Raw genomic sequence first — 56,773 nt, 5'->3', positions numbered from 1 at the left:
AGCTGATTGCCTATTCGTCCGTTGCTCATATGGGGTTTGTGACGATGGGCATTTTCGCCGGCAACGAGCAGGGCATCGATGGCGCTATCTTCCAGATGTTGTCGCACGGTCTCGTCGCAGGTGCGCTCTTCCTGTGCGTTGGTGTCGTTTATGATCGCATGCACACGCGTGATATTGACGCCTATGGCGGGCTGGTTAGCCGCATGCCGGCCTATGCCACGGTGTTTTTGCTGCTCACCATGGCCAATGTCGGGCTGCCAGGCACAAGCGGTTTCGTTGGCGAGTTTCTGACGCTCATGGGTGTGTACCAGGCCAACAGCTGGGTGGCGATCTTCGCGGCGACCGGTGTTATCCTGTCGGCTGCCTATGCGCTCTGGCTGTATCGCCGGGTGATCTTCGGTGCGCTGGATAAAGACAGTCTGCGCAGCATTCTGGATCTGTCGCGGCGGGAAAAGCTGATGCTGTATCCGCTGGCTGCACTGGTGATTTTCTTCGGGGTGTACCCGATGCCGGTCTTCAATGTCACATCCGCTTCGGTCGAAGCGCTGTTGAATGGTTACAATTCTGCGCTGCAAGCGGCCTCGGCCGTTGCAGCGGTTCAATAAACAAACGGGCGGGCAATAGCCATGATTTCCGAGTTCATTGCTGCAAGCCTCCCAATTGTGGGGCCCGAACTGATCGTCAGCGTAGGCGCCATGGCGCTGCTGATGCTGGGCACCTTTGCGGGCGAGCGCAGCGGCCGAATGGTCACGCTGCTTTCTGTCGGATTGCTGCTGTTTGCCGCGCTTTGGCTTATCGGCTCCACGCCTAATGGTGTGGCGTTCGGTGGCTCAATCATTCTTGATCCGTTTGCCCGTTTCATGAAAGTGGCGGTACTGCTCGGTTCGGCCGTGACATTGCTGATGTCCGTCAGCTTTGCCCGCAACGAGAATTTCGACAAGTTCGAGTTCCCGGTGCTGGTGCTGCTGGCCACGACCGGCATGATGGTCATGGTTTCCGCCGGCGATCTGATTGCGCTGTATCTGGGGCTGGAATTGCAGTCTCTGGCGCTATACGTGATTGCCGCTATCAACCGCGACAATGCGCGCTCTTCCGAAGCTGGCCTGAAATATTTCGTTCTGGGCGCGCTGTCCTCCGGCATGCTGCTCTATGGCGCTTCGCTGGTATACGGCTTCACCGGACAGATCGAGTTTTCCGCCATTGCCGCTGCTTTGAGTTCAGAAGGGCGCTCGTTTGGTCTGCTGGTCGGTCTGGTCTTTGTCATTGCCGGACTTGCGTTTAAAATCTCCGCCGTGCCTTTCCACATGTGGACACCGGACGTGTATGAAGGCGCGCCGACACCGGTGACTGCATTTTTCGCCGCCGCACCCAAGGTTGCAGCCATGGCGCTGCTGACGCGGTTTACCGTGCAGAGCTTCCAGCCATACACAACCGACTGGCAACAGATCATCGTCTTTGTGTCCATTGCATCCATGGTGTTTGGTGCGTTTGCTGCCATCGGTCAGCGCAATATCAAGCGCCTGATGGCCTATTCGTCCATCGGCCATATGGGCTATGCGCTGGTTGGTCTGGCCGCAGGGGATGAGGCCGGTGTGACAGGTGTTCTGATCTACATGGTCATTTACATGACCATGACGGTCGGCACATTTGCGGTCATATTGTCCATGCGCCGTAAGGATGGAATGGTTGAGGAAGTGTCTGACCTTGCAGGTCTTTCCCGCACTCATCCGGTTATGGCGCTGGCCATGACAATTCTGATGTTCTCGCTGGCTGGTTTGCCGCCTCTGCTGGGTTTCTGGGGCAAATACTACGTCTTCATGGCGGCAGTGGGCGCAGGTCTCTACCCGTTGGCCATTATTGGCGTTGTGGCCAGCACTATCGGCCTGTTCTATTACCTGCGCATTGTCAAAGTCATGTGGGTGGACGAGCCCGCAACCGGCTTTGTGCCAATGCCCATGGAATTGCGCGTGGTGCTTGGCCTTTCCACAGTGTTTGTGTTCCCGGCTTACATTGTTCTGGCAGCTCCGATGTTTGCTGCAGCTGCCTCTGCTGCCGGAACATTCTTCTGATCAAAAGCTCAACTCAGCACTATAAGGGTCGGCACCTTGCTTTGCAGGATGTCGGCTCAACCAACACTGTGGCGATGGAAGCCGCAAGAGCGGGGGATCCGGGCAACCTCTGGGTCACGGCCACCCGCCAGTTGGAGGGCAGGGGCCGTCGCGGCCGGGCCTGGGCATCGGAACCGGGCAATCTTTATTCAAGCCTGTTGCTGATGGAACCGGCACCGTTGTCGGTTCTGGGGCAGTTGCCGCTGGTTGTGGCCGTTGGGTTACAGACAGCACTTGCCGGATTGCCGGCACTTGATCGGGACGCAGTAAGAATTAAATGGCCCAATGATATTCTGCTTCATGGAGCCAAATGCGTCGGCATTCTGATAGAAAGCGAAAGGCTGGCCACCGGCCAGCAAGCCGTGGTTATTGGAACGGGGATCAATGTTGCCCTCAAACCAGAGGGCCAGCCTTATAAAGTGGCAACGCTGCGCGAATGCGGATTTTCCGGTACTGTGGAAGATGTATTCCATGCCGTTGCCCTTGGCATTAATGAGGCTCTGGCGCTGTGGCGGCGAGGCGAAAATTTTGGGGAAGTCCGGCGTCTCTGGCTGGACCGCTCCGCCGGTCTGGGGCAAATGATCACGGTGAATCTGCCGGATCGATCTGTTTCAGGAAGATTTGTGGATCTGGACTTGCAGGGGCGGCTGCTTCTTGAGGGCGCAAATGGCGCGCTGGAAGTGTTTTCCGCAGGGGATGTTTTTCTGCTCGGCTAAGATCCGGTAATCTTCGATCCATCAAGAATTCGGTCGCCCGCCGTTATCCTGGGCATAAACCATGTGGGCTTTTCGGCCTGCTTTTTACAGTGGAGGGTGAGGTCGCGAAAGCCTCACGCTCCGCTGGTCCTGTTATGGAAGTAACGTCGCGTGAATGAAATGGTATTTGTGCCGCTAGGCGGCATTGGCGAGATAGGAATGAACCTCGCTCTGTACGGGTTTGGCCCGGAAAATAACCGCGAATGGATTGCGGTCGATTGTGGCGTTTCCTTTGCCGGACCGGAACTGCCGGGGGTGGATCTGGTTTTCCCCGACATCCGGTTTCTGGAGCAGGAACGGCACAGCCTGAAGGCGATTATCATCACCCATGCTCATGAAGACCATTATGGCGGGTTGATGAGTCTCTGGCCCAAATTGAAAGTGCCGGTCTATGCCACACCGTTCACTGCAGCTTTGCTTGAGGCAAAGCGAGAGGGAGAGCCCGGTGCGCCGAAAATTCCGGTCACGATTTTCACGCCAGGAGATCGCTTCCGGTGCGGGCCGTTTGAAATCGAGGCGATCAACGTTACGCACTCAATTCCGGAGCCGGTGTCGCTTGCAATCCGTACGAGCCTTGGCACAGTTCTCCACACGGGCGACTGGAAAATAGATCTGACACCGGCTTTGGGTAAACCAACGGACGAAAAGCGATTTCGTGAAATTGGCGAAGAGGGTGTGCTCGCACTGATCTGTGATTCCACCAATGCCATGCGCGACGGCGTTTCGCCCAGTGAGCAGGATGTAAACCGCAGTCTGGCCGAAATCATCAAAATGTCGGAAGGCCGCGTTGCGCTGACGACATTTTCTTCCAATGTCGGGCGCATTCGCTCGATTGCGCAGGCTGCTGCCGAAGCGGGCAGGCAAGTGCTGCTCATGGGCCGTTCCATGAAGCGCATGGCCGATGTGGCTGCCGAACTTGGCTATATGGAAAATCTGCCGCCATTTCTGTCCGAGCAGGATTTCGGCTACATCCCGCGCGAAAAGGCCGTGATCGTGTTGACCGGCAGCCAGGGAGAATCCCGCGCAGCGCTGGCGCGTCTGGCCAATGACGAGCATCCGGCCGTTGCCTTGTCCAAGGGCGACACGGTGATATTTTCTTCCCGCGCCATTCCGGGCAATGAAAAAGCCATCAACGATATCAAGAACAATCTGGTTGATATGGGTGTCAGGGTGATCGAGGACCGGGATATGCTTGTGCATGTTTCCGGCCATCCGCGCCGCAGTGAACTCAAGCAGATGTATGACTGGGTCAAACCGAAAATTGCCATTCCGGCACATGGTGAGGCACAGCACCTTGTGGCACATGCTGCTTTTGCCAGAAGTCTTGGCATCAAGCAGGTGGTGTCGATGCGCAATGGCGATATGGTGCGGCTTGCCCCCGGCAACGCCGAAATCATTGACGAAGTGCCATTTGGCCGCATCTACAAGGACGGCTATCTCATCGGTTCACAGGAAGCGATGGGCATTTCCGAGCGGCGGAAGCTTTCTTATGCCGGTCAGGTTTGCGTTGTCGTGGAATTGACTGGCAAGCACGAAATGCGCCACGATCCTGAGGTAGCGCTTCTGGGTCTGCCAAAGGAAGACATTGAGGGTGACAGCATGGAAGAACTTCTGATCGATGCCGCAGCAGGCGCGATCGAAAGCATTCCACGCGCACGCCGCAAGGATTTTGAGCTGGTGAAAGAGGCCGTGCGCCGGGCAGTGCGGGCAGAGGCCAACGACGCCTGGGGCAAGAAGCCTGTCGTCACGGTGTTTGTTGTCGGGGGATAATCCATTGATCGGCCGTCTCAACCATGTTGCCATTGCCGTGCCAAATCTGGAATCCGCAGTGGCATTGTATCGCGATATGCTTGGTGCCGAGGTTTCTGACAGCCAGTCGCTTCCAGAACACGGCGTGCGGCTTGTGTTTGTGGATCTGCCGAACACCCGTATCGAGTTGATGGAGCCATTGGGCGAAAAATCGCCCATCGCAGCTTTTCTGGAAAAGAACGGTCGCGGCGGTATTCATCATATCTGTTATGAAGTGAAAGACATTGCCATATCCAGCGCAGAACTTGTGGCCAAGGGCGCCAGAGTTCTGGGGGATGGCAAGCCGCGAAAAGGTGCCCATGGCAATCCGGTGCTGTTTTTGCACCCTGCTGATTTTTTAGGCACTTTGGTGGAACTGGAAGAGGTTGGCTAATGGGAGTTCTATCGCTCATCGCGATCTATTTCGTGATCTGGTGGACCGTGCTGTTTGCCATACTGCCGATTGGCGTGCGTTCGCAGGCCGATGATAACGACATCATCCTCGGCACAACCCACAGTGCACCCCAGCAGCCAAGATTGTTGTTCAAGGCTTTGCTGACCACACTGGTTTCGGCCCTTGTGATGGCTGCGCTTTATGTGGCGGTAGAGGTATTTGGCATCACCTTCAACAGCCTGCCGCATATCATCCCCGGCACATAAGCCGCCCCATCACTCAGGGTCATGACAGGCAAAAAAAATGCGAGGCTTTCGCCTCGCATTTGAATTGCAGGTCTGGACTTCATACCTGGCTGAAAGCCAAGGGCGGCAATTGCTTGCGCCAGAAGTCACGTCCTCCCAAGACTAGACCGTTCAGTATGGTATCGAGCCCCGATACCTTGGTATGACGAAACCATATTACAAGAGTTTAATGTTTGTCATCAGGAATTTTTCTGTTTCGGGCACTTTTTTAAACAAAATGCCTTTTATCTGATCAAATTTATTCAATCTGCAATTTGGACTGGAAAAATATCTCATTATATCAGTGGTTTAAGCATTCAAAATTAGTGGTTGTGATGGCCTGATCCTCGCCTAATGCTTTTGTGGTAACCCGGTAAATTCTCAGCGTTTTCTGAGGCACACTCCGTGGAGAAAGATGCCGCCTTGAACGCATGTAACGCTTTGCAAGAATCGTCACAGTCGTTAGAAGTCGGTCAGCGAGCCTGCGGGGCAGGCTCATGAAACAATTTTCAGTTCGGGGCAGTATGCGTCTCACTCAATATTTCCTTCCGATTCTCAAAGAGACACCGAAAGAAGCAGAGATTGTTTCGCATCGGTTGATGCTGCGGGCGGGGATGATTCGCCAGCAGACGGCGGGCATCTATTCCTGGTTGCCTCTGGGCAAAAAGGTTCTCGACAAAATCTGCAATATTGTGCGTGAGGAGCAGAACCGCGCTGGCGCCATTGAAATCATGATGCCGACCATTCAATCCGCCGATCTCTGGCGCGAAAGTGGACGTTATGATGACTATGGCAAGGAAATGCTGCGCATTGAGGACCGGCATGAGCGTGATTTGCTCTATGGTCCGACCAATGAGGAAATGGTCACGGATATTTTCCGGTCCTACGTGCGGTCCTACAAGGACCTGCCGCTCAATCTCTACCATATTCAATGGAAGTTCCGCGATGAGGTTCGGCCACGCTTCGGGGTCATGCGCTCTCGTGAATTCCTGATGAAGGATGCCTACTCCTTCGATGTGGATTATGAATCCGCCAAAGTGTCTTATGACCGGATGTTTGTTGCCTATTTGCGCACGTTCGAGCGCTGTGGCCTCAAGGCTATTCCAATGCGCGCCGATACCGGGCCGATTGGCGGAGAGTTGAGCCATGAGTTCATCATTCTGGCGTCCACCGGCGAAAGCGAAGTTTTCTGCCACCGTGATTACCTGAACATGGCCGTGCCTTCGCAAGCGGTGAATTTCGCTGATGAAGGCGAACTGGCTGACATTGTGCGGCAGTGGACAACGCCATATGCGGCAACGGAAGAAATGCACGACGAAACCGCATGGAATGCATTGCCTGAAGATGAAAAGGTGGCTGCACGCGGTATTGAAGTGGGCCATATTTTTCATTTTGGCACAAAATACTCAGAGCCGATGAAGGCCGTTGTCACCGGACCGGATGGCAAGGACACGCCGGTGTTCATGGGCTCTTACGGAATTGGGCCAAGCCGGTTGATTGCTGCCATTATTGAAGCCTCGCACGATGAAAACGGCATCATCTGGCCAAAGGGCGTTGCGCCATTTGACGTTGGTTTGATCAACATGAAGCCGGGCGATGCAGACTGCGATGCCGCGTGCGAAAAAATCTACGCCGACCTGCAAAATGCCGGATTGGACGTGCTTTATGATGACCAGGACACACGCGCTGGAGCCAAATTCGCCACTATGGACCTGATTGGATTGCCAATTCAGATTATTGCCGGTCCGCGCGGCGTCAAGGCGGGTGAGGTGGAAATCAAGCACCGCGCCACTGGCGAGCGCGAGGTTGTGCCGCTGTCAGACCTTCTGAACCGGTTTGCCGGATGATCGAGAAAGCGGGCGGTATGGAGGCAAGTGGCAAAACCCGGCCGTTCTCGCGGTTCGAGTGGATGATTGCGAGCCGCTATCTGCGCTCGCGGCGGCGCGATGCCGGTGTGTCGGTGATCGCCGGTTTCTCATTCATCGGTATCATGCTGGGTGTAGCGGCGCTGATCATCGTCATGTCGGTGATGAATGGCTTTCGGACCGAGCTTCTGACACGCATTCTCGGTGTGAACGGCCATGTGGTGCTCATGGCAATGGACACCCCACTGACCGATTATGACGAAGTGGCGCAGCGGATCAACGGTGTTCCGGGTGTCAAATTCACCATGCCGTTGATTCAAGGGCAGGTGCTGGCAACGGGTGAAACTGCCGCGAATGCCGGGGCCCTGGTCAAAGGTGTTCGCGAGGCGGATTTGCAGCGGCTGACGCCGGTTTCCGGCAATATACGCAGCGGCACGCTGGATGGCTTTGACGCTGGTGAAGGCGTGGCAGTGGGCAGCAGGCTGGCCGCGTCTCTGGGTTTGGTGACCGGCGATCTCATCCGGCTGGTCGCGCCGGAAGGTGATGTGACACCGTTTGGTACGTCGCCCCGCGTCAAATCCTATCCAGTCAGCGCAATTTTCGAAATTGGCTTGTCGGAATATGATGCCGCCTATGTTTATATGCCGTTGCAGGAAGCGGGGCTGTTCTTCAACAGCGAGGATCAGGTTCAGCAGATTGAAATTTTTGTTGACCGACCAGACAATGTTGTCGCCCTGCAAGGGCCGATAGAGCAAGCGGCCGGGCGCCCGGCCTATACCATCACCTGGCAGCAGCAGAACGAAAGCTTCTTTTCCGCCTTGGAGGTGGAAAGAAACGTCATGTTCATCATCCTGACGCTGATTGTTCTGGTGGCGGCGCTGAATATTATCTCCGGCCTGTTCATGCTGGTTAAGGATAAAGGGCGCGATATCGCCATTCTGCGCACCATGGGTGCCAGCAAGGGCGCGGTCATGCGGGTTTTCCTGATAACCGGGGCGTCCATCGGCATTGCCGGAACACTGGCGGGCTTCGCGCTGGGAGTGTTGTTCTGCCTGAATATCGAAAACCTGCGGCAGTTTTTCTCCTGGATATCCGGCACGACAATATTCAATCCGGAATTTTACTTCTTGAGCCGCCTTCCGGCAGAAGTGCAGGCAGGAGAGGTCATAACGGTTGTGGCGATGGCAATTGGCATGTCGTTTGTTGCGACATTGTTTCCGTCATGGCAGGCATCCCGGCTCGATCCGGTTGAAGCGCTGCGGTATGAGTGAGCACGCATGCTGAAGCTTGAAGCGGTAGAACGGCACTTTGTGCAGGGTGAAAACCGGCTGGTCATTCTGGATCAGGCCGATTTTTCCATGGAATCGGGCGAGATGGTTGCGCTGGTTGCACCTTCGGGGGCAGGCAAATCGACCTTGCTGCATATTGCCGGTTTGCTGGAGCGGCCAGACAGCGGCGAGGTTTACATTGGCGATCAGGCGTGCGGCACGTTCACTGATCAGCAGCGCACGCAGACGCGGCGCAACTCAATTGGCTTCGTCTACCAGTTCCACCATTTGCTGCCAGAATTTTCCGCGCTGGAAAATGTCATGATGCCACAGATGATTTCGGGTCTGTCACGGCGTCAGGCCAGTGCTCGTGCCGCACAATTGCTGGATTATATGCGGATTGGCAAACGGGCAGAGCACCGCCCGGCAGAACTTTCGGGCGGTGAGCAGCAGCGTGTAGCCATTGCGCGGGCGGTGGCCAACAGCCCCCATGTGCTGCTGGCAGATGAGCCTACCGGCAATCTGGATCCGGTGACTTCGCATTATGTGTTTGATGCGTTGACAGCGCTGGTTCGCCAGTCCGGAGTGGCGGCGTTGATAGCAACGCACAATCACGAACTTGCCCAGCGGATGGACAGGGTTGTGACGCTTGCTGACGGCAAGATAGTTCCGGCAGACTTTGGCTGAGGCAGCATTTCAGGTCTAAAAAATATGCCGCGACCCCAAGCCCGGGATCGCGGCATATTTTTTGTCAGCGGCTTCAAGCGCTCATGGCGCCTGAAGCCAGTTGTCTGTGCAATCAGAAACCAGCCGGGCCAGTGTCGCCGCGGATCATGTTGCTGAGACCATCATTCGAAGGCTGCTCGGTGAGAATCGAGCCCAGGAAGCTGGCATCGCTACCGCCGGTCGGTGTGGTTCTGGTGACGAAATCGAAGATCTGCCCGTTCTGCAGTCCGTAATTCGCCAGTCGGCTCACGCGATTGTCACTGCCGAAATAGATGGCAAGAATGCGCTGGTCGACGATATGTGGCTGCTGGAAAGCAAATTGCCGGACCCGTTTTTGCGAAATGTAATAAAACACTTCATTGTCAAATGTTGCTGTGGTCGACGGAGAGCCCAATGCCAGCAGAACCTGCTCACGGCTGGAGCCAACCGGAACCAGCGACAAGGCCTGTTCGTCAATAATGTAACCTTGATTAAAGACTTCCGCAGTCTGGCAACCTGCCAGTGCTACAGTCGAGGCAAGCCCGAGGGCCGCCAATAAGGAGCGGAAGGAAGGGGTCATTCTGGTCACGCGTTTGGTCTCCCTGAGATCGGAGCATTCTGGCAATTCACCTCTGGTAGTTAAAGATAGTGCAATTGCGGCATCTTCAACTCAGAGAAGCGTAACGACTTGGTAAAGCACATAAGGGAGCGTTGCAATCGCACGCAGGTCGTGCGAACGCGTTGGCAACACGATTTCTTGGTGGAAACGGAAATGTTCGAAAGATTTCGCAGGGGGCGCAAAAACAGGGACGTCATCGACCAGCTCTATGCTGGCGTGGTCGAACGTGCGCGCCAGCCCCGCTTTTTTCTGGCCGGCGGTTTGCCGGACACGGTCATGGGCAGGTTTGATTCACTGTCGATTGAAATGTTTCTGTTTTTGCACCGCTGCCGGCAGGACAGCGCACTTTCACCATTGGCACAGGATCTGGTGGACAGGTTCATGACCGACCTTGACCACTCAATCCGCGAAATCGGAATCGGCTACATGGCGGTGCCAAAGCGCATGCGAAAGCTTGCCGGGCTGTTCTACCAGCGTGTGCGGGCGTTTTCCAAGCCGGTGGAGCAGGCTGACAGAAACAGTCTGGAGGCTGCTGTCGCATCGGAATTGTTTCCTGAGGGCGGCATGCCGGAAGGCGCTTCCGATTTTTGGGCAGACCATATACTTGCCGCATCGGCTGCTTATGCCCGTATTCCTGACGCGGTCATTCTGGCTGGTGAGCCGGTGGTAATCGAATCGAGGCAGTCTTAACTATGCAGGATCGTAAGCAGACAGCGGATGATTGCGTGCTGGATTTTGACGTTGTGATAAGCCGCCTGCCGAAAAGCGGTCTGGACCTCGGTTTCAAGGCATCTGATCAGGAGCTGATCAGGCTTGCGGAGTTTCTGGGCGTTTTAACCGTTGAGGAAATGAGTGCTGAACTGACCGTCATGCCATGGCGGCGTGACGGAGTCAGTGTAAAAGGTGTTATGAAAGCAAGGCTGCAGCAGGCCTCGGTCCTGACGCTTGATCCGATACCTGAATCGATCAACGAACGTGTGGACCTGGTCTTTGTGCCAGACGGATCGCGGCTGGCTCGCATTGCGCCGGAACATGATGGTGAGTTGCATCTGGACCCGGAAGGCGATGAGATACCGGAAAGTTTTTCTGGCGACAGGATCAATCTTGGTGCATCGCTGCAGGAGCTTCTGGCACTGGCCATCAATCCTTATCCGCGAGAAGAGACCGCAACATTTAATGAGTATAGCACTGATAACACAGTGCAGGAAAAGGAGCCTTCGCCGTTTGCCAGCCTGCAGGGGTGGCGAAAAGACTCTTCCGAAAATTCCAATTGACCAACGCTTTATCTTTGGCCGCAGTTGCTGTTTAGACTCTCATGACGATTTTGGCTTCGCCTGGGCAAGGTTCCGGTCGTGTTGCCGCGATGGAAGGTGAATTAAAGTTGAATTCAAAAACCGGAATCCGCATCGCGCTGGATGTCATGGGTGGCGATCATGGCCCGGCAATCATACTTCCAGGCGCTCAGATTGCTCTAGAACGTCATCCGGACATTAAATTTATTCTGTTTGGCCGTGACAGCGAAGTGCTGCCGATACTGGAAACAATGCCACGGCTGAAGGCTGCCAGTACCTTTCATCATTGCGAAGTTTCGGTGCGCATGGACGAAAAGCCGTCTCAGGCTTTGCGCCAGGGGCGCTACAAATCGTCGATGTGGCGGGCGATTGATTCTGTCAAAACGCATGAGGCTGATGTTGCAGTTTCTGCTGGCAACACCGGGGCACTGATGGCAATGGCAAAATTCTGCCTGCGCACAATGGCCAATATCGAGCGGCCTGCGATCGCCTGTATATGGCCGACCCTGCGCGGCGAAAGCATCGTGCTGGATGTGGGCGCCACCATTGGAGCAGATGCGCAGCAACTGGTGGATTTTTCGGTTATGGGCGCGGCGATGGCAAGGGCCGTCCTGGCTATTTCCAGGCCCACCATCGGGCTGTTGAACATTGGCGTTGAAGAGGTCAAAGGGCAGGATGAAATCCGTGAGGCAGGTCGCCTTTTGAAGGAAAGCCCGATAGACGGGCTGAATTACCACGGATTTGTCGAGGGCAACGATCTGGGCCGCGGAACGGTGGATGTTGTGGTGACCGAAGGGTTTACCGGCAATGTGGCGCTGAAGACGGCTGAAGGCACGGTCAAGCAGGTTGCGTCCTATTTGCGCGCGTCCATGACCCACACATTGATGGCGCGGCTTGGCTATCTTCTGGCGCGGGGCGCGTTCAAAAGGCTGCGCGAGAAGCTGGATCCCGGCAAGGTTAATGGCGGTGTGTTTCTCGGGTTGAACGGCATTGTCATCAAAAGCCATGGCAGTTCCGATGCAGAGGGAACAGCATCGGCAATCGATATTGCCTACGCCATGGCAAAAGCAGATCTGATTCAGAAAATTGAACAGGATCTGGCAGAATTTTATTCCAGCCTGTCTGCGCATCTGCCAGACAGTGGCAAGACCGCGGAGAGCGCGTAATATGAGTGTTATACGGTCCATTATACGTGGAACGGGGTCTTATCTTCCCTCACGCTCGATGAGCAACAGTGACTTTGAGGGCGTGCTGGAGACGTCTGACGAGTGGATTCGCCAGCGCACGGGAATTGCCAACCGCCACATTGCCGGAGAAACGGAAACAACGGTTTCCATGGCGGAGGCGGCATCACGCAGAGCGCTTGCTGCTGCGGGTCTGGAGCCGCAGGACATTGACCTGATTGTGCTGGCAACGGCCACACCCGACAACACATTTCCGGCATCTGCGGTGCAGGTGCAAAATCTGCTTGGCATAAAACACGGATTTGCCTTCGATCTGCAGGCGGTTTGCAGCGGCTTTGTTTATGCGCTGACAACAGCGGACCAGTACATCAAGGGCGGGCTGGCAAAGCGTGCGCTGGTGATAGGCTCGGAAACTTTTTCCAGAATTCTGGATTGGAACGATCGCACCACATGCGTGCTGTTTGGCGACGGCGCAGGCGCCGTAGTGCTTGAAGCTTCCACCGGCGAAGGTGGATTGGCAGATGAGGGTGTGTTGATTTCGCGGTTGCGCTCTGACGGCAGCCACAAGGACAAGCTGTTCGTTGATGGCGGTCCTTCCACCACCGGCACGGTTGGAAAGCTCCGCATGGAGGGGCGCGAGGTCTTCAAACACGCGGTCGGCATGATCACCGATGTGATTGAGGATTCCTTTGAAGGACTGGGTATTGGCCCGGACGATATCAAGTGGTTTGTGCCGCACCAGGCCAACAGAAGAATTATCGATGCCTCAGCAAAAAAGCTTGGCATTGCGCCCGAAAAAGTGGTGATAACGGTCGAGCAGCACGGCAACACATCTGCTGCGTCGATTCCGCTGGCTTTGGACATCGCTGCCCGGGACGGTCGCATCCGCAAGGGTGATCTTGTGTTGCTTGAGGCAATGGGTGGCGGCTTCACCTGGGGCGCTTGTGTCGTCCGCTGGTCGTGAAGCTCCTTGATTTCATTTGCCTATTCGATATGTTAATAATATTCGGGCGACGTTTTCGCGTGGGGTATGCGGAGCGTTTCCTTTCAAAGTTGAGGGGTTAGAATGGGTGACAAAACGGTCACACGAGCCGATCTGGCAGAGGCGGTCTTTCGCAAGATCGGACTTTCGCGGACGGAATCGGCTTATCTGGTCGAGTCCATTCTTGAGGAAGTTTGCGCCACCATTGCGCGCGGCGAAAGCGTGAAGATTTCGTCGTTCGGTTCGTTTCTGGTGCGCAGCAAGAATGAACGTATCGGCCGCAACCCGAAAACGGGTGAAGAGGTGCCGATCAGCCCTCGTCAGGTTACGGTTTTCAAACCATCCAACGTGATGAAAGAGCGTATTCTTGAAGCGCACACTGCCCGAAGCAGTTCAGTTCTGAAGGCTGCCGAGTAAACCGATTTTCGCGGAAAGCCGATATGAACGATAAAAGCGCGCAAGCGTTCAGAACAATCAGCGAAGTTGCGGAAGATCTGGATCTTCCGCAACACGTTCTGCGTTTCTGGGAAACGCGCTTTCCCCAGATCAAGCCGTTGAAACGGGGCGGCGGGCGGCGATACTACCGACCGGATGATATTGATCTTCTCAAGGGTATTCAGCACCTTCTCTATGTGAAGGGCTATACGATCAAAGGCGTCCAGAAAATCCTGAAAGAGCAGGGCAATCGTTTTGTCACTGCGATAGGGGCGGGCGACACCGCAGGGCTGGACGATATTCCGGTGCCTGCCGAAGGACATGTGCAACCGGCCGGTGGATATGACGAGGCAGGCGAAAAGCTGCCGGAACGTCCTCGCAGTGGGCTTTCAAACCTGTTGCGCCGCGACCGGGACATGTCTGGAACCGCGTCTGCCCTGCCACCGGAATCCGTTGCCCGGCTGAATCAGGTTTTGATGGAGCTTCTTGAGCTCAAGCGCCTGCTGGACCAGGTTCGCTAAATCCCGCCATTCAATCCTTGCCGCTGGCCATCGGCTTGTTGAAATACACCTGCCGTACAAGCGGCAGCTTGATCAGCGTGAACACAATAAACACGCAGGCCGCCAGCCCGATCAGCACTTGCAGATTGAACCAGTGTGCGGCCAGCCCGATGGTGAATGCGCCCAGGGCAGGGACTGCGCGAAACACCATCCAGTAAAGCGCCAGCACACGGCCACGCATTGCCATTTCACTCATGGTCTGGGCCATCGACTGCATGCCAATGTTGCAGACAACGTGGAACATGCCGGCAAAGGCGATGGCGGGCAGCGCAAAATACGGGTTGGTGGTGGTGGAAAAATATATCAGGCTCAGGCAGACGCTGATGCCCGCGCAATAGGTAATGGCAATCAACACATTGCGCCGCCATGGTGTGAGCATGCAGGTTGCTCCAACAAGGGCGCCCACACCCTGCGCGCTCATCAGGGATGCCAGCATACCCGGGCCGCCCTGAAATGTCTCACCGGCAATTGCCGGGAACAACTCGATGAACGGGCGTCCCAGCAGGGAAAATGACAGTGCAAAAACGAACAGCATGGCGATTTCGCGCGTGTTGCGAATATAGGAAAAGCCGGCCTGCATATCGGCGAAAAGCGAGCGGTGGGCTCCACCGGCTCGCGGCTGATCGATCCAGATGCGCAAATGCCAGATAATGCCGAACATTGCGATAAAGCTGATGGCATTCAGCAAAAGCACGGATTCTATGCCGGATTTGAGCATGAGAATTCCCGCCAGTGCCGGACCACCAATGCGAGCCAGATTTGCGGCAATGGAATTGGAGGCAATAGCCTGGTTCAGCAATCCTCGGGGCGCCAGTGTGCCTGTAATCAGCATGCGAACTGGCTGGTTAAAACCTTGTATCGTGGCATCTATGATTGCCCAGACCAGCAACAGCCAGGGTGTGACGCCGCCCGAAAACACAAGCGCCATGAGCAACAGCGTGTTGGACAGGGCCAGAAACTGCGTCAGTTGTATCAATCGATAGGGGTTGCTGCGGTCTGTTACCGCGCCAGCCAGTGGGGCAACCCACAGGGCGGCGATCAGGTCGCTTAATGCAATGGCACCAACCCAGCCGGGGGAGTGAGTCAATTCCCAGATCAGCCAGCCAACGGCTGCTTTTTGCATCCACGTTCCGGCAAAGCTGACAAACTGGGCCACCGCAAAAAGAATAAAATTCCTTTTGCGCGGCTCCAGCGCAGCGCTCAGTATTTCCGGATTGTCGGGAATGGCGGATATTCCAATGCGTGAGAGGCGTGCTTTCAATCTGTGATCATAAAGGATCTCAAACCTTTATGTGAGATTTCGCTGCCTCGGGAAAGAGTGCATGGGACTTTGTGCCAAAATAAATGCAGTCGCAATCAGTGGGCCGCCAGGCAGCGACCGCACTGTCCACGCAATTCTATCGTGGTTTTTTCAACTTTAAAATTATTGGCGCTGGCCCAGCCACCCAGTGTCTGCTCAAGCTTTGAATCCGTGAACTCGTCGGTGTGGCCGCAGTTCTCGCAAATCGCAAATGCAATCAACCCATGTGAATGGTGGTGCGGATGCGCGCAGGCGACAAAGGAGTTCAAACTTTCCAGCCGGTGAACCATGCCATAGTCCACCAGCTTTTCCAGCGCGCGGTAAACCTGCAGTGGTGCCTTGAAACCCTGGTCCCGCAGTTGGTCCAGCAGGGCATACGCGCTTAACGGGCCTTTTGCCTGAGACAGGGCATTCATGACCTGACTTTGGTTTTTGGTCAGAGATTTTTCCGACGCCATAAAAATTCCTCAACCGCCGCTTCCATAAGTCGAATTCATCCGATATGTAATAACATCACAAGCCGGGTCAAACAAGCATAGCGAAAGAGTGGCGGACTGTAATCCCATGAGCGAAACCTGTTTGACATTTGATCGTTTGGCGCTGGGATATGACCGCCGTGTGGTGCTGCACGATCTGACTGGCGAGCTCTGCAAAGGCTCATTAACGGCAGTTGTCGGGGCAAATGGCTCTGGAAAATCCACGCTGATGAAGGCGGTGGCTGGAATTCTGCAGCCAATGTCGGGCCTGTGCCGCCATGATGCTTCACGCATCGCCTATCTGCCTCAGCAGGCGGAGCTTGACCGGTCTTTTCCGGCGCAGGTGCATGAGCTTGTCGGTCTGGGGCTTTGGCCAAAGCGGGGGCTTCTTGGCTGGCACACAAAGCAGGACAAGCTGGCGATTGTCAGGGCATTGCACGCGGTGGGCATGGACGGGCTGGAAAACACCCCGATAGACGCGCTTTCCGGCGGGCAGCTGCAACGGTGCCTGTTTGCACGTGTGATCCTGCAGGATGCCGGGCTGATTTTGCTGGATGAGCCGTTCAATGCTGTCGATTCCGCCACCACGGCTGATCTTGTCCGGTTGATTCGTCATTGGCACGCGGAAGGCCGCACCATCATGGTGGTGGTGCATGACATTGAGCTGGTGCGGCGCCATTTTCCGCAAACTCTGCTGTTGGCCGGTCAGCCGATCGCGTGGGGCGAAACCGCGGATGTGCTGTGTGAAAAAAATCTTCGGCTGGCCCGACAGGTGGAAATGGACCGGGTTGCGGCCGCGCAAAATGCGTTTTGCGCATCGGGACATTACGCACAGGCTGCACAGTCATGACATTTTTGTATGAGCTTCTGATAACGCCGTTTGTGGATTTTGCCTTTATGCAAAGAGCGCTGGCGGGTGGCCTGCTGCTTGCTGCCAGCGCATGCCCCATCGGTGTGTTTCTGATGCTGCGGCGCATGAGCCTGACGGGTGACGCCATGGCGCACGCCATATTGCCGGGCGCGGCAGCGGGCTTCCTGCTGTTTGGTCTGCAAATCATTCCGATGACCCTTGGCGGAATGGCGGCAGGGGTTGTTGTGGCGCTTGTTTCCGGAGCGGTGGCTCGCTTCACCATTCAGAAAGAAGATTCCTCACTTGCGGCATTCTATCTGATTTCGCTGGCATTGGGGGTTATGCTTGTTTCCCTGCGCGGATCCAGCGTCGATCTGCTGCACGTGCTTTTCGGCACGGTGCTGGCGTTGAACAATGATGCGCTGGTGCTGATCGGGCTGGTCAATCTCGTGACTGTATCCATGTTGGCGATATTCTGGCGCGCACTGGTTGCAGAATGCATGGACCCGCTGTTTTTCCGCTCGGTTTCAGGCCTGGGAACGCCGGTGCACTTCGTCTTCCTCACTCTGGTCGTGCTGAATCTGGTCGGTGGCTTTCAGGCACTTGGCACGCTTCTGTCTGTGGGGTTGATGGTGCTTCCCGCTGCTGCAGCAAGGTTCTGGACCGTCAGGGTGTTGCCAATGTGCTTTCTTGCGGCGGGCTTTGGGGCAATATCCTGCGTTGCCGGTCTGCTGTTGTCCTATCACGGGTCTCTGCCTTCCGGCCCTTCGATCATTCTTTCCGCCGGAACAATCTACCTGGTTTCGATCGTGATTGGCACGCGCGGTGCGCTGAACATGCGTCTGCGCCGGGTCCGCTATTCCTGAGAGCGAAATGACAACTAAGGAGTTTTTGATGCGCATTTCATACCGCATGACAGCAGCTGTCAGTGCGTTGGCATTGTTTTCCGTATCCACCGGGTCTGCCAGGGCGGAACAGCTCAATGTTCTCGCCAGCTTTTCGATCATTGCCGATCTGGCGGCGAATGTGGGTGGAGAGCATGTTTCAATCACCACCCTGGTGGGGCCAAATGGTGACGCCCATGTTTATGAGCCGCGTCCTGCCGACGCCGCCGCTATGGCAAATGCAGATGTTGTTTTGACCAACGGCTTGCAGTTTGAAGGTTTTATCCCCCGGCTGGTCCAGGCAAGCGGCACGAAGGCGCCGATAGTGGAGCTGACAAAGGGCGGCGAAATGCTGAAGGGCGCCGACGATCACGACGATCATGGGCATGGCCATGAAGGGCATCACCATCATGGTGAGTTTGATCCGCATGCCTGGCAGTCTGTGCCAAATGCCTCTGTCTACGTGAAAAACATTGTCGAGGCTTTCTGTGCGGCGGATGCTTCAAGTTGCGATGTGTTTCGGACAAATGGCGAAGCCTATTTGCAGGAGCTGGCGGCTCTGGACGCTGAAATCCACGCTTCTCTTTCGCAGATTCCCGAGGCGCGTCGTATCGCCATCACCTCGCATGATGCTTTCGGATATTTTGCACATGAGTATGGCGTAACATTTCTGGCGGCAGAATCCGTGTCCACGGAGTCAGAGGTTTCAGCGGCCGAAATTGCGCAGCTGATAACGCTGGCACGTGAGAAACACGCGACTGCAATTTTCGTGGAAAACATCACCAACCCACGGTTGATTGAGCAGATTGCGGCTGAAACCGGAATTCAGGTTGGCGGAACGCTGTATTCAGACGCGCTTTCGGACGCCAACGGCCCGGCCGCCACATATGTAGAGATGATGCGGTTTAACGCCCAGCAGATGGCAAATGCCATGCGAGGACAATGATCAGCCGAACCACAAGGCGGGACTCCGCCCTTTTTTTGCCAACACTATGTAATGTAATAACATTTAATTGGAGTGAATGATGAGATTGTTGAAATGCTCAACCGCTTTGGCTTTTGCACTAGGATTTGCGGGCGCATCGCAAGCAGAAGAATTGCAGGCCTGGCGCTATTTTGTGTCCGATCATGCACAACCGTCCATCACCGTGGTGGATGCGGTGTCGAAACAGACGCTTGATACTCTCACCGTCAACGGCCCTGCCGCATTGCATCGCACGAGCAGCGGTGAAAGCGTGTTTGCCATTCAAGGCGCTGCTGGCGTCGTCAACGTCGTTTCGACCGGCATTTCGGTTCATGACCATGGCGACCATGGTGATCTGAAAGTGGAAGATGCGAGCCTGTTGGATGTCAGCTTTGCAGGCGCCAAACCATCGCACTTTGTTGAACATGGCGGCGCAATTGCGTTGTTTTTTGATGGGGAAGGAATTTCCCGCAATGTGATGGAAGACGCAGTGCTGCAAGGTGATGCGACCTTTGTTGAATATAAAACCAAAGCGCCTCACCATGGTGTGTCCGTGGCTTATGGTGATCACGTGCTGCTTTCAGAACCGAATGAAGAAAAGCCGGATGAATTGCCGGTCGGCATTCGCGTTGTGGATCGTGCGGGTGATATGGTGGGAGATGTTCACGCATGTCCCGATCTGCATGGGGAGGCATCATCCGGCAATCTCCTGGCATTTGCCTGTGCAACGGGGCTTTTGCTGGTAACCCATGGTGACAACGGGCCGCAGGTCCGTCATCTGCCATACGCGGAAGCCCTGCCGGCCGGCAAATCAACCACACTGATCGGTGGCCGGGGATTGCAGTATTTTCTGGGCAATTATGGGCCAGACAGGATTGTGCTGATAGACCCGGCCGAAGCGGAAGCATTCCGGCTGATTGAGCTTCCGGTCAGGCGGGTCCATTTTGCTGTTGATCCGGTGCGGTCAAAATTTGCCTATATTTTCACCGAGGATGGGCAGCTCCATCAGTTGGACGTGTTGAGCGGCACACTGGTTCAATCGCTCAAACTGACAGATCCATATTCAATGGATGGCCATTGGAGCGATCCACGGCCCAGAATTGCGGTTTCAGGCACAGAAATTGCAGTGACTGATCCGCTGAAAGGGCTCATTCATCTGGTCAACGCCGAGATATTCGAGCCAGCGGGTTCAATTTCGCTGGATGGCAAACCGTTCAACATCGTTGCTGTGGGCGGCTCCGGGGAAAAGCACGATCACTAAAGTTTTTCGTTGAGACGGCGTCGTCGCAACGGTCAGACGCTGTTTTCCGCAAGTGCAGACTGACCGGTTATCCGACATCAGAAAATGCAAAAGCCCGGATCTTTCGATCCGGGCTTCGCGGGGGGACCTCTTCGTCTGATCAGCGCACGCTGCCCACCAGCATCATGTCGCGATCGTCGTTAATCGCTGCCCATTTGCCCCAGTGCTTTTCAGACTGGCGCTTGATGTAGCGGTACGGTGTTTCCTTCCACTTCAAAACCCGGTCGTCCAGATTGTCGAGCACGAAGTCACCGCCGGTGGTGCGCACGGTCAGAACCGCATGACCTTCACCATTGGGTTGCTGGACAACTGTGATCAGCAGAGCAGAGCGGGGCAGGCCAGCCGTTTCCAGCATATGCTGCTTCAAAAGCGCATAATCCTCGCAGTCGCCTTCTGTGGTCGGATAGGACCAGAGCTCGGGTACATTGTGCATTTCCATATCCGTACGGGCGGTTATGGCGAAATTGACGGCACTGTTGACCTCAACCAGCATGTTCCACACGGCATCATTGAACCGGACCGAGTTGCCTGATGGATTTGCCTGGCATTGGGCCGGGTAGGACTGACAGAAGACATAGTGACCAATCGGCTGGCTGGTTGGCCCCATCACCGGCATATCCGCCTTGGCAACGCCCGGCAAAGTGAACAGGCTGACTGCGATGGCAATGGCTGCTTTGCGTAGAATGTTGATCACGATGGTTGTCTCCCGTCTTCGGAAACAACAATGACAGGGCCACTTTACCGGGAATCCAAAAACCGCCCGACAATCTGTCTTAAATCTGAATGGCTGCGTTCAGACCTTGTGCTTGCATTTTTTTGAACCACAAACGCGGCATTTTGGGCGCTTCGGTAAGGTCTTGTGAAGCTTAAGAAGGCGCAAATTCACAGAAGTTTCCAGCCCACCCGGACAATGGCGCAAATGCGGCTTCAAAAGTTAACGGCGGCCTGTGGATGGGATGAAACGCCGTTAACCAGACCGCGAAACCTGCACTCGGCAATTCCTAACGGGCAGGAAAGGGGTCTTAACAGGCCGCTAGGAGCGAGTTAACAACAGGCCTGAAAAAGCGTGATTCTGCCGGGTTTTGCAGCCGGTGTTTTTTGTCAAAGCCGCAAAACAGCCTTTATGAATGGTTGCAGAAAGCCACAATCGGGGCATCATTGCCGATATATTCAACCGGGAAACCCAGCGTGACACCGCAATATAGAACCGCCAACCCGCCCATCTTCAATATTCCGGGCATTATTCTTGGCGCTCTGGCGCTGATTGTCGGCATTCACCTCATCCGCGAATACGTGCTTTCGCCAAGCACGGACTTTAAGGTGCTGATCGATTTTTCGTTGATTCCGGGGTGCTACAATGTGCCGGTGCCCGATTGTGGGGAAAGGCTGCCGGGAGCAAATTTCTGGACACCTGTAACCTATGCCTTGCTGCATGCAAGCTGGGGGCATGTGGCTGCCAATGCGTTGTGGCTGCTGGCATTCGGCACGCCCGTTGCCCGCAGGCTGGGGGTCGCGCGTTTCATCGCCTTTTCGCTGGCCGGAGCACTGGGTGCCTCGGCCCTGTTCTATATTATGCAGCCAACTTTGTTGCAGCCGATGATCGGCGCATCCGGCGTGGTTTCTGCATTGATGGGGGGCGCCTGCCGGTTTGCATTGACCCTTCCCGGGCAACTGGGTTCTGCCGTGCATTCCTACGCGCCGCGGCTGACCGTGCAAGAATCACTGACCAACCGAACCGTGCTGATGTTCATTCTCATATTTTTTGGCACAAATCTTGCCATCGGTTCGGCAGGCTTCGCCGGTGGCAATACAATTGCCTGGGAGGCCCATCTCGGCGGGTTTGCGGTCGGTTTCCTGCTCTTTGGCTATTTCGATCCAGTTCGCACGCAGCGGTTTCGTTGAAACAAGCCCCTTGCCGAATGGCAGTGACTGACGCACCATTCAACAAAACAGAAGGTTGAATGGGAGGAAGACATGACGGTCAGGCAAATACTGGAAGAAAAAGGCAGGGATGTTGCCACGATTGACCCGCAATCAACTGTTGCCGATGCTGCGGCCATATTGTCTGAAAAAAGAATTGGAGCTCTGATCGCCACCGATGGCCACGGGCGTGTGACGGGCATTCTGTCCGAGCGCGATATTGTGCGTATCCTGGGCAGAGATGGCGCCGAGTGTCTGGGTCAAAGCGTTTCTGCCGTCATGACAACAAAAGTTATAACCGCGCGCGAAGACATGACAGTGGACGAGGTTATGGAATTGATGACCCGTGGCAGATTCCGCCACCTGCCTGTGTGTGAAGACGATGTTCTGGTCGGCGTTATTTCCATTGGCGACGTGGTGAAGCGACGTATCGAAACCGTGGAGCGTGAGGCGGAAGACATGCGCGCCTATATTCACACCGCTGCCGGATAAGGCATTCAAAGCGTCGTTCGATTGGCTGAGGTTTTAAATACCGGCTTGGCCGCATCGCCGTCCTATCGGCGGTCGAGACTTTCCTGCAACCGGGCGATTTCCGGCAGATGGCGCATTGTTTCAACATAGCCAAGTTCAATGGCTTCTTCTGCCCGGAAAAACTCGGACATGCCAATGTCGCGGACCCGGGGGTGTATGGCCAGGTCTGGCGGATCGCCTGCCAGCCGCGCCCTTGAAATGCGATCCTGAATAATGCCGAACGCATCCACCATTGAGCGAGCGATGCCGACCTTTTCCCGGCGCAACTCCGACTCCGACGTCAGAGCCTCTCCGTGCAGGTTTGGCGTCGGAGAACTTGCGCGCAGGCGCAAAACAGCAGCGCGGCCAAACAAGTCATAGTTCAGGTTAACGGCCACAACCAGCGGCTCTTCATATGCGCGGCAAACCGCAACGGGCACCGGATTGACCAGTGCGCCGTCCATTAGGCGTCTGCCGCCGCACTCTACCGGCAGAAACACACCAGGAAGCGCATAGGATGCCCGCATGGCCAGAACCATGGAGCCGGAATCCAGCCACACCTCGTGCCCGGTGCGCGCTTCGGTTGCCACGCAAACCAGTTTGCGCGGCAGATCATCAATCATGGTCTGGCCCAATGCCTCGATCAATCGGCGGTTGAGCCGCATGCCGCCAATCAGGCCTGCACCGGTTATGCTGAAATCCAGAAAGCGAATGAGGCCACGCCGTGTGAGGGAACAGGCGAACTCTTCCACTTCACGCAGTTTGCCGGCAAGGTAGCAGCCGCCCACCAGTGCGCCAATGGATGTGCCGGCAATCATGGTCACAGGAACCTGCGCTTCATCCAGCGCTTTCAACACGCCGATATGCGCCCAGCCGCGTGCTGCGCCACCACCCAAGGCAAGGGCTATGCCCCGGCGCGCCGGTTCCACTGGCACAATTGCCGTGGGCAGATTGGTCACTTGTTCGGGGCGCCGGAAAACACGTTTGAACATTGCGCGGCCTGCTATTTAAGTTTCTTGTTTTTGGCAGTTTCGAAACACTGCTCTAGCGTTTGCGCGGAAGACTTGTCACGAGCCTCGGCGTTCCATTCACCAACTCCACCTTGCGGTAAAAACATGTGCTGCGCCCTGTGTGGCAAGTTTCCTCAGGGCGCGCCACTTCCACTTTCAGCCAGACCGCGTCCTGGTCGCAGTCTATCCGCATTTCATGGATAGTTTGTAACGCGCCGGATGTTTCACCCTTTTTCCAGAGCGACTGGCGCGAACGGCTGAAATAGTGCGCAATGCCAGTCTGGATGGAAAGCTCCAGCGCCTGCGCGTTCATGTGCGCCAGCATCAGCAACTCGCCACTGCCCGCATCTGTTACCACTGCGGTTATAAGGCCGGCAGCATCAAAACGAGGCGTCAGCCGATCGCCTTCTTCAAGTTCCACAGACTGTTCGTTCATCGATTGAGAATCATGGATAGGAACCTGTCACGCTCGGCCTTGTCATCTTTGAAAACGCCGTAAAATGCGCTGGTGGATGTGGTTGAACCCTTGGTGCGAATGCCGCGCATGGACATGCACATATGTTCGGACTCGATCAACACCGCCACGCCGCGTGGGGCAAACGCGCTGTCAATGACCGCGGCGATTTCCTCTGTCATGGCTTCCTGCGTTTGCAGCCGCCGCGCAAACATGTCGACAACCCGGGCAATTTTGGAAAGGCCGAGCACGCTGCCATCCGGCATATAGGCAACATGCGCCTTGCCGATGATGGGCACCATGTGGTGTTCGCAATGCGAGGTGAAATCAATGTCTCGCACAAGAACCATGTCGTCATAGCCCGACACTTCGCTGAAGGTTCGGTTCAGAACCTCTGCCGGGTCCAGTTGATAGCCGCCATAGATTTCTTCATAGGCGCGCACAACGCGGGCAGGTGTTTCAATCAGCCCTTCGCGGCGCGGATCATCCCCGGCCCAGCGTATCAGCACTTCAACCGCAGCCTCTGCCTCTTCACGAGTGGGGCGTGCCGGTTTCTCCTGTCCGGGGAAACCGGAAAATTTGCTCAGAGTGGCGTCCATTTCAAACCCTTATCAGTCGCCCGCAAGCAAGACGTTTGCGAAGTCTGCCACCCCGGAACATGCCATTCAAATGGTGTTCCGGCCGGCCAATTATCCAGCGTCTGGCCAATCCATGCCAGAATACCTTATGTTTCCTGCTTCCGATGGTGCCAACTCGCTCTTATATACGGCGTCAGAGGCCCCGTGTGTAGGCCGTGAATGCGGATTTGGAAAAGCGCCGATGATTGACGAAATGTACAACAGCCGAATTCTCGAATTTGCGGGCAATATCGGGCGGATTGGCAAGCTGGAGTCACCCGACGCAACGGCAACCGCGCATTCGCGCCTGTGCGGCTCGACTGTAACAGTTTACCTGAAACTGCAAAATGGCGTGGTAACGGATTTTGCCCATGAAGTGCGGGCCTGCGCTCTTGGGCAGGCATCCTCCGCAATCATGGCCAATCACATCATTGGCTGTCGTGTTGATGAGTTGCAGCAGTTGCGCACAGACATGCTGGCAATGCTGAAGGAAAATGGGCCGCCGCCATCCGGGCGTTTTGCCGATTTGAAGTTTCTGGAGCCGGTGCGGGAGTTTCGTGCCAGGCACGCCTCAACAATGCTAACATTCGACGCGGTTGCTGCGGCATTGGATGAGTATGCAACCGCCACCCCGGCTGAGGTGGAGCCGCTTCAACTGCAGGAAAATGCGACAAAGCAGAAGCTTCCGCTGAAGCAGGTGGTCGAAAGCTCACCTGACTCAGCGTAGCAAGTAAGGCAGCCCGAACCATGGGTGATCAGCGCCTGAACCGGAACTACACTGGCCGCTTTCCCCGCACGCCAGCGCGCATTTTTGGACTGGCGGCAGTACGGCTTTACCAGATAACGCTTTCCCCGTTGATTGGCGGCCACTGCCGCCACATACCGACCTGTTCCGAATATGCCTATGAAGCAATTGCGCGGCATGGTTTGTGGCGAGGCGGCTGGCTTTCAGCGCGCCGGGTAGCCCGGTGCGGGCCTTTCGGCAAGGCAGGCCTGGACCCGGTGCCGCACACCTGCGGGAGGCACGATAAAGAACCTCACGCCTGATGCATCAGCACTCTTGCTCTTGCCGGTTGCAGTGGTAGAAAGCGGGCGCGGCGAACGTGCCTGCACAAGCAGTTCCAGAAATTGCGACATGACAAACTGTTTCGATCGATAAGCTTTCCCGCATGGTAGGCGGGGGTGAGCAGAAAGGACAATGATGATCGACCTTGAATTTCCCGATGGTTCCATTCGCCAGTATGAGGCAACTGCAACCGGTGCCGATGTGGCAGGCGGCATTTCCAAATCCCTGCTCAAAAAAGCAGTGGCCTATGCGCTGGATGGCGAACTGCGTGACCTTGCAGATCCGCTTGCACAGGCGGGCAAGCTGGAAATCATCACCCGAGACGATCCGCGTGCTCTGGAACTGATCCGCCACGATGCTGCGCACGTCATGGCCGAAGCAGTACAGGAAATCTGGCCCGGAACTCAGGTGACAATCGGCCCGGTTATCGAGAACGGTTTTTACTACGACTTTGCGAAGGAAACGCCATTCACGCCGGATGATCTGCCTGTCATCGAGAAAAAGATGCTGGAGATTATCCGCCGCAACGCGCCGTTTACCAAGCAGGTCTGGTCGCGGGAAAAGGCACGCGAAGTTTTTGCCAGCAAGGGTGAGGCTTATAAGGTCGAGCTGGTGGATGCCATCCCGGCAGGTCAGGACCTGAAGATTTATCATCAGGGTGAGTGGTTCGATCTTTGTCGCGGGCCGCATATGGCTGCAACCGGGCAGGTTGGCGAGCACTTCAAACTGATGAAGGTTGCGGGAGCATACTGGCGCGGCGATTCCAACAACCCGATGCTGACGCGCATTTACGGCACTGCATGGGCCACGGCCGAACAGTTGAATGCCTATCTGCACATGTTGGAAGAGGCAGAAAAGCGCGATCACAGACGGCTGGGCCGGGAAATGGACCTGTTTCATTTCCAGGAGGAAGGTCCGGGAGTTGTGTTCTGGCACGGCAAGGGCTGGCGGATTTTCCAGACTCTGGTGGCCTATATGCGTCGCCGCCTTGAACACACCTATGAAGAGGTGAACGCGCCGCAGGTCCTGGACAAATCACTCTGGGAAACATCCGGTCACTGGGGATGGTACCGGGACAACATGTTTCAGGTCACCGTTGCGTCGGAAGAAACGGAAGATGAGCGGGTCTTTGCCCTGAAGCCGATGAACTGCCCCGGGCATGTCATGATATTCAAGCATGGTCTCAAGTCTTACCGGGAACTGCCTATAAGACTTGCAGAATTCGGCAACGTACACCGGTATGAACCTTCGGGCGCATTGCATGGATTGATGCGGGTGCGCGGGTTTACGCAGGATGATGCGCATGTGTTCTGCACGGATGAGCAGATGGCTGCGGAATGTCTGCGGATCAACGACCTGATCCTGTCGGTCTACAAGGATTTCGGCTTTGAAGAGGTGGTGGTCAAGCTTTCCACCCGCCCGGAAAAGCGAGTGGGTTCCGACGAGCTGTGGGACCGCGCCGAAAGTGTGATGACAGATGTGCTCAAGACAATTGAGAGCCAGTCCGAAGGCCGGATCAAAACCGGAATTCTGCCAGGTGAGGGCGCATTTTATGGCCCGAAGTTTGAGTATACGCTGAAGGACGCCATCGGCCGTGAATGGCAGTGTGGCACCACTCAGGTGGACTTCAATCTGCCGGAGCGGTTCGGCGCATTCTACATTGATCAGGCGTCGGACAAACGCCAACCGGTTATGATCCACCGCGCCATTTGCGGCTCGATGGAGCGTTTCCTTGGCATATTGATTGAAAACTATGCCGGGCATTTTCCACTTTGGCTTGCGCCGGTGCAGATTGTCGTCGCCACGATCACGTCCGAAGCCGATAGCTATGGCCAGGAGGTGGCAGATATTCTGCAGCGTGCCGGTTTGCGCGTCGAGACGGACTTCCGCAACGAGAAAATCAACTACAAGGTTCGCGAGCATTCGCTGGCGAAGGTACCGGTTATTCTGGTTTGCGGCCGTCGTGAGGCTGAGGAGCGCTCGGTGAATATCCGGCGTCTTGGCTCCCGCGATCAGGAAGCAATGTCGCTCGACGCGGCGCTGAAACTGCTGGGTGACGAGGCTGTTGCACCGGATTTGAAACGCGCAGCGGCTGAGTAAATACGTTGAAGGGACCTTTCGCCCGATCCAATGATCGCACGAAAGGTCCCAAAATGTAGTTCGACAACAGTGGCTTGCTGTTCAAGCCTTGTGGTGAAAAACGCTCTCACGTTGTTGAAAAGACGCCGCTTTAATCTCCGGAACCCGCAGGCGGTTGCTGCAAGTCATCAGCCGCCTGTTCAAGTTCTTCAAAGGCGGGCACTGACTGGACCGGTGCATCATCGCCGCTGCCATTTTGAGCAGGTGAACCGTTGCTGTTGCCATTTCCGTTGGCCACAACTTCAACTTCCTCGTTCATACCTGCTGCGACATTGTATTCCATCTGGTAGATTCGGTCCTTGTTCTTGGCGACGATGACATATTCGCCTTCTGCCAGCACCATGGATGAGAATGCGCCAACGCTTTCACGGATGATGTCGCCCTGTGAGGATGAGATTGACCATGCAGTGTCGGCCAGCGCTTCTCCGCCGGATTCCCGAACCAGCTTGAGTGTTATTTCTGCTGCGCGCTGCTTGAGCCGGGCATCTGTAACACGGCCGCTTTCGACCCGGATTTCGGCACGGACAATGGCATTGACCGAGCCGTAATTGCACACAATGTAATAGTTTCCGGCGTTCAGCCGCACGACAACCCCGGCTTTGACATTATTGGCTATCAAGCGTCGGTTCTGAGATTGCTCTGCATCGGTATAGATATCAAATGTCAGCAACCGGGAGTCGATCAACTGTCCGTCGCCGGTCGTGGCGTTCAGCCGCAAACCACCAGCCTCGATCACCACTGTTTCCGTTGTGGGCAGCCCGGAAAACTCAATGCGTTTGGTGATGCCGGCGCGGCCATAACCGGCATGCAGCAGATAGGAGCCTGCGCCAACGTTGAAGTTTGCCTGGCCACCCTTGGCAACGCCAATCAACTGCAATTTGCCTTCGCGGTTCAGCCGTGTGGAAAACAGCCGCCACACCACACCATCCGGAATGGCGTCTCCATCCGCACCCAGCTTCGCCGTCAAAGTCAGGGCATTGGTGTCAATGCCTGTCGGCGCAAATGCATCATCGGGAAAGGCTGGCAGATTGGGTGCCGAAAAGCTGTTCAGATCGCTGTCCGGCATGTTTGGCAGTTCGATCGGGCGATATCTGCTGCGACCGGGCCCATCGGGTATGCCGAATTTTTCATTTAATGCGGCGTCGGGAATCCCAGAGGGTGAGGCATAGGCTCCTGGGCCATCACCATTGTCCTGCGCCCACGCACCAGTGCTGGCACCCAGAAACAGAAACGCTACCAGCGCCGCGAAATTTCGCACCTTCAACTCAATTCCTCTGACTTGCTCATGCTGTTTGCCGCTGTTTTGCCGCCATAATGGCGATATGGCGGACCTTTTTATGGCAGCGCAAGCAACCTCTTTCAAAATAGCGGAAAAAATGATGATTGAACCCGAAATATCATGGATTGAAAAAGGATTCGACCGCTGATGACGAATTTGAAAGAGCATCTGGCGACACGCCGTTCCATTCCGATTCCGGCATTGCGTGCGCCTGCGCCGGAAGGGGCAGAACTTGAAGAGATTTTGCGTCTGGCAGTTCGGGTTCCCGATCATGGCAAATTGGCGCCGTGGCGCGTAGTGGCCATTCGCGGGCAGGCGGCGCATAGGCTGGGCTTGGAAATGGCCGAACTGGCCACGCGCAAGGAGGGTGGGTTGAGCGATGCCCGCCGCGCTTTTGAAGAAGCACGCTTTTCACGCGCGCCGCTGGTGCTGGCTGTGATTTCCAAAGCGGCACCGCATTTCAAAATTCCGGAATGGGAGCAGCAACTGTCTGCCGGAGCGTTCACAATGAACCTCGTGCATGCGCTGAACGCCTTCGGTTATGCCGCAACCTGGATTACCGAATGGGTCACCTATGATGATGACGCAAAGGCAGCGCTGAGCATTTTGCCGGAAGAAAAGATTGTCGGGTTTCTGTATGTCGGAACCCCGGGTGAACCTCCGGTGGAGCGTCCAAGGCCTGATGTTGCTGATGTTCTGACAATTCTGGAAGACTGATCCGCATATCAGACAGTTTCAGGCGATCTCCTGATCGCCAGAAACTGTTCCGCTATTTTTAGTGTCGCATTGTCTTGCAGTTGAAACGCAACCGCACAAGGCGAAATGCCTAGTAGCGGAACTGCTCGGCCAGAATACGCTCATCCCAGCTGTGGTCCCGATCAAACAATATGACGCATCGGGACCGGCGCTCTTCCCTGATTTGAATGCGCCGAATGGATTTGACTTCATAGTGGTCGGCCACGGCATTGACGGGCCGTTTGCACGGTTCCAGAACCTCTATGTCCACGGTTTGCCGATTGGGCAACAGCGCGCCGCGCCAACGTCGCGGGCGAAAAGGGCTCACTGGGGTCAGTGCCAGCAGTGGCGCATCAATGGGAATAATTGGCCCTGCTGCGGACAGGTTGTAGGCCGTGGAACCGGTGGGCGTGGCCACCATAACGCCATCACAGGCCAATTCTTCCAGCCGCACCTGCTGATCGATGGAAATTCGCAGCCGTGCTATCTGGTAAGACTGGCGGAACAGCGCAACTTCGTTGATGGCCAGCGCTTCGTGCTCATTGCCGTTTTCATCCACCGCGGTCATGTGCAGCGGATGAATGACGCTGCGCAGGGCGTGGGCCAAACGCTCCGGTAGCCCTTCCTCGCGATAGGCATTCATCAGAAAACCCACCGTGCCGCGGTTCATACCGTAAATTGCCTTGCCGCTGTTCATGAAGCGGTGCAGCACCTGCAGCATGAAACCATCACCGCCCAGCGCAACGATAATGTTGGCATCGTCCGGCGTTTGAGCACCGTAAAGCCTTTCCAGCCGCTGCACTGCGTTCTGGGCTTCGGGTGTTTCAGAAGCATGGAAAGAGAAGCTGGAAATGGTGCCTCGCAAAAACTGGCCATCGATTCGTTGGAACTATTCTTGGTAATCAATCAACGGCCAGTGTCAAATTGCGGGCTGGTCAAAAAACCGGATGTACAAGCGCTAGCTCAGAAATTCACTCGTCAATCGAAGGTCGGCTTGCGATAGTCCGTGCCCAACCGGCAATGTGTGAAATTCCACCGCTGCCCCACAATTTTGCAAATGCTCGGCAAGGCCTCTTGCATTGTCTGCGGGAATAATCGGATCCGTTGCCCCGGCCAGCAGCAAGATGCGCTTCCCCGTTAGATCCGGCGTCGGCATGGTTTGCAGTGGCTTCATGGCCCGCAGCAACACCGCTCCGGCCAGAGCCTCGGGGTGAAGAAGCAGCAAGGCTGCTGCCATGTTGGCACCATTGGAAAAGCCAAGCGCAAACGGAGCGGGCAGGGCATAATCATTGCGAGCCTGTGCAATGAATTCGGCCAGCTCGGCGGCACGCAACCGCAGGTCGTCTTCGTCGAACACCCCTTCCGCAAGCCGGCGGAAAAAGCGTGGCATGCCGTTTTCCAGAACCTTGCCTCGTGGCGAAACCAGCGCTGCACCGGGCGCAACGGCCTGGCCCATTGGCACAAGGTCGTTTTCATCGCCGCCAGTGCCGTGCAGAAGCAGAAGCGGCGAATGGCCGGTTTTGGTTGCTGGCGTGTAATGGTGAATGAAATTGCTGCCCGTGTTGGTCATGGCATGGCCCCTGTTCAAAATCGCTCGTCTGTAGCTAAACATTTATGGCAGTTCTGCCAGCACCGGAAATGGTTGACGGTGCTTCTGCAATTGGCTCCATAATGGTGCCAAGAGGAAACCATGCAGCTTCGCAATATCGAATATTTTGTTGCCCTTGCGCGCGAACGCCATTTCAGCCGCGCCGCGGCAGCCTGTGGTGTGACACAGCCGACGCTTTCCGCTGGAATTGGCGCGCTGGAAGACGATCTGGGCGTCAGGCTTGTGCTCCGCGACCGGCGTTTTGCCGGTTTGACGCCTGAGGGTGAGGCCGCATTGCCCTGGGCGCAGCAAATGCTGGCCGACAGGGCAGGGTTGAAGGAAGCAACTGAAACGCCGCTGGGCGGGGATATCAGCGGGTTGTTGCGACTGGGCGTTATTCCTGCGGCCATGCCGGTTTGCGGCACATTGGTGGCCGCGCTGCGTCAGCTTCATCCGGCGGTCACCGTTCAGATCCAGTCGCTGACCTCACGCGAGATTGACCGGGCCCTTTCCGGTTTTGAAATTGATGTTGGCATAACCTATCTGGACAATGAGCCGCTGCCCGATGTCATTGCAGCCACGATTTACAAAGAACACTACGTATTTGCGACGCCGGGGCACGGGCCGCTTGCAGGCAGAGGCAGCATCAGCTGGAAAGAAGCCGTGGCCATGCCCCTGTGCCTTCTGGCGCAGGATATGCAGAACCGACGCATTCTGGATTCACATCTGCACGGCATCGGGCTGGCGGTCCATCCAGTGGCAATGGCCAATTCCTATGCCGCGCTGCTTTCAATGGTGCGCCGGGGCGGCTTGTCCTGCATATTGCCGCACACATACGCCCAGACCATCGCATTCGATCCGGACATTACGCTTTTGCCGTTTGACAAGCCGGCAGGTGCGCAGGCAGTCGGGCTTGTGGTGCCAAATCGCCACCCCAGTTCCATCATGGCGCGGGTGGCACTGGCCTGCGTCCGCTCACGCCAGTTTCATCGCGCCATGATAGAGATTGTCTATCAACCAGTGGCTCCAACTATTTGACTGGTTCTAAAAAACGGCAGATTCTCGGTCAAAACGAGGAGGCTCTGTCAGATGCTGGATCACTCGCGCGGGGGTGAAAACTTTGACGACAAGCGACTGGCGGAAATCATAGCAGTTCATGTTGCCCGTAAGGGCGGATTGCTGCCCATCCTGCATGATGTCGTCCAGGAATTTGGCTATGTCGACGACGCCATGGTTCCTGCCATCGCTGAAGGGCTGAACCTGTCCCGAGCTGATGTTCACGGCGTTGTCACTTTCTACCATGATTTCCGTCGCCAGCCCGCGGGCGGCCTCATCGTGCGGCTTTGCGTCGCGGAAGCGTGCAAGGCCATGGGTGCAGATGATCTGGCAGCCTATGCTGAAAAACGACTGGGCCTGCCGATGCACTCAACGTCGGGTGACGCGGCTGTAACGCTGGAGCCGGTTTACTGCCTTGGCCTTTGTTCGCTTTCTCCCTCAGCCATGGTGAACGGCCGGGTGTACGGTCGATTAACTCAGGAAAAGCTCGACCGCCTTCTGGCAGAGGTTGCAAAATGAGGCAGCGGATTTTTGTTCCCGGTGATGCGGCTGCCGTCGCAATGGGCGCGGATGATGTGGCTTCCGCCATCGATCGGGCTGCTGTTGCCAGCGGCCGCAGCATTGAGCTGGTGCGCAATGGGTCACGCGGTGCGCATTTTCTGGAACCGCTGGTCGAGGTGGAAACGCCGCAGGGCCGCATTGGCTATGGCCCGGTCATGCCTGAAGACATCTCGGGGCTGATTTCCAGCGGGTTGTTTGAGGCTGCGCCGCATCCCCTGTGCATTGGAAATCCGGACGAGCATAAGTTTCTGAAACCGCAGATCCGTTCCACCTTCGCCCTATGCGGCATTGTCGATCCTCGATCGGAAAGCGACTATGCGCGGCATGGCGGTTGGGCCGGGTTGCGAGCAGCACTGGCCATGGCTGGCGAAGACCGGATCGGCGCCGTCAAGACCTCCGGTTTGCGCGGGCGCGGCGGTGCAGGCTTTCCGACCGGCATCAAATGGGAAACGGTGTTTCGCGCGTCGGGCCCGGAAAAATATGTTGTCTGCAATGCGGATGAGGGTGACAGCGGCACATTCGCCGACCGCATGTTGATGGAGGGTGACCCGTTCCGGCTGGTGGAGGGAATGGCGATCTGCGGGGTCAGCGTCGGCGCCAACTATGGCTACATCTACATAAGGTCGGAATATCCGCATGCCATTGCTGCCATGGAAAGGGCCATCATCGGAGCGCGGCGCGCTGGCTGGCTCGGCCAGGCTATCGGCGGATCTGATCTGGCATTTGATATGGAGGTGCGGGTTGGCGCAGGTGCCTATGTCTGCGGTGAGGAAACGTCTCTGCTCAATTCCATTGAGGGCAAGCGCGGAGTAGTTCGGGCCAAGCCACCGCTGCCCGCCCTGCAGGGCCTGTTTGGCAAGCCGACCGTCATCAACAATGTGCTTAGCCTGGGCGCGGTGCCAGCCTTGTTTGCGCAGGGGCCGGACCAGTATCAGGCGCTGGGCTTTGGCCGTTCGCGCGGGACCATGCCGGTGCAGCTTGCCGGCAATATCCGTTATGGTGGTCTCTACGAGGTGCCGTTTGGCATCACCCTGGGCGAACTGGTGGAAACGATTGGCGGCGGTACGGCCTCTGGCCGCCCGGTGCGCGCCGTGCAGGTGGGCGGCCCGCTGGGCGCATATTTTCCGCCATCGCTGTTTGACACGCCGTTCGATTATGAAGCCTTTGCAGCACGGGATGGGCTGATCGGGCATGGCGGCATCACCGTGTTTGACGACACGGTGGACATGGCGATTATGGCGCGCTTTGCGCTGGAATTCTGCGCAATCGAAAGCTGTGGCAAATGCACTCCCTGTCGGATCGGCGCGGTGCGCGGGCAGGAGGTCATGGACCGGGTCATTGCCGCTCGGCAATCCGGTGCTGACGTTGCGGCAGATCTTAGTCTGCTGACAGATCTGTGCGAGACAATGAAATTCGGGTCTTTGTGTGCGCTGGGTGGCTTCACGCCGTACCCCGTTTCCAGCGCCATGCGGCATTTTCCAGAAGATTTTCAGCGCGGTGTCCGGCCATTGCCGGCTTCGCTTGCTGTTGCGGGGTAAGGAGCAGTCATGTCTCTCGTTCACGAACGCGATTTCGGCACCCCGGCCGGTCAATCCTCCCAGACAGTAACCCTGACCATCGATGGCCAGCGGATCACCGTCAATGCTGGCGATTCCATCATGCGCGCGGCGGCAGAAATGGGCACCAGTGTTCCAAAGCTCTGCGCCACTGACAGCCTGGAGGCTTTTGGTTCGTGCCGCATGTGCCTGGTTGAAGTGGAAGGGCGGGCCGGCACGCCCGCTTCCTGCACCACGCCGGTGGCAGAAGGCATGGTGGTGCACACCCAGACGGAACGGCTGAAAAGGCTGCGGCGCGGGGTTATGGAGCTGTATATTTCCGACCATCCGCTGGACTGCCTGACATGTGCTGCCAATGGTGACTGCGAATTGCAGGACATGGCCGGGGCTGTTGGTCTGCTCGATGTACGCTATGGTTATGATGGTGAAAACCATGTGCATGCCCGCCAGAGCGGCTCGGAAAATCCGGCATTCATGCCCAAGGATGAATCCAATCCCTATTTCACCTATGACCCTTCAAAATGCATTGTATGCTCGCGCTGCGTGCGGGCCTGCGCCGAAGTGCAAGGCACATTTGCACTGACCATTTCAGGCCGCGGATTTGAAAGCCGGGTTTCGCCCAGCCAGTCACAGGATTTCTTTTCTTCCGAATGCGTGTCCTGCGGAGCCTGCGTGCAGGCGTGTCCCACCGCGACACTGACTGAAAAAGCGGTGATTGACATTGGCCAGCCGGAGCACTCCGTGGTCACCACCTGCGCCTATTGCGGCGTGGGTTGCACTTTCAAGGCTGAAATGCGTGGTGAAGAACTTGTGCGCATGGTGCCGTGGAAAGATGGCAAGGCCAATCATGGCCATTCCTGTGTCAAGGGCCGGTTTGCCTGGGGCTATGCCAACCACCGGGAGCGCATCACCCAGCCGATGATCCGTGCTTCGACGTCCGATCCATGGCGCGAGGTTTCCTGGCAGGAGGCTATTGATTACACCGCTTCGGAGTTCCGCCGCATTCAACAGACCTATGGACGCGGCTCTGTTGGTGGCATCACCTCATCCCGCTGCACCAACGAAGAAACCTTTCTGGTTCAGAAGCTGGTGCGAGCAGGTTTTGGCAACAACAATGTGGACACATGCGCCCGGGTTTGCCACTCGCCCACCGGCTATGGCCTGAAAACGACATTCGGCACGTCGGCCGGCACTCAGGATTTTGACTCAGTCGACCATGCCGATGTCATCATGGTGATTGGCGCCAATCCGACAGACGGGCACCCGGTGTTTGGTTCCCGCATGAAAAAGCGGTTGCGGCAAGGTGCAAGGCTGATCGTGATTGATCCTCGCCGCATTGATCTGGTGCGCACCCCGCATGTGGAAGCAGACCACCATCTGGCGCTGCAACCGGGCACCAATGTTGCCATGCTGACAGCCCTTGCCCATGTGGTTGTGACAGAAGGGCTGGTCAACGAAAGCTATGTGCGGGAGCGCTGCGATTGGGACGCATTTCAGGACTGGGCAGCTTTTGTGGCGCAGGAAAACCACAGCCCGGAAGCCGTTGAAGCCTTTACCCGGGTTCCTGCATCAGATGTTCGCGCTGCCGCCAGGTTGTACGCAACAGGCGGAAATGCCGCCATTTATTACGGCCTTGGTGTAACAGAGCACAGCCAGGGTTCGACCACAGTCATGGCCATTGCCAATCTGGCCATGGCGACTGGCAATGTTGGCAAGCTGGGTGCTGGCGTTAACCCGTTGCGTGGGCAGAACAATGTGCAGGGCGCTTGCGATATGGGCTCTTTCCCGCATGAGCTTTCCGGCTACCGCCACGTATCCGATGATACGGCGCGCCAGCTGTTTGAAGCCATGTGGAAGACTGAGCTGGACAGCGAGCCGGGCCTGCGCATTCCCAATATGCTGGACGAGGCGGTGGCCGGGCGTTTCAAGGCGATCTACATTCAGGGCGAGGATATATTGCAGTCTGACCCCAACACCCGCCACGTGACGGCAGGGCTTGAGGCAATGGAATGTGTGGTTGTTCAGGACCTGTTTCTGAATGAAACGGCCATGCATGCGCATGTTTTTCTGCCGGGTTCGACCTTTCTGGAAAAAGACGGCACATTCACCAATGCTGAACGGCGTATTCAGCGAGTCCGCCGCGTCATGGCGCCGCTGAATGGCTACGCTGACTGGGAAATCACCCAGATGCTTTCCAATGCTCTCGGCTATCCAATGCATTATGAGCATCCATCGGAAATTATGGATGAGGTTGCAGCTTTAACGCCGACATTTGCCGGCGTGAATTATGCCCGGCTGGACGCGGCAGGGTCGCTGCAATGGCCTGTTACGACCGCCGCACCGGAAGGCACCCCGACAATGCATATGGAAGGGTTTGTGCGCGGCAAAGGTCTGTTCGTGCTGACGGAATATGTAGCGACGGATGAAAAGACCGGCCCACGCTATCCTTTGCTGCTGACAACGGGGCGCATATTAAGCCAGTACAATGTCGGTGCACAGACACGCCGCACTGCCAATGTTGTTTGGCATGAGGAAGACCTTCTGGAAATCCACCCGCATGATGCGGAAGAGCGTGGCGTCAAGGATGGCGATTTTGTCAAGCTGGCCAGTCGTGCAGGCGAAACGGCGCTGCGTGCGAAGGTTACGGACAGGGTTGCGCCCGGCGTGGTCTACACCACATTTCACCACCCGCTGACACAGGCCAATGTGGTAACAACCGAATATTCCGACTGGGCTACAAATTGCCCTGAATACAAGGTGACCGCAGTGCAGGTTTCACCTTCCAACGGGCCAACGGACTGGCAGGAACGCTATCAGTCCTTTGCTGTTGAAAGCCGCAAGATCAGCAATGTGGAACCGGCGGAGTGAACCATATGGCGCAGACCACGCAGACGCTGGTGCGAATGGCCAATCAGATTGCGCGGTTTTTTGAAAGCCAGCGCCATGAAGCTGGCGTTCCCGGCGTGGCAGACCATATCGCCGCCTTCTGGTCGCCGCAGATGCGCCGCGACATCAACGCCTATATTGATGCTGGTGGCGAAGAGTTGCGGCCGCTGGCGTTGGAGGGCCTGAAGTTTTTGCAGGCTCGCTCAGCCGATCACGTAAAGCAGGTATTGGAAAGTTCTGGCGGGGTTTCGGTTGGCACTCGGCCGGGCAGTGATGCCGGATAGGCGAACTGACCTCTTCACACTCTGATTGTAGTTGCTATATCAAGCAAAACAGGCAGGTGAGCAAAGGTGGTTTGGTGTTATGGCTGGGCTTTTCCGTTCGGTTGCGTTACTGGCTTTTGCCGCATTGCTTGCGGCCTGTGTTACCATGACGCCGGAAGAGCAGCGGGCGGCGGATGAGGCACAATGTCGCGAATATGGCTTTGTGCGCAAAAACGATGCTTTTGCTCAATGCATGCAAAACCTGGATCTGGCAAGGCGCGCGGATCAGCGCGCACGGCTGAATTCAATGGATGATCCTTTGTTCCCGTCGGTGGTTTACCAGCCCGTCATCATTGCCCGATGATGACGGCGTTTGCACCTTTGGGTGAAGAGGGACAACGGCATGTAAAGCGCTATCAATAGTTTAAAAATTGTTGCATTATCAATTGGTGCTACTGGCATACCGGCATGGCAGAACAGGCTGGTAGCGGTTTGCTCTATTCGAAATGCTTGTGACAAGACGGTTCCTGCACTTTACGGGAGCTGGTGTATCCTACTGATTTTTCTTGGTTATACTCTTGTGCTTTCGGATATTGCCGAAAGCGTGCCTGTTCGGGAGATCGAGTGAATGATGCTTCATCATCAGCCAGGTTCGCAGATGCTTGCCCGCAAGCTCGCAAACATTGGCGATTTATGGGCAGAAGACGAGGCTGCAATTGCGTCGCTTGAAATGTCGCTGGTGAATGTGGCGGAAGGTCACGTCATCGCGGCGGAGGGCTCCAATCCGCGACATTGCTGCCTGATTATCAGTGGTCTGGCGTGCCGGTATAAAATTCTTGTTGATGGCAAGCGACAGATCATGTCGTTTCACACCCCGGGTGATTTTCCGGATTTCTACAGCTTGCATGTTGATGTCATGGACCACAGCCTGGCAGCGGCAGCGCCTTGTCAGCTTGGGCTTGTGCCGCATTCAACCTTTCGCAACTGGGTGCGGCAACACCCGCATCTGGCCAACTTGCTCTGGCGCGATACGCTGATCGATGGTTCGATGTTTCGCGAGTGGATTGTCAATGTCGGGCGGCGCACCGGGCTGCGGCGTATCAGCCACCTTTTATGTGAGCTGGCAGTGCGGCTGGAAAGCGTGGGTCTTGTGGATCAAAGCCGTTTCAGCTTTCCGCTGACTCAATCTGACCTCAGCGATGCGGTGGGGCTTTCGGTTGTGCATGTCAACCGCGTGCTGCAGGAGCTGAAATCGCAGAATATCGTTCTTTTGCAAAACCGTGAGGCCATTGTTCTGGACTGGCACAAGCTGCGGGGCATCGCGCAATTTGATGGCAGTTACCTGCATTTGAAAGATGGCGGGCGGTCATTGCGCTATTTCCGGCTGCATTAGAACTGAAGGTTTTATCTTCACGATAATGGAGATTGACGTTCCGCGTTCTTTGGATCACCATCTCTGATGTTTGGCATTAGCAGTTGTTTTTGCTGCAATGCGGAATGAGCAGGAAACGATAAGTATAAATTACCCTGTAAGACTTACGAAGTGACGGCTGTAGCCTTGGGAGGGGCAATGCTGGAACTGATAAACGTTTCAAAAAACGTTGGCAGGCAGGCGCATATCAGCAACGCAACGCTTAAGCTGGCGCGTGGCTCGTTGAACGTTTTGCTGGGGCCGACTCTTTCCGGAAAAACCAGTCTCATGCGGCTTATGGCCGGGTTGGACAAGCCTGAGACCGGGCAAATCCGCATGGATGGGCAGGATGTGACGGGCGTGTCCGTGCGCCATCGTGGTGTGGCGATGGTTTACCAGCAGTTTATCAATTATCCGTCCATGACGGTGTTTGAAAACATTGCCTCTCCGCTGCGGCTGGCGGGGGTTGGGCAAGCTGATATCGATCAGCGGGTGGGAGAGGCAGCCCGCCTGTTGCGGCTGGAGCCCTATTTGCAGCGCCTGCCGGCCAATCTTTCGGGTGGCCAGCAACAGCGTACGGCACTGGCGCGGGCGCTTGTCAAACGGGCAGGGCTGGTTCTGCTGGATGAACCGCTGGCCAATCTGGACTACAAGCTGAGGGAGGAACTGCGGGAAGAGCTGCCAAGAATTTTTGCGCAGTCTGCGGCAGTGCTGGTGTACGCAACCACCGAACCAGCAGAGGCGCTGCTTCTGGGCGGCAACACGGGCACTTTGAGTGAGGGCCGTATTACCCAGTTTGGCCCAACCGCGGAAGTTTACAGAAACCCGGAATTGCTGATAACGGCACGGACATTTTCAGATCCGCCGCTCAACGTGCTGGCTTTCAACAAACACGGACCCAATTTTGTATCGCAGAACGGGTTGCTGCTGCCGGTGGCCCGACATTTTTCTCACATTGCCGATGGGCCTTACCAATTGGCCATTCGTCCGCATCATCTGTCCATTGTTCCCCTAAGCGGGCATTCGGTCAGCCTTGCGGGCAATGTGGTTGTTTCAGAAATGACCGGTTCGGAAAGCTTTCTGCACGTGCAGATCAGCGATGGCCGCATAATTGCTCTGGTTCGCGGGGTGGAGCGACATGCACCCGGCGACGCAATAAGGCTTTATGTCGACCCGGAAAAGGTGCTTGTTTTTGGAGTTGATGGCAGCGCGACCGGAAGGTTTCTGAGCCGCGCCGCCTGAAAGGAATCCTATGGCCCGCATTCGACTTGATCGTATTCGGCATGCATACACACCGGAATTGGCGGCAGCCGGCCAATATGCGCTGCGGCAGATTGACCATACGTTTGAAGATGGTGGGGCCTACGCACTGCTTGGGCCATCGGGCTGCGGCAAAACCACACTTCTGAACCTGATTTCCGGTTTGCTGGCACCCTCTGAAGGGCGAATTTTATTTGACGAGCAGGACGTAACGGAACTGAGCACGCAGGCCCGCAACATAGCGCAGGTTTTTCAGTTTCCCGTTGTCTATGACACCATGACCGTGGCGCAGAACCTGGCCTTTCCACTTCGCAACCGGCGCATTGGTGCAAAGGAAACGGAGCGCCGCGTGCGCGATATTCTGGAGCGCATTGGTTTGGCGGAAAAAGCCAATCGGCGTGCTGCCGGATTGACGGCGGATGAAAAGCAGAAAATTTCCCTTGGGCGCGGGCTGGTGCGCTCTGACGTTGCTGCGGTTTTGTTTGATGAACCATTGACGGTGATTGACCCGCAGATGAAATGGCAATTGCGTTCGCAGCTCAAGGAACTGCATGCAGAGTTTCGCCGCACGATGATTTACGTGACGCATGATCAGACGGAAGCGCTGACCTTTGCCGACAAGGTGTTTGTCATGGTGGATGGTGAAGTGGTGCAGGTCGGCACACCGGAAGAGCTTTTTTCCCGACCGCGCCACACATTCGTTGGTTATTTCATTGGTTCTCCAGGAATGAACCTTCTGCCCTGCACGCTGGAAGGCGGGCAGGCCATTGTGGGTGGGCACCGTATCAACCTGCCGCAAGCCATTGGCTCTCCTGCCGCCAGCCGAGCGCTGGAACTGGGAATTCGCCCGGAATTTGTTCAGGTTCTGCCGCGAGGGCAGGGTTACCCGATAACCATCCGCCGAGTGGAGGATATCGGTTCCGAGAAGATTGTCCGGGCGGAATTTGCCGGCCAGCCACTGAGCGCGATTGTTGATGAAGCGGGTGAAATACCGGCTGAGGCCGACATCGCTTTCGCACCGGAGGCGTTGAATCTCTATGCGGATTCATGGCTGGTGGAAAGGGAGCGGGCATGAACAAGGCCTTTGACAACCGCGCGTGGTTTCTAGTTCTGCCGGTGCTTCTGCTGGTGGCCTTTTCCGCCATCATTCCGCTAATGACTGTGGTGAATTATTCGGTTCAGGATACATTTGGCAACAACGTGTTTTTCTGGAACGGAACCGACTGGTTTCTTGAAATTCTGACATCATCCAGGTTTCATGATGCGCTTCTGCGCAACCTGGCTTTCTCTGCAATCATACTGTGTATTGAAGTGCCGCTGGGCATCATCGTTGCGCTGGCCATGCCGAAAAAGGGCGTGTTCGTTTCTGTCTGTCTGGTGCTGATGGCGCTGCCGCTGCTGATCCCATGGAATGTCGTGGGCACAATCTGGCAGGTGTTTGGCCGCATTGATATCGGGCTTCTGGGCCACACGCTGGCTTCGCTTGGCATTCAGTACAATTATGTTCAGAACGCCACTCATGCGTGGATAACGCTGGTCATCATGGATGTCTGGCACTGGACAAGCCTGGTGGTGCTTCTGTGCTATGCCGGACTGGTTTCCATTCCCGATGCCTATTATCAGGCGGCGCGCATTGATGGTGCATCCCGCTGGGCGGTGTTTCGCTACATAGAGCTGCCCAAAATGAAGCGCGTGCTGACCATCGCCGTTTTGCTGCGGTTTATGGACAGTTTCATGATTTACACTGAGCCTTTCGTGGTCACTGGTGGCGGCCCTGGAAACTCCACTACGTTCCTGTCGATTGATCTTGTGAAAATGGCGGTCGGGCAGTTCGATCTTGGCCCCGCGGCAGCCATGTCGCTGATTTACTTTCTGATCATTCTGGCGCTGTCATGGGTGTTCTACACTGTGATGACCCAGACCGGTCAGGATCGTTCGGGTGGGGAGGCTGGCAAATGAGCACGACCACGCGCGAACTGCCGCCAGCCCAACATTCTGAAAGCCTGCTGAAAGCCAGATCCCGGCTGAAAACCGGCCGCTTCAAGCTCAAGGCGCTGATACCAGCCCTCTATATTCTGTTTCTGTTGCTGCCAATTTATTGGCTGATCAACATGAGCTTCAAAACCAATAATGAAATCCTCAACAAGTTCACGCTGTTCCCGGAAGACTTCACTCTTAGAAACTACGAGATCATATTCACCGATCCATCCTGGTATTCGGGCTATATCAATTCCGTCATCTATGTGGTGATGAACACCGGCATTTCTGTCGCTGTGGCACTGCCTGCCGCTTACGCCTTTTCCCGTTATCGCTTTCTGGGCGATAAGCACTTGTTTTTCTGGTTGCTCACCAACCGCATGGCACCGCCTGCTGTTTTCGCGTTGCCCTTCTTTCAGCTTTATTCCGCCTTTGGCCTGATCGACACGCATATTGCGGTGGCGCTGGCCCATTGCCTGTTCAATGTGCCGCTGGCGGTGTGGATTCTTGAAGGCTTCATGTCCGGTGTGCCGAAGGAAATCGACGAAACCGCCTATATTGACGGCTACTCTTTTCCGAAGTTTTTCATCAAAATATTCATGCCGTTGATTGCCAGCGGTATCGGCGTGGCAGCATTCTTCTGCTTCATGTTTTCATGGGTGGAACTGCTGATTGCCCGAACATTGACGGTTACGGCTGCCAAGCCGATTTCGGCCATCATGACACGCACGGTGTCTGCTTCCGGGCTGGATTGGGGATTGTTAGCCGCCGCTGGCGTTTTGACACTGATCCCAGGTGCCATCGTGATCTGGTTTGTACGCAACTACATTGCCAAGGGCTTTGCCCTGGGGAGGGTATAAAATGCCGGACCTTTCCTGGATGGCGTGGACGTGGCCGACGGCCATTTTCTTCATCACCATTGCCTGCCTGATAGCAATGATGGGTGTGTGGGAGTTCCTTTCTCCCGGTGGCGGGCCGCGCATTGGTGTCCTGCGCTTTGAAACAACGCGCGGCGACAGGCTGTTCATCTCGCTTCTTGGTTCGGCGTTCATCTGCCTCGGTTGGCTGGTGGCATCCGATCTTGCTTTGTGGTGGGCGCTGGGCGTCTGCCTGCTCTATGCAGTGCTGGTGTTCTGCTTCGTGTGAAACCGGCGCGCGACGAAAAATGCATGCGGTTCTGGCTGGTCGCAGCAATGCATTTGGCAAATAAGACCGGCCGCAAGCTCTGGGAGGAGTTTACCAATGAGATGGAAATGGAAGGTTTCTGCTGCCGCCATTGCATTGACAATTGGCGCTGGGCCAGCTTTCGCGGATATGGAAGCGGCGAAAAAATTTCTGGATGATGAAGTGAAGGATCTGTCTGTTCTGACACGTGAAGAGCAGGAACAGGAGCTTCAGTGGTTTATTGATGCCGCCCAGCCTTTTGCCGGCATGGACATTAAAGTGGTTTCCGAAACCATTACCACGCATGAATATGAGTCCAAGGTTCTGGCCCCCGCATTCACCGCCATAACCGGCATCAAAATCACCCATGACCTGATAGGCGAGGGTGACGTGGTGGAAAAGCTGCAAACTCAGATGCAGTCGGGCGAAAATATCTATGACGCCTATGTCAACGATTCCGATCTGATCGGCACTCACTGGCGTTACGATCAAGTGCGCAACCTGACAGACTGGATGGCAAATGAGGGTAAGGATGTCACAAATCCGGGGCTTGATCTGGACGACTTTATCGGAACATCCTTTACAACCGCACCTGACAAAAAGCTTTATCAGCTGCCGGATCAGCAGTTCGCCAACCTGTACTGGTTCCGTTACGATTGGTTCAATGATGAAACCAATAAGGCTGATTTCAAGGCCAAATACGGCTACGATCTTGGCGTTCCGGTAAACTGGTCCGCTTATGAGGATATTGCCGAATTCTTCACTGGGCGGGAGATTGATGGCAAAAAAGTCTTCGGCCATATGGACTACGGCAAAAAGGATCCTTCCCTTGGCTGGCGGTTTACCGATGCATGGCTGTCCATGGCCGGCAATGGCGACAAGGGCATTCCCAATGGTCTTCCGGTCGATGAATGGGGCATACGTGTCAATGCGCAGAGCCAGCCGGTTGGCTCCTGCGTGGCGCGTGGTGGTGACACCAATGGCCCGGCCTCGGTTTACGCTATAACCAAATATCTGGACTGGCTGAAAGCCTATGCCCCGCCGGAAGCGCAGGGCATGACATTCTCTGAATCCGGACCAGTGCCAGCGCAAGGCAACATTGCCCAGCAGATCTTCTGGTACACGGCCTTCACGGCCGATGCGGTGAAACCGGGCCTGCCGGTGGTGAATGAGGATGGCACGCCAAAATGGCGCATGGCACCTTCGCCACACGGGGTGTACTGGAAAGATGGCATGAAGCTTGGCTATCAGGACGTGGGCTCCTGGACGTTGATGAAATCAACACCGGAAGACCGTGCCAAGGCTGCATGGCTTTATGCGCAGTTCGTCACATCCAAGACAGTGGACGTCAAAAAGAGCCATGTCGGCCTGACGCTTATTCGCGAAAGCTCAATTCGCCATGACAGCTTTACCGAGCGTGCACCGGATCTGGGCGGGCTGATTGAGTTCTACCGCTCGCCAGCGCGCGTGCAATGGTCGCCCACCGGCACCAACGTGCCGGATTATCCAAAACTGGCTCAGTTGTGGTGGCAGGCAATTGGCGATGCTTCGGCCGGTACCAAAACTCCGCAGGAAGCAATGGATTCCCTGTGCGAAGAGCAGGAAAAGGTTCTGGCCCGTCTGGAGCGCGCCGGAATTCAGGGCGACAAGGGTCCGAAGCTGAATGAGGAGCACGACCTGGCCTATTGGGCGGAGAAAGCCAAGGAAGAAGGCACACTTGCCCCGCAGTTGAAAATTGAAAATGAAAAAGAACAGCCGCAGACCGTGAACTATGACGATCTGGTGAAAAGCTGGGCAGACGCGAAAAGCAACTGACCAGGATTGTTCAGGGGCCGCTGTGCAATAGTGCAGCGGCCCCTGCGCATGATTCAGATATTGCGAACCGCACCCTTGGCGGCGCTGGTTGTCATGGAAGCGTAGGCGCGAAGCGCTGCCGTCACCTTGCGCTTGCGCGGTTCAACCGGGTGCCAGCCCGCCTTGTCCTGCGCAGCGCGGCGGTGGGCCAGTTCCTCATCACTCACCGCCAGGTGAATGGTGCGGTTTGGAATGTCGATTTCGATACGGTCACCCTCGCGCACCAGGCCGATTGTGCCGCCTTCCGCTGCCTCCGGCGAAACATGGCCAATGGACAGGCCTGACGAACCACCGGAGAACCGGCCATCCGTAATGAGCGCGCACTCCTTGCCCAGACCCTTGGATTTCAGATAGCTGGTCGGGTACAGCATTTCCTGCATGCCGGGGCCACCACGTGGCCCTTCATAGCGAATAAGAACAATATCGCCAGCGTGAACCTTGTTGTTCAGAATGCCGTAAACGGCGGCGTCCTGACTTTCAAAAATCCGGGCCTGACCGGTGAATTTCAGAATGCTCTCGTCCACACCAGCGGTTTTGACAATGCAGCCCTGTTCCGCAAGGTTGCCGTAGAGAACGGCCAGGCCGCCATCTTTGGAAAATGCGTGCTCGGCACTGCGGATAACGCCATTTTCCCGGTCCGTGTCCAGATCGGCAAAGCGGCGCTCCTGACTGAAAGCAACCTGTGTTGGAACGCCGCCGGGCGCAGCGCGGAAAAACTCCTGCACACTGCTGCTGTTTGTCCGCTTGATATCCCAGCGGTCGAGAGCGTCTTTCAAAGATGCCGCGTGGATAGAGCCAACGCTGGTATCCAGGAGGCCGCCCCGGTCCAGTTCACCCAGGATGCCCATGATGCCGCCGGCATGGTGCACATCTTCCATATGCACATTGGCAATGGCAGGCGCTACCTTGCACAGCACCGGCACACGGCGGGAAAGCCGGTCAATGTCTTCCATGGTGAAGTCGATTTCGGCTTCAAACGCAGCCGCCAGCAGATGCAGCACCGTGTTGGTGGAACCGCCCATGGCAATATCCAGCGTCATGGCGTTTTCAAACGCGGCGAAATTGGCAATCGCCCGTGGCAGAACGGACTCATCGTCCTGCTCGTAGTGGCGGCGGGCCAGATCAACAATCAGGTGCCCCGCTTCCACAAACAGGCGGCGGCGGTCTGCATGGGTGGCAAGGGTGGAGCCGTTGCCAGGCAGGGAAAGGCCAAGCGCCTCTGTCAGACAGTTCATGGAATTTGCGGTGAACATGCCTGAGCATGAGCCGCATGTCGGGCAGGCAGACCGTTCAATGGCCTGCACTTCCTCATCCGAAATGCGGTCATCTGCGGCGGCAACCATTGCATCCACCAGGTCCAGCTTTTTCTCTTTGCCTTCCCAGGTGACCTTGCCCGCTTCCATTGGTCCGCCGGAAACAAACACGACCGGTATGTTAAGCCGCAGTGCCGCCATCAACATGCCGGGGGTGATTTTGTCGCAGTTGGAAATGCACACCATTGCATCCGCGCAATGGGCGTTGACCATGTATTCCACGCTATCGGCAATCAACTCCCGCGAGGGCAGGGAATAGAGCATGCCATCATGCCCCATGGCGATGCCATCATCCACTGCAATGGTGTTGAACTCCTTGGCCACACCACCGGCTTTTTCAATTTCGCGTGCAACCAGCTGTCCCAGATCCTTCAGGTGCACATGCCCCGGTACAAACTGGGTAAAGGAGTTGACCACGGCAATGATGGGCTTGCCGAAATCGTCGTCCTTCATTCCGGTGGCGCGCCAAAGGCCACGTGCACCGGCCATGTTGCGACCGTGCGTGGTTGTGCGGGAGCGATATGCAGGCATTGTGGCGTCCTTTAATTGTGGCTGTTCCCGGTTGAGGAGCAGGTGTTCAACACACCATAATCCAGAATTTAGAATGGGAACAAGTCTTCCGTAACGCAGGTTACGCCTTTTCTGCCGTAATGGCCAGACCGGCGCTGTTGTTAAACTTGGCTTCAATTGATCCCGATCAACCCATGCAATAACTGAATCGTGCATGAAGGGTGGCCGATGCCGGTTTGCGGCTTCACACAGCGGGGTCTACTGTTGATAGACCCAGCGCCAATTGGAGACATCGACCGCCCATGCTCGATTCCGCGCCTGAGTTGCTCCAGCTTCCCAACGCCCATTGCCTTGATTCCGAGCAGGTTTTGCTAGAGCTGGGCAGCAGTGCAACGGGGCTTTCGCCTGAAGAAGCTGAGACAAGGCTACAAACCTTCGGGCCGAACAGCCTGCCCGAACGCAAGCCGGTTTCGCCAATTGTGCGCTTTCTTGCCCAATTCAACAATGTGCTGATCTATTTTCTTTTGTCCGCAGCCATTGCAGCGTTTATTCTGGGCCATGTCATAGACGCCTCGGTCATTGTTGCGGTTGTGCTGATCAACGCCATCATCGGCTTTTTGCAGGAAGGCAAAGCGGAGCAGGCGCTCAATGCCCTTCGTGACATGATTGCTCCGCATGCCAATGTCCTGCGTGGCGGGGTGCGTCAATCGCTTGATGTTGACAGGCTGGTGCCGGGTGATGTGGTCCTGCTGGAGGCCGGTGACAAGGTGCCCGCAGATATGCGCGTGTTCAGTGCACATTCCTGCGTGGTCGACGAGTCCATCCTGACCGGTGAATCTGTGCCTGCTGCCAAAGGCGTGCTGCCGGTTGGCGAGGCTGCCGCCCTGGGCGACCGTGGTTCCATGCTGTATTCCGGCACCATTGTTGCAACAGGTCAGGCGCGCGGCGTGGTGGTTGCAACGGGCACTACCACGGAAATTGGCAAAATCAGCGCGTTGATGGGCGGTGTGCAAAGCCTCACCACCCCTTTGTTGCAGCAGATCAATCGCTTCGGCGAGCTGTTCACCTATTTTGCGCTGGGCCTTTCGGTGTTGCTGTTTGCCTTCGCCACGCTGGTGCGCGGCTATTCGCCGGTGGATGCGCTGATGGTGGTGGTTGCACTGGCAGTGGGCGTTGTGCCAGAGGGCCTGCCTGCGGTTATAACCATCACCCTGGCGATCGGTGTTCAGCGCATGGCACAGCGCCATGCCATTGTTCGGCGCCTGCCAGCGGTTGAAACGCTTGGGGCGACCTCGGTTATCTGTTCCGACAAGACCGGCACTTTAACACGCAATGAAATGACAGCGCGGCGGTTTGTGACTCATCAGACGCACGCGCAGGTTGCAGGTGTAGGCTACAAGCCGGAAGGCCGGATCGGCGACGGCCTGACCGTGTCGGGCCAGACACCTGCCAGCGATGAGGACCTGCTTTTTTATAACGCTGCGCTTTGCAACGATGCGGATTTAAAAGCCCTGGATGACAATTGGCATGTGCTGGGTGATCCCATGGAGGGGGCACTTGTTGCTCTTGCCATGAAAGCCGGTCTGGATGTGGAAGCAGTTCGGCAAAACTGGCTGCGGGTCGATGCCATTCCGTTTGATGCCGAGCACCGTTACATGGCAACGCTGCACACCACCCCGGATGACGGGCAGTGGATATTTGTTAAAGGCGCACCGGAGCGGGTGCTGGCCATGTGCGAGAATGCCAGCGCTGATGAATGGGAAGGCAGAATTGCGCAGGCCGCGGCGCAGGGTGAGCGGGTGCTGGGCTTTGCAGCGCGGCGTGCCGGGGCGGGCGCGTCTCTGGACATGCAGACGGTGCAGCATGAGCTGCAGTTTCTGGGAATTGTCGGCTTTATAGATCCGCCGCGTGAGGAGGCCATAGCCGCCATTGCCGATTGCCGTACTGCGGGCATTGCCGTTAAAATGATAACGGGTGACCATAGAGATACGGCGTTGGCAATTGCCCGCCAGCTCAACCTTTCAGACAATCCGCAAGCCATGACCGGGGCCGAACTGGACAAGGTGCCCGACGCAATGCTGCCCGACGTGGCACGCAATATTGCGGTGTTTGCCAGAACCAATCCCGAGCACAAGTTGCGCATAGTGCGCGCTCTGCAATCACGCGGGGATGTTGTGGCGATGACCGGGGACGGTGTTAACGATGCACCGTCGCTCAAGCAGGCCAATGTCGGCGTGGCCATGGGCAGGAAAGGCACGGAGGCAGCCAAGGAGGCTGCCGAAATGGTGCTGGGTGATGACAATTTCGCATCCATTGTGGCGGCAGTGCGCGAGGGCCGGACCGTTTATGACAATATTCGCAAAGTCATAGCCTGGACATTGCCGACCAATGGCGGCGAGGCAATTGCCGTTGTGGTTGCGTTGCTGCTGGGTTTGGCCCTGCCAATGACACCGGCGCAAATTTTGTGGATCAATATGGTGCTGACTGTAACTCTGGGGCTGGTGCTGGCATTCGAGCCGCCGGAACCGAATGTGATGACGCGCCCGCCGCGCCCGGCCAATGCGCCATTGCTGTCGCGGTTCCTGCTGTGGCGCGTGGTGTTTGTTTCTCTGTTGTTCACCCTTGGCGTGTTCTTCATCTATTACTGGGCCATGTGGCGCGGGCTGGGGCAGGATGTCGCCCGCACAATGGTGGTGAACACTCTGGTGGTTATGGAGATTTTCTACCTGTTCAATGTGCGATATCTGCACGCGCCTTCAATAAGCTGGCGGGGTATTGTCGGTACGCCCATTCTGCTGGTGGCGCTGGCAGCAGTCACTCTGGCGCAGATAGCCTTCACTTATCTTCCAATTATGCACACATTGTTTGCAAGTCAGCCGGTGCCTTTGGCCGACGGGCTTGTTATCATCGCCATTGGCGTGGCGCTTCTGCTCATACTTGAAGTTGAAAAAACACTGCTGGGGGCAGGCCGCCTGGCAACAGAATGACCGATCATAAGGAAACGGGACGGATGTCAATCGCTTACAAAACCATACTTCTGACTTTGCTACCTGAAGCAGAGGTGCGCCAGTCTGCCAGTCCGGCAACGCGTCTGGCGATTGAAATCAGCCGGCATTTTGAGGGGCAGTTGACGATTGACTATCTTTCGCCGCAGCCTGCATGGGCGCCTTACAGCCTGATTACCAGTTTGCCGGGTCAGATGATGGCGGAGCAGAGCCAGCAATTGGCAGACGCTGCAGAGGCCAGCACAAAAATTGCCGAAACCTCAGCGCGCGACGCCGGAGTGCCGGTTGTAAGCAAGGTGATTGCGCTGGACTTTCTGGCGCTTGTCGGCCGCGCTGCCCTGCGCGCCCAGTTGCAGGATATTGTGGTCATTGATGGTGGCAGCAGCACTCTGCGCGATGAACGGGAAATCGTTGAAGCGCTGCTTTTCCGCAGCGGACGGCCGGTAATTCGTGTGCCAGAGGGTGGCAGTGCCGCAATTCCGGAAAAAATTCTGATTGCCTGGGATGGCAGCGTGCCGGCCATACGTGCCGTTCGGGAAGCATTGCCGCTGTTGCACGCCGCGAAAAGCGTGGAAATCGTTACGGTTCTTGGCGAGAAGAACGTGACTGATCATGAACCCGCTGCCAAAGCGGTTCACTATCTCGCTGCACATGGAATTACCGCCACGGAAACCACGCTGCATGCGGCAAAGCGCAATGTGGCGGAAACATTGCGCACGCATGCTGTGGAATCCGGTGCCGACATGATGGTGATGGGAACCTATGCGCATTCACGCATGCAGCAGGCTGTTCTGGGTGGGATAACAACCGAGCTTCTGCACAAAACGCCGGTGACACTTTTTCTGGCGCACTGAGGTCATGAAAACGGGGCATTTTCGCCTTGCGAAAACGCCCCGGTACATTGCAACGGGCTGCACTGTAGCAGTCCGTTTTTTTATGGATTGACGAGCATGCGCTCCAGATTTTCGCGGGCGGCTTCAAGCTGCCGTTCAAATTCCTCACGCAATGTGGGGTCTTTGACGGGTGCAAGGTTTGCCAGCAACTCGGCTTTTCCGACCATGCGGGCAGACGAAATGACTTCAAGAATTCTGGAACGCACCTCTGGAGAAACCAGCGTTTCGAGCGCATGCTGCGGTCTGGTTTCAGAGTCCGGAATTGGGCCGGAAGTGTGCACGATAATATGCCTCAAAAACGGGGTTGAAATGAAAAGCGATAAATAACTGAAATGGCAAAATCACTCTTCCTGACTACGCCAGAAGCGGGCTTTCCCGCAAGCTCTCCTAAAGTTGTGTCTCTTCTACGATTTATGGAAAGCGGGCTTCAGGAAGAAAGTGAATTGCCACAAGGGTTTGGCCGGATCGTATAAAGTATAATTCGGTAAGAAGGCTATATTGCCAAATAATATTCGGCATTATGGCAAAATATGCCGTTATAAATATGGCAAAAACCGGCTATTTTGCGCGCCATAATTGCGTGAACGCGTGACAATATGGGGTTAACCATGAAATTTGATAGCGGTACAGTGCAGCAGGCAAACAGGGCATTTGCAGACTTTGCCACCCCTGTGGCGGCGCAGACCCCAATGCGCCAGGCAATTACCGCTGCCACGCGCCTGCCAGAGGCAGAAGCAGTTGCCCCCTTGCTGCGGGCAGCAGCGCAGCCGCCGGCGCTGGCCCACGCCATTGCCGAAATGACTGAGGCGCTGGTGAATCGCTTGCGGGCCAAGGCAACACGCGGCGGTGTGCCAGGTCTCATCCACGAATACTCCCTGTCCAGTCAGGAGGGCATTGCCCTTATGTGTCTGGCGGAGGCACTGCTGCGTATACCGGACACAGCCACGCGTGACGCCTTGATCCGAGACAAGATTGCCAAGGGTAACTGGCGCTCGCACATTGATGGCGACAACTCCCTGTTTGTAAATGCTGCAACATGGGGCTTGCTGGTTACCGGCCGTTTGACGGCAACGGTCAGCGAGGCCGGTCTGTCGCGGGCATTGTCCCGCCTTGTTTCCCGCTTCGGTGAGCCCGTTATCCGGCAGGGGCTGGATATCGCCATGCGTCTTATGGGTGAACAGTTTGTGCGGGGTGAAACGATTGATGAGGCATTGAAAAAAAGCCGCTCGGTTGAGCGCAAGGGCTTCCGCTATTCCTACGACATGCTGGGCGAAGCGGCAGTGACTGCGGAGGACGCCGCCCGTTACTACAAAGAGTATGAAGCGGCCATTCATTCGATTGGCAAGGCCGCCGCTGGCAAAGGCGTGCTGGAAGGCCCGGGTATTTCCATCAAGCTTTCAGCTTTGCATCCGCGCTATGTGCGCGCCAAGGCGGAACGGGTGATGGACGAGCTTTACCCGCGTGTGTTTGCGCTGGCTGCGCTGTGCCGCACGTATAAAATCGGTCTGAACATCGATGCCGAAGAGGCAGACCGGCTGGAAATTTCGCTCGACCTTCTGGAGAAATTGGCGTTTGAGCCGGAACTGGCAGACTGGGATGGTATTGGCTTTGTAGTGCAAGCCTATGGCAAGCGCTGTCCGCGGGTCATTGACTGGTTGATTGATCTGGGCAACCGCAGCCACCACCGCCTTATGGTCCGTTTGGTCAAGGGCGCTTACTGGGACGCGGAAATCAAGCGTGCGCAGGTGGAAGGCTACTCGGACTTTCCGGTTTATACGCGCAAGGTGCACACCGACGTGGCTTATCTTGCCTGTGCGCGCCAGCTTCTGGCTGCGCCGGAAGCTGTGTTTCCTCAGTTCGCATCCCACAACGCCCAAACCCTGGCCAGCATCTACGCCATGGCTGATCCGGCAATCTATTGGCCGGGGCAATATGAGTTCCAGTGCCTGCACGGCATGGGTGAACCGCTGTACGAAGAAGTGGTGGGTGCCGATGCGCTGGACCGGCCATGCCGCATCTATGCGCCGGTGGGCACGCATGAAACCCTGTTGGCCTATCTGGTGCGTCGGTTGCTGGAAAACGGCGCAAACTCATCTTTCGTCAATCGCATTGCTGATGAAGATGTTTCGGTCAGTGAACTTGCGATCGACCCTGTGCAGGCAGCCAACGCCATCGAGCCCTTGGGAAGTCCCAATCCGCTGATTGCTGCGCCGCGCGCCTTGTTTGCTGAAAGCCGGGTCAATTCGGCCGGATATGATCTGGCAAATGAGGCCGTTCTGGCGCAACTTTCGCTGGAAATGCAGGCCAGCGCATCGCACGAATGGCTGGCGGAAGGACCTGAGGGTACCGGTGTTGCCGGCTTCGAGCCAGTGCTGAACCCGGCTGACCACCGCGATGTTGTTGGCAAGGTGCGCAACACCGATGTCGGGCGCATAGCCGCAATGGTGCAGACTGCTGAAAAGGCACTGGGCAACTGGGCAGAGCGCTCTGCGCAGGAGCGTGCGGATCTGCTGGACCGTGCGTCCGACCTGTTTGAAACCAACAGCGGCACTTTGCTGGGCCTGATCATCCGGGAGGCGGGAAAGAGCCTGCCGAATGCAGTGGCTGAAGTGCGGGAGGCGGTGGATTTTCTGCGCTACTACGCAGCCGAAATACGTGCCTCTTATCCCAACGCGTCCTGCAGGCCGCTTGGCCCAGTGGCTTGTATCAGCCCTTGGAATTTCCCGCTGGCAATCTTTACCGGTCAGCTTTCGGCAGCCTTGGCCGCTGGCAATACGGTGCTGGCCAAGCCTGCAGAAGAAACACCGCTGGTGGCAGCAGAAGCCGTGCGTCTGCTGCATTCCGCCGGCATTCCCTCAGATGTCTTGCAACTGGTGCCAGGCGCAGGTGACGTGGGCGCCACGCTGGTTGGCCAGCCTCAGATCAGCGGCGTTTTGTTCACCGGCTCCACTGAGGTGGCGCGGTTGATTGAGGCTGAATTGGCCGGGCGCCGCACGCAATCGGGCCAGATTGTGCCGCTGGTGGCGGAAACCGGTGGTCAGAACGCCATGATCGTGGACTCCTCTGCACTGACCGAGCAGGTGGTTGCCGATGTGATTTCATCGGCTTTCGACAGCGCTGGCCAGCGTTGCTCTGCCTTGCGCATATTGTGCGTGCAGGAAGAGGCGGCGGATCGCACGCTGTCCATGCTGCGCGGTGCATTGAACGAGTTGGCTGTCGGGCCAACGGATCGGCTTTCTGCAGATATCGGCCCGGTTATTTCCAGTGAGGCCCAGGCAAACATAGTGCGCCATATCGAAACAATGCGCGGCGCCGGCTTCAAGGTAACACAGCCCGCTTTGTCAGATGCTGCGGCGCACGGAACATTTGTGCCGCCGACAATTGTCGAAATTGACGATATAGGCGCTCTCAAGCGTGAGGTTTTTGGCCCGGTTCTGCACGTGCTCCGTTATCGGCGAGAAGCGCTTGCGCATGTCATAGAAGCGATCAACGCCACAGGTTATGGCCTGACCTTTGGTTTGCACACGCGCATTGATGAGACCATTGATGCGGTCACCAGCCGGGTGCACGCGGGCAATGTTTATGTGAACCGCAATGTTATTGGCGCGGTTGTTGGCGTGCAGCCGTTCGGTGGGCGTGGTCTTTCCGGCACGGGGCCAAAGGCTGGCGGGCCACTTTATCTGAAGCGCCTGCTGGCCGCACGCCCGGCCGCTACCGGCACCGGAGAGCTGACATTGGCACTGCGGCAATTTGCTGACTGGCTGGTGCAGATCGGCCAGGCGGAAGATGCTGACAAGGTGCGCGAACAGGCAGAGCAGTCACTGCTTGGCCTTCAACTGGAACTTCCTGGTCCGGTGGGTGAAAAAAACCTCTATGAGGTTATGCCGCGCGGCCTTGTGATGCTGTGTGCCAAAACTCCCGGCGGCCTGGCATTGCAAATGGGTGCAGCGCTTGCCACCGGAAACGGAATGGCCATCTCCGCCAGGGATTATGACAGGTTTGAGCTGGAAAGATTGCCGGCGGATCTGCGGCCGGAAATTCTGCGTGACGGTGCCATCCCGGCGCGGGTGAATGCCGTTCTGGCTGAGGGCGAAGGCGAATTCATTTCTACTCTGCAACGTCGCCTTGCAGATAAGGATGGTGGCATTGCCATGATGCAGGCTCTGTCTGTGCAGGCGCTGGCTGACGGGGCGTTTTATCAGCTTGAATGGCTGGTTGAGGAAAAGGCAACCAGCATCAACACTGCTGCTGCCGGCGGGAATGCCAGCCTCATGGCAATTGCCTGACCGATGTTATGCAGAGCGGGGGCCATAGAGAATGGTTGCTGCCCCCGCAATGCAGAGTGCGGCACCAATCGTGTCCCAGCGGTCAGGGCGCAGTCCTTCCACACTCCACAACCAGACCAGCGACGCCACAACATAAATTCCGCCATAAGCGGCATAGGCCCTGCCTGCGGCTTCGGTTTCAACCATAGCCAGCAAAAATGCAAAAGCGGCCAGACACAGCATGCCCGGGGCAAGCCACAGCATTGATTTTTCCAGCCGCCACCATGCCCAGAATGCAAAACAGCCAGCAATTTCAGCAATGGCTGCGGCTATGTACAGGGCCGGAGTGGGCATAGGAACCTCGTTCAGATTGCAGAGCAGCAGAGAAATGTGTTTTGCGCTTCTGGTCACAGCTTGGTCAAGCTTACGCAAGTCGGGAACCACTCAGCAGGCTCTGCATTAGGAATTAAGTGCGATTCCAAAAGCAGGGGGCTGGCGGTGGACAGAATTTATTGCGGACCAGCGCCAACGCCTCAGGATTTGATGCTTGCGTGGAATATGGATTGGGTGGCGCTGGCGCTTGCCGGCACCATACTGGGCGCCAACTATTTTTATGGTCTGGGTCAGCGCCGGTTTGTGGTGAGCGCGACGGCTCTCATCGTTGTTTTGTTCATGTCTCCTCTTTGCGCCCTGACAGCCGCCCTGTTTTCCGCGCGCGTGGTGCATCACATTTTGCTGGTGGCAGCCGTCGCACCATTGCTCGCGCTTGCTTTTCCATCCGGAGAAAAGCGCTGGGCTGTCGGAATAGGCTGGATCGCGGCAATACATGCCGGCATTTTCTGGTTCTGGCACGCACCCGGGGTTTACGCTTACGCAGTCACACAACCCTTGTGGTACTGGACGATGCAGGGAAGCCTTCTGGTCAGCGCTGTGTGGTTGTGGCGCCGCGTGTTTAGTCCTCTTGAAAATCCCGGCGCAGTCGCGCTGGCCATGCTGGCAACCATTGTGCAAATGGGCATGCTGGGCGCGTTGCTGACATTTGCTGGCACGCCGCTCTATTCCCAGCATTTCGCAACAACATTCTCATTTGGTCTGACGCCGCTGCAGGACCAGCAGCTGGCCGGTTTGACAATGTGGGTGCCTGCTGCGTTGCCTTACCTTTTGGCGGCGGTCTATCGTTTGTGGCCGCTGCTTGGCCTTCCGGAAGAGAAAGAGCAGCCGTGGTCTGGATGAAGTTTGTGCATATTGCGGCAATTTCCATCTGGTGTGCTGGACTGGTCTGTCTGCCTGGACTCTACGTCCAGCGAGTTAATGCAGAGAAGGACGCCTTGCATCGGCTTCAGGCACTGGTCCGGTTTATTTACGTTGGCCTCATGTCGCCTTCTGCGTTTGCAGCAATTGCCAGCGGCACCGCGTTGATTTTCATGCGCCAGACATTCCAGCCATGGTTCGGCTACAAACTGTTGTT

General features: G+C 56.4%; 55 protein-coding genes and 1 pseudogene (2 of these 56 cut by a window edge). 43 read left to right on the top strand and 13 right to left on the bottom strand.

Annotation, left to right across the window (positions count from 1 at the left end; all coding sequences use genetic code 11):
• The 9 genes from FPY71_RS09230 to FPY71_RS09190 form a co-directional block, all read left to right on the top strand.
• Positions 1-605 carry the final stretch of an NADH-quinone oxidoreductase subunit M gene (locus tag FPY71_RS09230; RefSeq protein ID WP_149299839.1) on the top strand. The gene continues 907 nt to the left of window position 1, outside the view, so the window shows 605 of its 1,512 coding nt (coding positions 908-1,512); the start codon falls outside the window, past its left edge; it ends in the stop codon at positions 603-605.
• A gap of 24 nt (positions 606-629) precedes the next feature.
• Entirely contained in the window at positions 630-2,069 is a 1,440-nt protein-coding gene (nuoN, locus tag FPY71_RS09225) for an NADH-quinone oxidoreductase subunit NuoN (RefSeq protein WP_188052326.1), read from the top strand.
• Positions 2,070-2,110: 41 nt separating this feature from the next.
• Positions 2,111-2,824 carry a biotin--[acetyl-CoA-carboxylase] ligase gene (locus FPY71_RS09220; RefSeq protein WP_281287492.1) on the top strand — a complete coding sequence of 238 codons (714 nt, stop codon included), beginning with the start codon at positions 2,111-2,113 and terminating at the stop codon, positions 2,822-2,824.
• Between the two features lie 159 nt (positions 2,825-2,983).
• Entirely contained in the window at positions 2,984-4,633 is a 1,650-nt protein-coding gene (locus FPY71_RS09215; RefSeq protein WP_149300559.1) for a ribonuclease J, read from the top strand.
• Positions 4,634-4,637: 4 nt separating this feature from the next.
• Positions 4,638-5,045: a methylmalonyl-CoA epimerase gene (gene mce / locus FPY71_RS09210; RefSeq protein ID WP_149299836.1), complete on the top strand. Its 408-nt coding sequence runs from the start codon at positions 4,638-4,640 to the stop codon at positions 5,043-5,045.
• On the top strand, positions 5,045-5,311 hold the full coding sequence (locus FPY71_RS09205) for a DUF1467 family protein (protein ID WP_149299834.1): 267 nt from the start codon (positions 5,045-5,047) through the stop codon (positions 5,309-5,311). Before mce ends, FPY71_RS09205 begins: the two co-directional genes overlap by 1 nt.
• A gap of 542 nt (positions 5,312-5,853) precedes the next feature.
• Positions 5,854-7,176 (top strand): proline--tRNA ligase, encoded by a 1,323-nt coding sequence (gene proS, locus FPY71_RS09200; RefSeq protein ID WP_149300558.1) that lies wholly within the window; start codon positions 5,854-5,856, stop codon positions 7,174-7,176.
• The gene (locus FPY71_RS09195) at positions 7,173-8,465 is read left to right on the top strand and encodes a lipoprotein-releasing ABC transporter permease subunit (RefSeq protein ID WP_425457873.1); all 1,293 of its coding nucleotides are present in this window, start codon (positions 7,173-7,175) and stop codon (positions 8,463-8,465) included. Before proS ends, FPY71_RS09195 begins: the two co-directional genes overlap by 4 nt.
• Positions 8,466-8,471: 6 nt before the next feature.
• Positions 8,472-9,149 (top strand): ABC transporter ATP-binding protein, encoded by a 678-nt coding sequence (locus tag FPY71_RS09190; RefSeq protein WP_149299832.1) that lies wholly within the window; start codon positions 8,472-8,474, stop codon positions 9,147-9,149.
• Positions 9,150-9,261: 112 nt separating this feature from the next.
• Here FPY71_RS09190 and FPY71_RS09185 read toward each other — a convergent pair whose 3' ends face one another.
• A complete protein-coding gene (locus FPY71_RS09185) occupies positions 9,262-9,747 on the bottom strand; it encodes an outer membrane protein assembly factor BamE (protein ID WP_149300556.1) in 486 nt (161 codons plus the stop codon).
• A gap of 192 nt (positions 9,748-9,939) precedes the next feature.
• Here FPY71_RS09185 and FPY71_RS09180 point away from each other — a divergent pair, with 192 nt between their 5' ends.
• From FPY71_RS09180 to FPY71_RS09155, 6 genes are all read left to right on the top strand, one after another.
• Entirely contained in the window at positions 9,940-10,476 is a 537-nt protein-coding gene (locus FPY71_RS09180; protein ID WP_149299830.1) for a ubiquinol-cytochrome C chaperone family protein, read from the top strand.
• Between the two features lie 2 nt (positions 10,477-10,478).
• A complete protein-coding gene (locus tag FPY71_RS09175) occupies positions 10,479-11,060 on the top strand; it encodes a YceD family protein (RefSeq protein WP_149299828.1) in 582 nt (193 codons plus the stop codon).
• Between the two features lie 107 nt (positions 11,061-11,167).
• The gene (plsX, locus tag FPY71_RS09170; RefSeq protein ID WP_281287491.1) at positions 11,168-12,244 is read left to right on the top strand and encodes a phosphate acyltransferase PlsX; all 1,077 of its coding nucleotides are present in this window, start codon (positions 11,168-11,170) and stop codon (positions 12,242-12,244) included.
• Position 12,245: 1 nt separating this feature from the next.
• Positions 12,246-13,226, top strand: a complete 981-nt coding sequence (locus FPY71_RS09165; RefSeq protein ID WP_149299826.1) for a beta-ketoacyl-ACP synthase III — start codon at positions 12,246-12,248, stop codon at positions 13,224-13,226.
• A gap of 102 nt (positions 13,227-13,328) precedes the next feature.
• Positions 13,329-13,661 (top strand): integration host factor subunit alpha, encoded by a 333-nt coding sequence (locus FPY71_RS09160; RefSeq protein ID WP_149299824.1) that lies wholly within the window; start codon positions 13,329-13,331, stop codon positions 13,659-13,661.
• Between the two features lie 23 nt (positions 13,662-13,684).
• Positions 13,685-14,200 (top strand): MerR family transcriptional regulator, encoded by a 516-nt coding sequence (locus FPY71_RS09155; protein WP_149299822.1) that lies wholly within the window; start codon positions 13,685-13,687, stop codon positions 14,198-14,200.
• A 10-nt stretch (positions 14,201-14,210) separates the two neighbouring features.
• Here FPY71_RS09155 and FPY71_RS09150 read toward each other — a convergent pair whose 3' ends face one another.
• Both FPY71_RS09150 and FPY71_RS09145 read right to left on the bottom strand, forming a co-directional pair.
• Positions 14,211-15,500: an MFS transporter gene (locus FPY71_RS09150; RefSeq protein WP_188052280.1), complete on the bottom strand. Its 1,290-nt coding sequence runs from the start codon at positions 15,498-15,500 to the stop codon at positions 14,211-14,213.
• 95 nt (positions 15,501-15,595) lie between these two features.
• A complete protein-coding gene (locus FPY71_RS09145; RefSeq protein ID WP_149299818.1) occupies positions 15,596-15,997 on the bottom strand; it encodes a Fur family transcriptional regulator in 402 nt (133 codons plus the stop codon).
• A gap of 106 nt (positions 15,998-16,103) precedes the next feature.
• Between FPY71_RS09145 and aztA the strand changes: the two genes are divergently transcribed.
• The 4 genes from aztA to aztD all read left to right on the top strand — a co-directional run bounded on the left by aztA (position 16,104) and on the right by aztD (position 19,974).
• Positions 16,104-16,865, top strand: coding sequence for a zinc ABC transporter ATP-binding protein AztA (gene aztA, locus FPY71_RS09140; protein ID WP_149299816.1), 762 nt, complete (start codon positions 16,104-16,106; stop codon positions 16,863-16,865).
• Complete coding sequence (gene aztB, locus FPY71_RS09135) at positions 16,862-17,731, top strand: zinc ABC transporter permease AztB (RefSeq protein ID WP_149299814.1); 870 nt, start codon at positions 16,862-16,864, stop codon at positions 17,729-17,731. Before aztA ends, aztB begins: the two co-directional genes overlap by 4 nt.
• Before the next feature lie 28 nt (positions 17,732-17,759).
• Positions 17,760-18,695, top strand: a complete 936-nt coding sequence (locus tag FPY71_RS09130; RefSeq protein WP_149299813.1) for a metal ABC transporter solute-binding protein, Zn/Mn family — start codon at positions 17,760-17,762, stop codon at positions 18,693-18,695.
• A 79-nt stretch (positions 18,696-18,774) separates the two neighbouring features.
• Positions 18,775-19,974: a zinc metallochaperone AztD gene (gene aztD, locus FPY71_RS09125; RefSeq protein WP_342791259.1), complete on the top strand. Its 1,200-nt coding sequence runs from the start codon at positions 18,775-18,777 to the stop codon at positions 19,972-19,974.
• A gap of 139 nt (positions 19,975-20,113) precedes the next feature.
• Here aztD and FPY71_RS09120 read toward each other — a convergent pair whose 3' ends face one another.
• Positions 20,114-20,707, bottom strand: a complete 594-nt coding sequence (locus FPY71_RS09120; protein ID WP_246160257.1) for a transglutaminase-like cysteine peptidase — start codon at positions 20,705-20,707, stop codon at positions 20,114-20,116.
• A gap of 494 nt (positions 20,708-21,201) precedes the next feature.
• Between FPY71_RS09120 and FPY71_RS09115 the strand changes: the two genes are divergently transcribed.
• Together FPY71_RS09115 and FPY71_RS09110 are read left to right on the top strand one after the other, a co-directional pair.
• On the top strand, positions 21,202-21,915 hold the full coding sequence (locus FPY71_RS09115) for a rhomboid family intramembrane serine protease (protein WP_246160255.1): 714 nt from the start codon (positions 21,202-21,204) through the stop codon (positions 21,913-21,915).
• A 72-nt stretch (positions 21,916-21,987) separates the two neighbouring features.
• Entirely contained in the window at positions 21,988-22,425 is a 438-nt protein-coding gene (locus FPY71_RS09110) for a CBS domain-containing protein (protein ID WP_149299807.1), read from the top strand.
• Positions 22,426-22,487: 62 nt separating this feature from the next.
• Here FPY71_RS09110 and FPY71_RS09105 read toward each other — a convergent pair whose 3' ends face one another.
• The 3 genes from FPY71_RS09105 to folE are packed head-to-tail and all read right to left on the bottom strand — an operon-like array spanning position 22,488 to position 24,506.
• Entirely contained in the window at positions 22,488-23,435 is a 948-nt protein-coding gene (locus FPY71_RS09105) for a patatin-like phospholipase family protein (protein WP_149299806.1), read from the bottom strand.
• 52 nt (positions 23,436-23,487) lie between these two features.
• A complete protein-coding gene (gene hisI, locus FPY71_RS09100; RefSeq protein ID WP_149299804.1) occupies positions 23,488-23,889 on the bottom strand; it encodes a phosphoribosyl-AMP cyclohydrolase in 402 nt (133 codons plus the stop codon).
• Entirely contained in the window at positions 23,886-24,506 is a 621-nt protein-coding gene (gene folE, locus FPY71_RS09095) for a GTP cyclohydrolase I FolE (protein WP_149299802.1), read from the bottom strand. The genes hisI and folE overlap by 4 nt, the downstream gene beginning before the upstream one ends.
• Before the next feature lie 220 nt (positions 24,507-24,726).
• On the opposite strand from folE, the pseudogene FPY71_RS09090 reads away from it, so the two are divergent.
• The 3 genes and pseudogenes from FPY71_RS09090 to thrS all read left to right on the top strand — a co-directional run.
• Positions 24,727-25,140: pseudogene (locus tag FPY71_RS09090) on the top strand (iron-sulfur cluster assembly scaffold protein); the annotation flags it as partial.
• Positions 25,141-25,271: 131 nt separating this feature from the next.
• The gene (gene yidD / locus FPY71_RS09085; protein WP_149299798.1) at positions 25,272-25,571 is read left to right on the top strand and encodes a membrane protein insertion efficiency factor YidD; all 300 of its coding nucleotides are present in this window, start codon (positions 25,272-25,274) and stop codon (positions 25,569-25,571) included.
• A 154-nt stretch (positions 25,572-25,725) separates the two neighbouring features.
• On the top strand, positions 25,726-27,690 hold the full coding sequence (gene thrS / locus FPY71_RS09080) for a threonine--tRNA ligase (protein ID WP_425457879.1): 1,965 nt from the start codon (positions 25,726-25,728) through the stop codon (positions 27,688-27,690).
• A 130-nt stretch (positions 27,691-27,820) separates the two neighbouring features.
• Here thrS and FPY71_RS09075 read toward each other — a convergent pair whose 3' ends face one another.
• Positions 27,821-28,987 carry a hypothetical protein gene (locus tag FPY71_RS09075; protein WP_149299794.1) on the bottom strand — a complete coding sequence of 389 codons (1,167 nt, stop codon included), beginning with the start codon at positions 28,985-28,987 and terminating at the stop codon, positions 27,821-27,823.
• A gap of 168 nt (positions 28,988-29,155) precedes the next feature.
• Here FPY71_RS09075 and FPY71_RS09070 point away from each other — a divergent pair, with 168 nt between their 5' ends.
• Positions 29,156-29,725: a nitroreductase family protein gene (locus FPY71_RS09070; protein WP_149299792.1), complete on the top strand. Its 570-nt coding sequence runs from the start codon at positions 29,156-29,158 to the stop codon at positions 29,723-29,725.
• 109 nt (positions 29,726-29,834) lie between these two features.
• On the opposite strand, the gene FPY71_RS09065 is transcribed toward FPY71_RS09070, so the two are convergent.
• Both FPY71_RS09065 and FPY71_RS09060 read right to left on the bottom strand, forming a co-directional pair.
• A complete protein-coding gene (locus FPY71_RS09065) occupies positions 29,835-30,608 on the bottom strand; it encodes an NAD kinase (RefSeq protein WP_149299790.1) in 774 nt (257 codons plus the stop codon).
• Between the two features lie 93 nt (positions 30,609-30,701).
• Positions 30,702-31,313 (bottom strand): alpha/beta hydrolase, encoded by a 612-nt coding sequence (locus FPY71_RS09060; protein ID WP_149299787.1) that lies wholly within the window; start codon positions 31,311-31,313, stop codon positions 30,702-30,704.
• Between the two features lie 120 nt (positions 31,314-31,433).
• Between FPY71_RS09060 and FPY71_RS09055 the strand changes: the two genes are divergently transcribed.
• The 13 genes from FPY71_RS09055 to FPY71_RS08995 all read left to right on the top strand — a co-directional run bounded on the left by FPY71_RS09055 (position 31,434) and on the right by FPY71_RS08995 (position 45,280).
• Entirely contained in the window at positions 31,434-32,369 is a 936-nt protein-coding gene (locus FPY71_RS09055; protein ID WP_149299785.1) for a LysR family transcriptional regulator, read from the top strand.
• Positions 32,370-32,420: 51 nt separating this feature from the next.
• Complete coding sequence (locus FPY71_RS09050; RefSeq protein WP_149299783.1) at positions 32,421-32,906, top strand: formate dehydrogenase subunit gamma; 486 nt, start codon at positions 32,421-32,423, stop codon at positions 32,904-32,906.
• A complete protein-coding gene (locus tag FPY71_RS09045) occupies positions 32,903-34,486 on the top strand; it encodes a formate dehydrogenase beta subunit (RefSeq protein WP_149299781.1) in 1,584 nt (527 codons plus the stop codon). The genes FPY71_RS09050 and FPY71_RS09045 overlap by 4 nt, the downstream gene beginning before the upstream one ends.
• 9 nt (positions 34,487-34,495) lie before the next feature.
• The gene (fdhF, locus tag FPY71_RS09040) at positions 34,496-37,372 is read left to right on the top strand and encodes a formate dehydrogenase subunit alpha (RefSeq protein ID WP_149299780.1); all 2,877 of its coding nucleotides are present in this window, start codon (positions 34,496-34,498) and stop codon (positions 37,370-37,372) included.
• Between the two features lie 5 nt (positions 37,373-37,377).
• Positions 37,378-37,674 carry a formate dehydrogenase subunit delta gene (locus tag FPY71_RS09035; protein WP_149299778.1) on the top strand — a complete coding sequence of 99 codons (297 nt, stop codon included), beginning with the start codon at positions 37,378-37,380 and terminating at the stop codon, positions 37,672-37,674.
• Between the two features lie 79 nt (positions 37,675-37,753).
• A complete protein-coding gene (locus FPY71_RS09030) occupies positions 37,754-38,017 on the top strand; it encodes a hypothetical protein (protein ID WP_149299777.1) in 264 nt (87 codons plus the stop codon).
• 264 nt (positions 38,018-38,281) lie between these two features.
• Positions 38,282-39,046 (top strand): Crp/Fnr family transcriptional regulator, encoded by a 765-nt coding sequence (locus FPY71_RS09025; protein WP_149299775.1) that lies wholly within the window; start codon positions 38,282-38,284, stop codon positions 39,044-39,046.
• A gap of 177 nt (positions 39,047-39,223) precedes the next feature.
• On the top strand, positions 39,224-40,306 hold the full coding sequence (locus FPY71_RS09020) for an ABC transporter ATP-binding protein (RefSeq protein WP_149299773.1): 1,083 nt from the start codon (positions 39,224-39,226) through the stop codon (positions 40,304-40,306).
• 10 nt (positions 40,307-40,316) lie between these two features.
• Positions 40,317-41,399 carry an ABC transporter ATP-binding protein gene (locus FPY71_RS09015; RefSeq protein WP_149299771.1) on the top strand — a complete coding sequence of 361 codons (1,083 nt, stop codon included), beginning with the start codon at positions 40,317-40,319 and terminating at the stop codon, positions 41,397-41,399.
• Positions 41,396-42,283, top strand: a complete 888-nt coding sequence (locus FPY71_RS09010) for a carbohydrate ABC transporter permease (RefSeq protein ID WP_149299769.1) — start codon at positions 41,396-41,398, stop codon at positions 42,281-42,283. Before FPY71_RS09015 ends, FPY71_RS09010 begins: the two co-directional genes overlap by 4 nt.
• Entirely contained in the window at positions 42,280-43,161 is an 882-nt protein-coding gene (locus FPY71_RS09005) for a carbohydrate ABC transporter permease (RefSeq protein WP_149299768.1), read from the top strand. Before FPY71_RS09010 ends, FPY71_RS09005 begins: the two co-directional genes overlap by 4 nt.
• A 1-nt stretch (position 43,162) precedes the next feature.
• Positions 43,163-43,447, top strand: a complete 285-nt coding sequence (locus FPY71_RS09000; RefSeq protein WP_149299766.1) for a DUF2160 domain-containing protein — start codon at positions 43,163-43,165, stop codon at positions 43,445-43,447.
• Between the two features lie 96 nt (positions 43,448-43,543).
• Complete coding sequence (locus FPY71_RS08995) at positions 43,544-45,280, top strand: ABC transporter substrate-binding protein (protein WP_149299764.1); 1,737 nt, start codon at positions 43,544-43,546, stop codon at positions 45,278-45,280.
• Positions 45,281-45,333: 53 nt separating this feature from the next.
• Here FPY71_RS08995 and ilvD read toward each other — a convergent pair whose 3' ends face one another.
• Positions 45,334-47,163 (bottom strand): dihydroxy-acid dehydratase, encoded by a 1,830-nt coding sequence (gene ilvD, locus FPY71_RS08990; protein WP_149299762.1) that lies wholly within the window; start codon positions 47,161-47,163, stop codon positions 45,334-45,336.
• Between the two features lie 281 nt (positions 47,164-47,444).
• Between ilvD and FPY71_RS08985 the strand changes: the two genes are divergently transcribed.
• Both FPY71_RS08985 and FPY71_RS08980 read left to right on the top strand, forming a co-directional pair.
• Positions 47,445-50,129: a cation-transporting P-type ATPase gene (locus FPY71_RS08985; protein ID WP_149299760.1), complete on the top strand. Its 2,685-nt coding sequence runs from the start codon at positions 47,445-47,447 to the stop codon at positions 50,127-50,129.
• 23 nt (positions 50,130-50,152) lie between these two features.
• On the top strand, positions 50,153-51,001 hold the full coding sequence (locus tag FPY71_RS08980) for a universal stress protein (protein WP_188052279.1): 849 nt from the start codon (positions 50,153-50,155) through the stop codon (positions 50,999-51,001).
• Between the two features lie 80 nt (positions 51,002-51,081).
• On the opposite strand, the gene FPY71_RS08975 is transcribed toward FPY71_RS08980, so the two are convergent.
• Positions 51,082-51,321, bottom strand: coding sequence for a hypothetical protein (locus FPY71_RS08975; RefSeq protein ID WP_149299755.1), 240 nt, complete (start codon positions 51,319-51,321; stop codon positions 51,082-51,084).
• A 327-nt stretch (positions 51,322-51,648) separates the two neighbouring features.
• Here FPY71_RS08975 and putA point away from each other — a divergent pair, with 327 nt between their 5' ends.
• On the top strand, positions 51,649-55,326 hold the full coding sequence (putA, locus tag FPY71_RS08970) for a trifunctional transcriptional regulator/proline dehydrogenase/L-glutamate gamma-semialdehyde dehydrogenase (protein WP_149299753.1): 3,678 nt from the start codon (positions 51,649-51,651) through the stop codon (positions 55,324-55,326).
• Between the two features lie 6 nt (positions 55,327-55,332).
• Here the strand turns inward: putA and FPY71_RS08965 are convergent, their stop codons facing one another.
• On the bottom strand, positions 55,333-55,659 hold the full coding sequence (locus tag FPY71_RS08965; protein ID WP_149299751.1) for a YnfA family protein: 327 nt from the start codon (positions 55,657-55,659) through the stop codon (positions 55,333-55,335).
• 144 nt (positions 55,660-55,803) lie between these two features.
• Here FPY71_RS08965 and FPY71_RS08960 point away from each other — a divergent pair, with 144 nt between their 5' ends.
• Together FPY71_RS08960 and FPY71_RS08955 are read left to right on the top strand one after the other, a co-directional pair.
• Positions 55,804-56,538, top strand: coding sequence for a cytochrome c oxidase assembly protein (locus FPY71_RS08960; protein ID WP_210246266.1), 735 nt, complete (start codon positions 55,804-55,806; stop codon positions 56,536-56,538).
• Positions 56,535-56,773: the 5' portion of a CopD family protein gene (locus FPY71_RS08955; protein ID WP_149300552.1), read on the top strand. 235 nt of this gene lie beyond the right edge of the window; the window shows 239 of its 474 coding nt (coding positions 1-239); its start codon is at positions 56,535-56,537; its stop codon lies beyond the right edge, outside the window. Before FPY71_RS08960 ends, FPY71_RS08955 begins: the two co-directional genes overlap by 4 nt.

This window comes from Aureimonas fodinaquatilis, assembly GCF_008369445.1.
Classification (GTDB): Bacteria; Pseudomonadota; Alphaproteobacteria; order Rhizobiales; family Rhizobiaceae; genus Aureimonas; species Aureimonas fodinaquatilis.
The sequence above is the reverse complement of the archived record's forward strand: the minus strand, read 5'-3'. Positions and strand labels throughout refer to the sequence as shown.

What these genes read in the sequence shown, in the direction of transcription:
- FPY71_RS09010 (WP_149299769.1), top strand. Translation starts at nt 41,396, where the DNA reads ATGAACAAGGCCTTTGACAACCGCGCGTGGTTTCTAGTTCTGCCGGTG.
- FPY71_RS08985 (WP_149299760.1), top strand. Translation starts at nt 47,445, where the DNA reads ATGCTCGATTCCGCGCCTGAGTTGCTCCAGCTTCCCAACGCCCATTGC.
- fdhF (WP_149299780.1), top strand. Translation starts at nt 34,496, where the DNA reads ATGTCTCTCGTTCACGAACGCGATTTCGGCACCCCGGCCGGTCAATCC.
- FPY71_RS09145 (WP_149299818.1), bottom strand. Translation starts at nt 15,997, where the DNA reads ATGGCGTCGGAAAAATCTCTGACCAAAAACCAAAGTCAGGTCATGAAT.
- FPY71_RS09000 (WP_149299766.1), top strand. Translation starts at nt 43,163, where the DNA reads ATGCCGGACCTTTCCTGGATGGCGTGGACGTGGCCGACGGCCATTTTC.
- FPY71_RS09070 (WP_149299792.1), top strand. Translation starts at nt 29,156, where the DNA reads ATGACGAATTTGAAAGAGCATCTGGCGACACGCCGTTCCATTCCGATT.
- FPY71_RS09155 (WP_149299822.1), top strand. Translation starts at nt 13,685, where the DNA reads ATGAACGATAAAAGCGCGCAAGCGTTCAGAACAATCAGCGAAGTTGCG.
- FPY71_RS09005 (WP_149299768.1), top strand. Translation starts at nt 42,280, where the DNA reads ATGAGCACGACCACGCGCGAACTGCCGCCAGCCCAACATTCTGAAAGC.
- FPY71_RS09045 (WP_149299781.1), top strand. Translation starts at nt 32,903, where the DNA reads ATGAGGCAGCGGATTTTTGTTCCCGGTGATGCGGCTGCCGTCGCAATG.
- FPY71_RS09130 (WP_149299813.1), top strand. Translation starts at nt 17,760, where the DNA reads ATGCGCATTTCATACCGCATGACAGCAGCTGTCAGTGCGTTGGCATTG.
- FPY71_RS09050 (WP_149299783.1), top strand. Translation starts at nt 32,421, where the DNA reads ATGCTGGATCACTCGCGCGGGGGTGAAAACTTTGACGACAAGCGACTG.
- FPY71_RS09195 (WP_425457873.1), top strand. Translation starts at nt 7,173, where the DNA reads ATGATCGAGAAAGCGGGCGGTATGGAGGCAAGTGGCAAAACCCGGCCG.
- hisI (WP_149299804.1), bottom strand. Translation starts at nt 23,889, where the DNA reads ATGAACGAACAGTCTGTGGAACTTGAAGAAGGCGATCGGCTGACGCCT.
- thrS (WP_425457879.1), top strand. Translation starts at nt 25,726, where the DNA reads ATGATCGACCTTGAATTTCCCGATGGTTCCATTCGCCAGTATGAGGCA.
- aztB (WP_149299814.1), top strand. Translation starts at nt 16,862, where the DNA reads ATGACATTTTTGTATGAGCTTCTGATAACGCCGTTTGTGGATTTTGCC.
- FPY71_RS09015 (WP_149299771.1), top strand. Translation starts at nt 40,317, where the DNA reads ATGGCCCGCATTCGACTTGATCGTATTCGGCATGCATACACACCGGAA.
- FPY71_RS09180 (WP_149299830.1), top strand. Translation starts at nt 9,940, where the DNA reads ATGTTCGAAAGATTTCGCAGGGGGCGCAAAAACAGGGACGTCATCGAC.
- FPY71_RS08965 (WP_149299751.1), bottom strand. Translation starts at nt 55,659, where the DNA reads ATGCCCACTCCGGCCCTGTACATAGCCGCAGCCATTGCTGAAATTGCT.
- FPY71_RS09205 (WP_149299834.1), top strand. Translation starts at nt 5,045, where the DNA reads ATGGGAGTTCTATCGCTCATCGCGATCTATTTCGTGATCTGGTGGACC.
- FPY71_RS09215 (WP_149300559.1), top strand. Translation starts at nt 2,984, where the DNA reads ATGGTATTTGTGCCGCTAGGCGGCATTGGCGAGATAGGAATGAACCTC.
- FPY71_RS09020 (WP_149299773.1), top strand. Translation starts at nt 39,224, where the DNA reads ATGCTGGAACTGATAAACGTTTCAAAAAACGTTGGCAGGCAGGCGCAT.
- FPY71_RS09185 (WP_149300556.1), bottom strand. Translation starts at nt 9,747, where the DNA reads ATGACCCCTTCCTTCCGCTCCTTATTGGCGGCCCTCGGGCTTGCCTCG.
- FPY71_RS09105 (WP_149299806.1), bottom strand. Translation starts at nt 23,435, where the DNA reads ATGTTCAAACGTGTTTTCCGGCGCCCCGAACAAGTGACCAATCTGCCC.
- ilvD (WP_149299762.1), bottom strand. Translation starts at nt 47,163, where the DNA reads ATGCCTGCATATCGCTCCCGCACAACCACGCACGGTCGCAACATGGCC.
- folE (WP_149299802.1), bottom strand. Translation starts at nt 24,506, where the DNA reads ATGGACGCCACTCTGAGCAAATTTTCCGGTTTCCCCGGACAGGAGAAA.
- aztA (WP_149299816.1), top strand. Translation starts at nt 16,104, where the DNA reads ATGAGCGAAACCTGTTTGACATTTGATCGTTTGGCGCTGGGATATGAC.
- aztD (WP_342791259.1), top strand. Translation starts at nt 18,775, where the DNA reads ATGAGATTGTTGAAATGCTCAACCGCTTTGGCTTTTGCACTAGGATTT.
- FPY71_RS09165 (WP_149299826.1), top strand. Translation starts at nt 12,246, where the DNA reads ATGAGTGTTATACGGTCCATTATACGTGGAACGGGGTCTTATCTTCCC.
- FPY71_RS09160 (WP_149299824.1), top strand. Translation starts at nt 13,329, where the DNA reads ATGGGTGACAAAACGGTCACACGAGCCGATCTGGCAGAGGCGGTCTTT.
- FPY71_RS09110 (WP_149299807.1), top strand. Translation starts at nt 21,988, where the DNA reads ATGACGGTCAGGCAAATACTGGAAGAAAAAGGCAGGGATGTTGCCACG.
- FPY71_RS08995 (WP_149299764.1), top strand. Translation starts at nt 43,544, where the DNA reads ATGAGATGGAAATGGAAGGTTTCTGCTGCCGCCATTGCATTGACAATT.
- FPY71_RS09190 (WP_149299832.1), top strand. Translation starts at nt 8,472, where the DNA reads ATGCTGAAGCTTGAAGCGGTAGAACGGCACTTTGTGCAGGGTGAAAAC.
- yidD (WP_149299798.1), top strand. Translation starts at nt 25,272, where the DNA reads ATGGGTGATCAGCGCCTGAACCGGAACTACACTGGCCGCTTTCCCCGC.
- FPY71_RS09055 (WP_149299785.1), top strand. Translation starts at nt 31,434, where the DNA reads ATGCAGCTTCGCAATATCGAATATTTTGTTGCCCTTGCGCGCGAACGC.
- FPY71_RS08980 (WP_188052279.1), top strand. Translation starts at nt 50,153, where the DNA reads ATGTCAATCGCTTACAAAACCATACTTCTGACTTTGCTACCTGAAGCA.
- FPY71_RS09035 (WP_149299778.1), top strand. Translation starts at nt 37,378, where the DNA reads ATGGCGCAGACCACGCAGACGCTGGTGCGAATGGCCAATCAGATTGCG.
- FPY71_RS09030 (WP_149299777.1), top strand. Translation starts at nt 37,754, where the DNA reads ATGGCTGGGCTTTTCCGTTCGGTTGCGTTACTGGCTTTTGCCGCATTG.
- FPY71_RS09060 (WP_149299787.1), bottom strand. Translation starts at nt 31,313, where the DNA reads ATGACCAACACGGGCAGCAATTTCATTCACCATTACACGCCAGCAACC.
- proS (WP_149300558.1), top strand. Translation starts at nt 5,854, where the DNA reads ATGCGTCTCACTCAATATTTCCTTCCGATTCTCAAAGAGACACCGAAA.
- FPY71_RS09175 (WP_149299828.1), top strand. Translation starts at nt 10,479, where the DNA reads ATGCAGGATCGTAAGCAGACAGCGGATGATTGCGTGCTGGATTTTGAC.
- putA (WP_149299753.1), top strand. Translation starts at nt 51,649, where the DNA reads ATGAAATTTGATAGCGGTACAGTGCAGCAGGCAAACAGGGCATTTGCA.
- FPY71_RS09025 (WP_149299775.1), top strand. Translation starts at nt 38,282, where the DNA reads ATGATGCTTCATCATCAGCCAGGTTCGCAGATGCTTGCCCGCAAGCTC.